Raw genomic sequence first — 54,858 nt, forward strand, 5'->3', positions numbered from 1 at the left:
GCCCGCCGGGCTGGCCGGGAGCCGGGACTGGTCAGCGGCCAGGATGACCGCTCGGGTGCCCTCGGTACCGCTGGAACTGTCGTTGATGATCAGGTCGCGGTCGAACGGCAGCCGGTAGGACGCGGTCAGGCCCACGCCCCCACCGGCGGTCTTCAGCGCGTTCGCGCGCCGGATGATGCCTTCGGTGACGCCGTCCATGTCGAGCGGCTGACCGGGCTGGTAGCCGGGCACATCGACGCTGGCCGTGATCTCCGGCCCGGGAGCGGGAGCCGGGGGCAGCACCGACGGCATACGGCGGCGCACCCCGGACAGGTCCAGAGCGGGACGCTGGCGCGGCACCACGGCCGAGGACGCGGTGACGGGCTCCTCCGGCGCGTCCGGCTCATCGGCTGCGACCGGCTCCCCGCCGACCGCGGCCTCGACGGGCTCTTCAACGGGTGTGCCTCGGACTTGGGCGGCGAGCTGGTCGATCTCGGCGGCAGCCGCCTCGGCCTCGGCGACGCGGGCCTGCATCTCGTTGCGGATGTCGGCGACGGCCGTGGACAGGCGGCGCAGCTCGGCCAGGTCGTCGGGGGCGACACGATCGCTGGTGGACAGGGCGTCGAAGGCGGCGACAGCACCCTCAAGGAGCGCCGACAGCTCGACGTCGTCCAGGGCGGTGATGTCGTCGGGAAGCTCGAAACGCTCCACGGGCCTCTCTCCTGTGTGAGAAGGAGAGCCCGGCCCTCGGCCAGCAGCTTTCTAGCCAGGTAGCCTATCCGGATGGTTGCCTCGCGAGGGGCTATGAGCTGTAGGCGCGTCTCAGGCGATCAGATCACGGCGTCGCTGCTCGGACGGGCGATCGACGCGCCTAGATGCCCCAGCCCTCAGCTTCCATCTGGGCGCGCTCCTCGTACGCCATCTGCTGGCTTTCCGCGTACTCCTCAAGCACCCCAGATACTCCGTAGAGCACCAGTCCGCCCGCCTCGTGCAGCGCAGCGCTCACAGCGAGGATGTCGACGTGCTTCTGGTCTGGCCGGGCCGGGACCAGCACGGCCGCCTTCCCCTTTCCGGACTTGACGGTCGCGTATCGGAAGGCTTGCCCGGTTTTGTCGAGCAGATGCAGGCTGTTGAGAACCTCCAAGGCATCGGCGGGCAGCTTCTTCACGCTGAAGAGCATCAGCCGATCCAGGTAGCCGGTGAGTTCGACGACGAGATCCCCGATGCAATGCGTGCCAGCCAGCCGCTTGTCGACAGCGCCAGGATCCAATGACGCATCGTCATGGCCATCGACTCGCAGGCGGCATGCTGCTTCGCGTATCCCGGCCTTCAGCGCCAGCTCGATGCCGTGGCGGTAGAGCGCCAAGATCGGGATGGCCAGCAGGTCATTATGATTGCCCGCCTTCCAGGCATCGACAATGATCTCGGCTGCGTCGAAGTATCCCTCGGCAAGGGCGGCGTCGTCCTCGGCGAACCCGAGCACCGCGATGGCTCGCCAGTCGCGCTCTTGTCCGCGAAGATCCAGAAGGCCCGGGACGTCCTCAGAATCCATGGTGGCCAGGATCCTCGCTTTCCGACCCATCGGCTACAGAATTCTCAGGCGTCTGAAGACCGGCTCGATTTCATCTGGTAGCGCTGGGCCACCCGCGGACGAGCGTGAAGGGCGTAGCGACAGCGGGTGCTCAACCGGACTCACCTCTGTGAAGACGTGGTGAGCTGTTCTGGAGAGCCAGTTCTAGGTCGGCGCTGAAGTCAGGGTAGGTGGGAACTCCTTCGACGATCCGTTGCCGGAGGGTCGGCACGTCCATCCAGCCGACCCAGGCCACCTCTGCCGGGTCAGGGCGAGGCTCGGTCTCCTCCGCGCGCCCGAGGTACAGCATGCGGTACTTGCCCCGCTCCGTCGGTCCTTCGGCCAGTGGGGTCACCTCGCCGAGATGAATGCCGACCTCTTCGAGCACCTCGCGTCGTACGGCGGCCTCTGGATGCTCGCCCGTGTGAACGGCGCCCGCCACGTGGTCCAGGATGTCGGGCCAGCGCGGCTTGGTGCCGGCCCGCTGGTGGACGAGTACGCGCCCGGTGCCGGTGGCGATGACGACGACCGAGACGACCGGCACGAACAGGTCTGGCCAGAGGCGGGCCGCGTCGTTCCTCGGCTGGCCGTACTGCCGAATCCGCCCGTGCTGATCTCGAAGGTCCACCAGTTCATCGGCCATGGCTTCGTTATATCCAGGTGCCGTCAACGTGTCGCGAAGATTCCGGAACTGCGTGCGGGCCTGCTCAGCCCAGGTCGGCTACTGAAAGAGGCGATGCGGGTTCACCTTCCGGAAAGTGGCCATGAACTCTGGCGACGCGCTGCCCGGGGTGCAGCGGCTGGTGTCCGGATCGAGATAGCCCCGGCCGCCTGGCACCCCTGGCTCGGTGGCCACCATCAGCGTCAGAGTCTGTCCGGGCTCATCGATGGCGACGACTTCGTGGTAGGGATCGCGCGGCCGCGTGTTCGCGGCCCCGGCGGTCAGCCCCGGCACGATTACCTTGTCGTCCATGCGACCACAGTGCGCCGGGGCCTGTCGGGGCGGAAGGTGCTTCCGCAGTTCCTCAAAGTTTCCGCCGGCAACCCGCTGACCTGCAGAGTTTCACGATTCTGTGCGAGGCGGCTGTGCGCTGCCCCAGGCAGTGCCGCTGCTGCTGGCCTCTCCGGAGACTGCCGTCGGGTCGCGCTGAACTGCGTTGCCGTCTGGGTATCGCTGAGCGAGGGCCTGCGCCGTCGTCTGCGAGGTGGTCTCGAAGACGACGCGGCCGCCCGCGATCACCTGCCAGATCGGGGCGCGGGCGGCGCGGGCGGCGCAGGGACGGCATGCCATCAGGCGTGGGCCTTGACGCTCGCGGCCAGGCCCTGGGCAAGCTCGGCGCGAATGTCGTCGAGCGCTGCCGAGAGTTCTTCGATCTCGGCGCGGGCGGCCTGGCGTCGTTCCATCTCGTCGACGACGGCGGGCGCGAGCGCTGCGGCGAGCCGGTCGTAGTCAAGGTCCGGCAGCGGCGCTTGAGGTGAGGAGGCGGGGACGGCGGCGGACGCGGTGAGGGCCAGGTTGGCGCGGCTGATGACGGCGCTCGCGGCCAGCCGCGACGGGTGGCCGGGTCTGGGGACGGACAGGACCGCGCGAAGCGCCCACTGGCCGTTCGGGTTCTGCCGCATGTGGTAGGACGGCTGGCAGGCGGCGAACACGAGCCGGTCCCAGTCGGACAGCCACGGGGCGGCAGCGCCGGAGAACCAGAGGCCGCCGTCGTTCATCCCCACGGTGACGACGCCCGCTACGGTGCGGGTGTCGTCGAACTGGCAGGCGGCTGTCTCGCATTCGGCGCCGTCGCGGTGGTGGCCGGCGTTCATCGTGAACGCGCCCGCGCGCACGGTGGTGCCGTCGTCGAGGTTGAACCGGGCGCGCAGGAAGGTGCTGTAGTCGATGTCGCCGAGCTTCTCGATGGTGAGCCTGCGGCCCGGGTATGCCTCGTGCGGGACGCCGCGCTGGGCGACCCATCCGAAGATGCGGCCGTCGCGGTAGTGGACGCCGCCGGAGTCCGGGGGCAGTTCCTCCGCGGTGGGCTCGGTGAACCAGGCGGCGGGCATCGCGGGCAGCGCCTGTAGTTCGTGCCATGCCGAGGCGGTCAGTACGTCCAACACGTCTCTCGGCTCCGCCGCCTGCGCCACTGTAACGGGCGTTTCTACATCGCAGTCGGGGCAGTCGGCCGCGGCCAGGCCGGGCACGTAGGTGTCGGCCGGGTCCAGGGTGATGCACGCCTTGTCGAAGGCGGGCATGGCCACGAGCGTGGCACCGCGCAGCCGCGCCCGGGTGATGCGCATGACGAAGTCGCCGGCCTGCTCCGAGAACAGCACCTCACCCGGCTTGTCGTCGCTGTCGCCGGCCGCCGCGGTGATGATCCCGGCCGCGGTGAGCGCCGCGCGCAGGCTCCCGGCATCCATGACGCCTTGGTCGCTGGCCGTCCAGTCGATCTCCTGCGTCGCGCGCACCGACCAGCCGCCGTCCGGCAACTGCATGATGGACGCCGCCTTGAGCGAGGCGAGCAGGATTACCCCGTCGTCGCCAGTGTCCGCTTCCCGCTCTGTGCGGGGGCGGCGGTCGACGAACTCCATGTCGACGTCGTCCAGGTCGACGCTGACGCCGAGCGGAGCCCCCTGCTCCAGCAGGGCGATCGCTTCCTGACCGGCTTCGCGGTTGCCATACAGGACGCCGGCGCCGGGGATGCGGCTTCCGACACGGTTGAGCTGCTGGATCTCGCCGGCGAGGACGGCGCCCTGGTGGCCGCCGCGCATCTCGTCGGCGAACTGCAGCGGCCACGATGTGCCGTCCCAGTAGAGGGCGCGCGGGGCGAAGATGCGGCCGTCGCCGGTCTCCTCTCCCTCGAACGCGAGCGCCGTATCGCCGGGCGTAGACCAACGGCGCGACTCGGACGCAGCAGCGGACAGAGCGGGTTCGGGCATGGCGGTCTCTCCTTCGGAGGTGAGCGGGATGTCGTGGATCTCGTCGCCGAAGGCGACGCGCAGCCGGTCGAAGGTGACCGGGCCGGTGCGGTCGGCCAGGTGGGCGATGAGGCCCAGGTCGTCGTCGTAGGTGAGGGTGACGTGCGCGACCCATGGCGAGTGCTGGGCGGGCGGCTCGAACACGTCGGTCACGGTGTAGGCGATCGCGCGCTGGATCCCGGCCAGGTGCTCGCCGCCGATGCCGAGCACGATCGCGGTGTCCCGCTCGTCGGTGTGTGGGTTGAACGCGCTGATGGCGAACGCCTCCCCGGCGACCGGCATCGGGACGCCGTGCTCGCCGCGCAGTTCGGCGACCTGCTCGATGAGACGGCCCACGAGTTTTGCGCGCGTGCTGGATCCGATGTCGGAGGCTGGGCCGAGGAACATCAGCGTCAGGTGCAGGTCGTCAGGGCGTTCGCCGCCGTCGACGGCCAGCCGCTCGATGTCGGCCTGGGTGGGCACGAGCGCGACCATGCCGCCGCTGTAGGGGCCGCCTGACGCCGCGGTGATGTGGTCTCTCACGATTCCTCGCTCCTCGAACGCGGTCACGATGTCGTTGATCTCCTCCCGAGACAGGCCCTGCCGCCCGTCCTCGTCGACGGGCGGTTCGGCGCTGTCGCCGAACGTCACCCCGCACCGGCAGTTGATGACGTTGCCGGGCGAGGCGACCGGATCGCCCGGGAAGTCGAGCAGCTCGCCTCCGACCTCGAAGGCGGCGTCCAGGGCCACGGTCTGGCCGTCGGCACGGAAGTGAGCGTCGCGGGTGCGTAGGTCGAGCGTGGCCAGCCACGATTTGTACAGCGGCCGTACCGGGTCAGGCTGGATTCGGGCGACGTACAGCTGCGCCCAGTTCCAGGCAGCGAGCGTTTCGGTGCGGGCGATCCGCTCGGCACGGTGCTCGCCGAGCTCGACGCCGCCCTCGGCGAACACGGCCCGAAGCCGGTCGCGCAGCTGCGGCATCGTGTCGCCGGCGGTGACGCCGTCGGCGAGCGCCTGCCGGGCGGCCTGCCACAGGCTGTCGCCGACGTCGCGGAGCCGATTCTCGGCCGCGGTCAGGTAGTCGCGGACGGCTGCGGGCAGCTCCTCCGGCCGGTGCAGGTAGATGTCGACCAGGTCGGGGACCTCGTCGACGTCGTCGATGTCATCCACGTCCGGGGGGCCAGGCTCCGGCTCGCCCGGTGGCGGTACTGGCCGGTCACGGGAAGCGAGCAGGCGGCGCGCGGCGACCATCCCGGCGGCGAACACCGTCAGCAGCGCCACCAACATCACCAGCAGTTGGGCCAGCCACAGCTCGGCGACCCGGCGGGCGTCGCTGTCATCGACCGGTTCGCCCTGCGCCACCAGGTCGCCGTGCGCGGCGGGCAGGCTGGCGGCGAACTGCGCGGCCACCCGGTCAAGCGCATCCTGGACGACCCGCTCCACCATCGGCTCCAGCCCGTCCAAGGCCTGCCCGTGCGCGTCCCGCTGCGCGGATCTGCGGTCGAGGTCAGTCACGGCCACTCCCGGAGCGCACTTCCATCAGCGCCATCAGCAGCGTCTTGAGCTGATCGTCGTCGAGCCCATGCCGGGCCTTCATCTGCTCGGCGATCAGGCGGCCCCGCTCGTCCATCCACGCCGCGAAGCTCTCGTCCGTCCTGAAGCCGGCGGCGTGGCTTGGCTCCAGGTCGACGGGACCGAGAGGTGCGGCGGAGGCTGGCAGCGTGTCCGGGATGGCGTGTGACTCGTCCACTGGCAGCGTCGTCTCCCCCCGCGGCTGCTCTTCCTCCATCGCCCCCTCGCGTGCCGTACGGGCGGCCAACTCCCCGACGGAGGGCGCGTCGTCCTCGTCGAAGCCCGTCTCGCGGCGCAGCGCCTGATCGGAGATGACGCCGCGGTCGTACACCTCCAACGCCGTCTGCGGCCGGTTGGCGCGGATCCGTAGCTGGGAAGTGTCCCACCACACCAGCGCCTCAGCGGCGTCCGCATGCGCCTCATCTTCGAGGGTGGGACGCAGCCATTGGCTGGTGAGCGCGTCGGCCACGGTGGACAGGCGTGGCTCGACGGCGAGCGTGATGGCCTCCTCCTTGATCTGCCATCCGCCCCAATGGTTCGCCTGGCCCGTTCCGAGGAGGATCTCAGCGGGGGTGTCGAGGCTTGTCGCGAAGCGCTTGATCGTCTCCTCGCGCAGCCGCATCGCCAGGTCATCGAAGTCGGACTCGAAGGTAATACGCTCGATCTTGCCAATCGCCTCCGCGGGCACCTCCAAGAGGATCGGCACTGCCGCGGCTGCCGACTCGGGGTCCTTGTAGGCCGTTTCGGCGACCGTCATGAACACCTCGAGGAGGTCGTCCTCCTCGCCAGAGACGGTGGCTCTGGACTTGGTCGGGAAGCGGGTGCCGTGTGGCACCAGCAGCACGCCCCGGCCGGTCAGCCGGGATCGGGCGATCGCAGCGACGGCGGCATTCAGGAGCCGCAGCTCTTCCAGCAGACCGAGGCTGGAGCGCACAGGGGCGTCGGCTTCGATGTGACGACGCGGGTGCGGGCTCCACACACGGATGGCGACGGGCGCCTCGTTGTCGGGGTTGGCCGGGTCGAATTGCGGGATCAAGACGGGTTCGCCGTCAATCTCGGCCTCAAGTTCCTGGCCGCGGCGTTTCATCTCCAGCACCGACAACACCCGCCAGTCGTCGGCCAGCGCGTCGCCAGTGAGCTGGTCGGTCTTGGGCCGGATCACCACCCAGCCTTCACCAGCGACAACAAGGTGCGGTCCAAAGGCGGCCAGGAGAGCGGCTTGCCCAGCGGGGCCACCGGCGATCCCCGCCACCAGCTCGGAGGCGCGGTGCGATTCGGGGTAGGGCTTGACGGTGCCGTCGTCGTCGCGGCGGCCAGCGATCAGCCGGCCCTTGCCCATCGCGTTGCCGATCCACTGAGCGGCGAACCTGACCTCGGGGGTGTTGTCGTAATACGACCAGGCGCGATGCTGCCAACTCTGATCCGGTTCGACGATCTGGCTGCGGAAGCGGCGCACCGCCCACCGCTGCGCGGCGGCGACAAGCTCACGCGCCGCCTTCATGGCAAGCCACCGGCTGGGAGGTGAATCACGGCATGGGCCCCCGAGCAAACGCAGGATGCCCGGCCCACAGCTCAGCGGCTCAGCAGCCAGCCTATCCGCCAGATCGGCACCCAGCAGGAAGGCGAGTTACCCCTCAGTGCAAGACGCTGCGGCAACCAAAAATCTCCGTCTATCGCTGAAGCAGCCACACGCCCGCCTCCCTCCAACTCGAGGACCTCGCTGACAGAGGGTGCGCCGCCACGCTGTGGTGCTAGGCGCCCCGTCCTCGCCGGGTGCGTATCGCCTCGGTCGGTGCCGCCAGGATCATCGGCATTGCTGAGGCTGCCGACTCGGAACCTTGGAGGCGGGCTTCGGCAATCTGAATACCTTGAGGAGTTCGTCTTCCTCACCGTGGGCAGTGGCGGTGGACTTCGTCGTACGGCACCCGCAGTACGCGCCAGCCAATCAGCCGGGATCGAGCGATCGCGGCGTCAGCGGCGTTCAGACCCAGTGGAGGGAAGATCGTGGAACGGCTGTTCGGTGTCAGCGGGCGAGGATGATCTCGATTGCTGCCATCGCCTTCCACGCCGTCTCCATCACGGGTCCCACGACCACAGGCGGCAGCACTTCCCCCAGTTCCGCTCGGCGAGCACGCTGTGTGAGTCTCGCGACCGTCTCGCCGGCCTCGGGCATGGTCCTGACGAGGGGCAAGATCTCGTGTGCGGCGAAAGCGTCCCGGGCGGCGAGGGCCTCGACACGCAGTTGTTCAGCGACGAGGGGAGCGTTTGCCGAGCCAGCGGCGAGGTTGTACACGGTAAGGCCCAGCCGAGTGTAGAAGAGTGGATGCTCACGCGGTGGCCGAAACTGCAGGAACGCGCTGGTCATCGTATCCGTGGCGTTCGAGGTTCTGCGACCGGCCCGGGCCAGGCTCAGGACGCGTAGGCACGCCGCAACTGGCGTCTCCCAATCGGCCTCCAGGCTGCTGTCGGCGATCATTCGCAGGCTGATTTCGGCGGAGGGCTGCGCCAGCACCGCGACCTGCCGGCACTCCAGCAGTCGCCTGCTCACTCTTTGGCGCTGGGTGATGCCCTTCAGCGCTTCGCTCCACTGGCCGCTCTGCGTAAGGGCACGGGTGTGTTCTTGGTAGAGCGTCTGCCACACCCAGCGCACGAGTTCGGCATGGTCGGCGCTGACGACAAGGCGCTGCAGGTGGCTCGATCGCCCGTCGATCTTCACCTCACCCAGCGTCCGCACGCCGTTCAACAGGCTCTCAAACGTCTGGTGGGCGGCGTACGCGTCACCTTGTTGCGCCTGCAGGCGGCCAAGGTTGATGAGGGGCTCCAGCGCCAGCTTGGCCGCATCCACCGTGAACGGCCGGCCCGCGCGGAAGAGATTGACGTGCTGCCAGAGGAGGTGGCGGGCGAGATGAGAATGGCCACCGTCGGCAAGGATCATCGCGGCACCGCCGAGTGCGTCGGCCCCTCTCTTCAAGGCCGTGCGGCCCATGCCATTCGCGATCCGCGCGAACTCCTTCACCCGCCGGACACGTTCGGCGAACGGCACGAGCCGCTGTCTTCCAGCCGGCACAAGCGGAAACCGGCGGGCGAGGTCCTCCACGTCAGTGAGTGCGCTGGGTGTGGTAGTCACTGCTTCCCCTTCTCTTTGCCCCGCCAGGTCGGATCCACATGCCGGCCACGGACCCGGCGGGACGCAGGCCGGGCGTGCGGGCGGCTGTCGTGCCCAGTCCCGGCCTGCGTCTCCTTCGACGGCCTTCCCCACAAGAGAGCCGCCGCCTGCCTCACCTGCCTGCGCGCTGCAGGCCGCGACGTCGCACAAGCGTGCGCGGCAGGTGCCGGTCCACCGGTTCTCGCCACCGAGCGCGGAGCGCCTGCTGGGCGGAACGGAGGAGGAACACGTCAACGCCGGTCTCGAGCGAGCTGGAGCTGAAAATCGGCCTCGCGTACCTGGCTGACGAGTCGGGGGCTGGTCGCAACGCCAACGACGAACCTCTGCTCGCACCCGCTTGGTAGGAGGCGGCGAACTGGCGCCTGTACGGCTCCCAGACGACCATCCTCTGAACGCTGGCCTCCCGGTGTACGCATGTAGCTTCGCGTCGAGCACCGTCATCGCGGAGGGTCACGAAGATCCCTACCCTGCAAGCACCCACCCCGGGGGGTTTGGTGGGCGGGCCGAGCGAGCGTGGGGGAAACACTCTCGGCCCGCCCGCGCGGCGCGCTGGTGAAGCGCAGCCGCGGTAAAGGAGGGGCGACATCGTTGACGTCCCTCCTGGTCTGAGGTCACGTGTGGTTGGCCACGGAGTGCCCGGGTGGTCCATCGCGCTTCTCCGTTGCGGGTGCCGGTTCGCAACTCGTGCACGTCGTTCCAGCCGAGAGGCCAAGCGAACTCTCCAGGGTGTCGGCGTCGCAACGATCGGTGCGACGTGCCAGAGGCCGCGGGTCACTCAGCGTGGAGGTCTGCTACCACCGATAGCAGGTGCGGACCATCGAGAAGCGGCATCGTCTCCTCGATCTCGGCCCGCCACGCGTAGGTGGGGGCGATGCCCGGCCCCCACATCGCGCACTCGCTCAGCAGGTCCGCCAGCTCGCGCCGCGTGCGTAGCCGGAGCCGCACGACGTTGCGCTCGTACACCTCTAGCGCCCGGGCCAGCTTGTCCTCTGGGATGTCGTCCGGGGTGGCGTGGGTGATGATGACGACGCTGCCTACGGCCAGCCGCTGGCGCAGCTTGGCGATGATGTCGGCCACCATCTGGTCGTCGAGTATGAAGTGCAAGATGGCGCCGAGCACGACGACGACGGGTTGGTTGGCCCGGAGAAAGCTCTTGAAGGGCGGACCGTTGAGGATGGTGTCGATGTCGCGCAGGTCGCCCTCCCACGCGCGCACCCTTGGACTGGCCAGGAAGACGCGTGCGTGCGCGACGACGACCTTTTCATGGTCGACGTAGCCGAAAAGCGCGTTGGGGCGGTGCCGGCAGACGATCTCGTGGAGAAAGGGCTCGGCCGGGTGAGCAGGCCCGATGTCGAGAAACTGATCGTGGCCTTCCCCCGCGAGGGTAGCCAAGGCCCGGCCCTGCATGGCCCGGTTCTGCTGCACGACGTCTCGCATCTCCGACTCGCCGAAGATCTCAGCCAGGGCGGCTGCCACGTGACGATCATGCCGGTTGGTATCTCTACTTCCCCAGACCGCGCCGTAGGCGCCTGCCGCGCTTGCGCGGTGCGGATCAAGGCGAGTCCCGGGAATCTCCTCGGGAGAGACGGGCTGGCCTCTGTCCTCATCGTCGAGTTCTTCGAAAGGCATGTGGTCCTCGGCAGAGCCGGACGCGAAAGCACCCAGCTGGTCGGGTTCCGGAAGATGCGGGAACGGGGGTCTGTTGATCAGCTGACTTCATGGGGGGCGCGCTGGCGCGGCAGGAACGGGCCAGCGAGCGTGCTGGGGGTGAGGCACCGCTGGCGGGCCCCTACGCGATGTGCGGAGGTCGAGTCCTATCGCCGTGAGGGGACGCCACCGTGACGGGCACTTTTGACGGTCGTGGTGCAGCCCCTCTCAGGAGGCCGGATTCAAGTTCCGCGAGGCGGCGGCGGGCACCAGTTGGTCCCATGGGTCGACGAGGCGATAGCAACGTCATCGTGTGCCAGGTTCGCCCGCTGCTCTCAGAGCCCTGAGGGCTCTCCTTGCGTGCGCATGCCGGCAGTCTGAAGGGGGTGCCGACACGTTGAGAGGCCAGCATCCAATAGCCGCAGAGGATGGGGCGGGGTTTCTCCGTAGGCGTGGCCGCCAGAGGTGAAGGGATCATGTTGCCATCCGTGCCGTCGCAGGGAAGGGCCCCCTTCGATCGCTGGACCGCCGGTGTACGCCAGCATCAGGCCGGCACCGGGGTCCGCGATGTGGACCATGGCATGACCGTAGATCGCTGAAGTTCTCTGCGTCACTGGTACTTCTGCGCGCTGCCATTCGAGAACTACCAGTGGCGGTTATCTTGGCTGGTCGAAGCGCTGATTGGTGAGCCGGGCGCTTCTGGCGGCCAGGTCGCAACGCACGTTTGTCCTCGCCTGAAAAGGCGGCTGCCGCGGGCGAAAATCTGAAGTCCCTCCACGCCAGGGGCGAGTGGCTAAGCTCGGCCGGCATGGCTGTAGACGACACCGACGCGCTCTATCTCTGGCACGAGGCCCCTGTGCCCGGTGAGCTTCCGGTCGCACGAGTACATGGCTACCTGATCTGCCCGGAGACAGGCCGCGTGCTCATACAGGACGTCGATGGGGTGATGGGACTGCCTGGAGGGCGACCCGAGCCCGGCGAGGCTGGCTTTGCCGAGACGTTCATACGCGAAGCAAGGGAGGAGAACCAGGTCCAGGTTGGGCAGGTGGCCTATCTCGGCTATCAAGAGGTCATCGTTCCCGGCCACCCGCCGTTCGCACAGGTGCGCATGGTCGGTGTCATCGAGGCGTTCGGGAAGCGCATGCCGGATCCGGACGGAGCAGGTCACACCTGCCGCAGGCTGATGGTGCCTCTGGCTGACGCGGCGGACGTCCTCGGGTGGGGCGAGCCAGCCGCCGCGCAGGCGAAAGCGGCGGCCAGGGTGGCGCAGGCGCAGTGGCGGCTGCCTGTCGGAAGTCCGGCAGCCGCCGGATACGTCGACTAGCTAGTCTACGCGTGAACCTCGCGGCCGCCGCGCCCGTTCGACAGGGGGCAGCGCCCACGGGGCCACCTTGAACATGAACATCCTCACGTTGATCTCGTAGTTGAAGGTGCTGGCCGCTAGTTCGCGGGCCTGCTGCCGGATCTGGCGGCGTTCCTCAACGCCAGCGGCCAGCGCCCGCCCGATCGCCTCGGCCAGAGAGCGGGCGTTGCCCGGACGGGCGCCGTAACCGGTACGGCCGTCGAAGACGAGCTCGGCCAGCCCTCCCGCCGTGGTGGCCACCACGGGCGCGCCCCCGGCGGCGAACGCCTCCAGGGGGACGCGGCCGAATGGCTCCTCGCGCGAGGGAACCACGGTTGCGACCAGCGCGGGATGAGCCAGCAGCCCTCGCAACCCGGGGTCGAAGCGCGGCAGCAGCGTCACCGGGAGCCGCTCTGCGGTGATGCGCTCGCGCAGGTGCAGCTGGTAGGGCGTGAGCTGGTCATTGTCGACCTCGGCGACGGCGGCCAGAACGGTGTGCCAGGGCGGCGGCTTGAGCGCGAGCGCGTCGAGCAGGTCGTCCCATCCCTTATACGCGGCGGCCCGGCCCAGGCCGAGCAAGAAGCCCCTGCGCGCCTCGCGGGGCAGGAACCGCGAGTCGGGCGGCGGAATGCGCCAGTCCTCGTCGATCAGGCCATTGCGCAGCGGCACCAGCGCGTGCCCCGGCAGACGGAGGTCCTCGACGAGATGCCGGTACATGTGCTGGGAGATCACCGCGACCCGGCCGCCGCCGCTGATCAGGTCGCGCAGTCCGTGCTCTTCCCACCAGGCGCGCTCGGCGTCGTCAGGATCGTGCAGGACAGCCGTGGAGCGGGCGACGGCGACCAGGTGCCCCCGAAGCTCGGCGGGAAGAAGCGGCCCCAGCCCGTAGAAGGGGGCATCGCAGGCCAATACCAGCAGCGGCTCGGAGCTGGGCTGAAGACGCATGATGGCTGTCGCCGCGGACTCGCACGCCTTCTGGAAGTTGGACAATCCGCCGAAGCGGCGCATCCCGCCGGTGCCGTTGTCGATCGGCTCCACCTGCCCGGCCACCCGGGCGACGGCGGCCTGGGCGGACTGGTGCCAGTCGGCCTGGTACTCGGGGCTGCCGGGCTGCAGGCGGATGGGCATGACGACCAGGCGGACGCCGGGAGCGAGGTTACGGGCGAGCACCTCGATCAGGCTGCGGTTGGAGCGTCCAGCGCCGGTGCCGTACCCGTACCAGCCGTCGTGGACGGCGACTACGACGGTTGGGCGGCTCATCCGGCCGCCTCGTGCACGTCGGCGAGCGACCGGCGGCAGGCGGCCACGGCGTCGAGGGCGCCGCGGACGGCGACCAGGTTGACGGCCAGCGAGTCGCTACCCGACAGCCGCATCCAGCGTGCGGCCTCCAGAGTCCGGGCCAGGGCGGGATGGTAGCGGGCCACCGCGGAGATCGGCGCGCTGTAGAAGGCGCGGGCCCGATCGAGGGCCTCCGCCTCGCGCCACGGATGTTCGGCCCGCACAGCCTGGCCCCGCCTGGCCTGGGACTGTGCGGCGTCCAGGTCGAACACGGCGTAGGTGTGGGCCAGCAGCAGCCGGCCGACAGCGAGTTGGTCCGCGACCCATTCGGCGCGGGCGGTCAGCAGCGGGTAGTCGGCCACCGAGTGGGCGTAGGCCAGCGCGGACAGCCAGTCCCGGTCGCAGGCCACTACCTGATGCCGGTCGAGCAGGGCGCATGCCTGCGCGGCCTTGAGCAGCCAGTTGGCGTCGTGGGCGTCGTCGTCGTGCACGGGAGGGTGGTCGGCATGCTCCAGGGTCTGCGCGGCCTGGCTGGTGTACTCGCCCAGCACCGGCACGTTCTCCTGGGCGAGCAACTCGACGATGGAGGTCTTGCCGGCTCCGGGCATACCCTCCAGGACGAGCATGCCCTGAGCGGGTGTGGCCGGGTCAGAAGAGCTGTGTCTGGTCATCGGATTCCCGTGGTTGATGTCGGGGAGTGAGGTGAAGGCCCGCCAGTGCTCCCGAGGGGTCACAGCGGGCGAGGGTGTGGCCGGCCACCCGTCGCATGTCGGCCAGCACCGGGCCGCACGGCGTGTCCAGCAGAAGCTGTCGGCCGACGACGGCGCGTACCTGGCCGGCGAGCACAGCCTGCTGCTCGTCCAGGCCGGTCATCTCCTGGTAGCGGGCCGGGATCGGGTGGTGCAGCCCGTACGCGGAGGCCAGGTCATGAACGGGCGTTTGCTGGAGGGTCAGGTCGTCGGGCCAGGCGGTGGCCGCGGCCAGTTCCTGGGCGGCGTTCTCGGTCTGGCTGGCGCGCTCGGCTTGGTCCGGCAGCCTCCACCAGGCGTCGGCCTTGGCGCGGGCGGGGATGCGCTCACGGGCCAGCCGCGTGGCCGAAGCGGCTTGCTCTGCGCGGCGGATGAGCGGATAACGGCCGCTGGCCAGCGTCGTGTAGGTGATCGCGCCCTGCTCCAGGAGCCGGTCAGCGCCGCGGTCGGCGGCGGTGAGCCCTACCTTGACCAGGCCAGGCCCGAACCACGCCAGATAAAGCGTCCAGTCCCGATGCTCTTCGCCGAGGACGGCGTCGCGGGCCAAGGCACGGCCCCGATCGGCGGACGCGCACGAAGGACACTGCGCATCCACACCCGGCGGCGTGACTGCTCTGGCCCTGCAAGCGACACGTCTACCTGAGATCCAGACGCCGACGCAGCCGCGCGGACCGCCCAGCTGCCAGCCGATATGCGTGCCGACCTCCGCGGGGCGGCTGCGTTCGCCGTCAGCAGGGGCGTCAGGCAGCGGCAGCACCGTCAGGGTTGGGGTTCCGGACTCCCAGTGCAGCCCGGTAGAAAGCCATGCGGGCGGCTGCTTCGTCATTGGTCTCGGCCCTCTCGTAGTGCTCCTGCAGGACCAACCAGCCGGCCAGGTGGGCGATGTCCGCGAGAGCCTCGCCGGGGTTGTCGGGCATATGCAGGTGATTTTGGGGCTTGGCGTCGCCGAACTCCTGGCGAATGCGGTCCTTGACCTCGGCGCCAGTCTGGGGGGTGTGCGAGCGCAGCAGCATCACCGTGACCGGGCCGCTGGTCAGGTAGGTGTCGACGGCGGCGATGAAATCCTCGCCGTAGGCGTCGGGGTACATGCGGCGCGTGTCGGCGGGCGTCAGGACCCGGGTGTGGACGTCGAGGACGTCGTGCTCGGCCTCCAGCCGGGCGCGGATCGGACCGGTCGGGGCGCCGGGCTTGACCAGCGCGATGGTGAGCGACCAGCCCGGCCAGCGGGTCCGCTCGCCTCCCTCGCGCATCCGGATGGCCCAGAGCCGCTGGCAGCGGCAGGGCCGGTCCCCGAGTTCATCGGGGTGGCGGGGCGGGTCGGCCGACGCACACGCGTGCGCGTCGGCGACGCAGGTCCTGCACGCCCCGTACGGCATGATCGGCTCGACGCCGAGCTGCGCGAACGGGATGCCCGCCCGGTAGGCGGCCCACCATAGGTCCCACGGGCTGGCCAGATGCACCGGGACCGGGGTGCCCACGTCGATCGTGCCGGACAGGTGGCTTTGGAGGATGAAGCCGAGCAGGACCTTGGGCACTTCCCGCGCTCGCATGGGCGGGGCCAGGCCGAGCGGACTGATCACGAGGCCGCCTCGGTGAGGACGGCGCTCGCTGTGGCGCGGGTGTCCGGCGCCTCGGCGAGCACGAGCTCCACGCGATGGAGTCCCGGTGCCCCGTCCACGTACGGCATGAGCTGGCCGAGCAGGTAGCCGGCCAGCTCTTCCGTGGTGGTGTTCGGCACCGGCAGCAGGGCGACCACCCGCTCCGGGAAGCCGTACCAGTCCTTGCCGCACTCGACGATCACCTGCCCGTCTTCGAGGTGGGAGGTGCCGGCGACCGGTGTCTCGGGCAGCAGGGTGCGCCTCTTCAGCGGCTCGATGACCTTCTTCAGGCCCCGCTTCACCTGGTGGAAGTCGAGCAGCATGCCGGCCGCGTCCGGGTCGCCCGTCAGCCGCACGGTGACGGTGAAGGTGTGGCCGTGAAGCGGCTCCATCTGCCCGTCATGGATGCCCGCGTGAGCTGCGGAGAACACGTAGTCGCCAGCCCCGCCGATCTCTATCTGGAAACTCATGGAACTGTCTGATCCTCTCGCTTGCGACGGTGGGAGCGGCTACTCGCCGACGCGGGCAAGCAGCAAGAACTCCTGGCGGGCGCGGGGGTCCTCACGCAGGACCCCGTGAACCGCGGACGTGACGGTCGCGGCCCCGCCCGCTCTGACGCCGCGCAGGGACATGCACAGGTGCTCGGCCTCCAGGACGACGCCGACGCCCTTCGGCTGCACGTTTTCCTGCAGCCAGTCGGCGATCTGCTGGGTGAGCCGTTCCTGAACCTGCGGGGCGCGAGCAAACCACTCGACGAGCCGCGCCAGTTTCGACAAGCCGAGAATCCGCTTGCCGGGCAGGTAGGCGACGTAGGCGTACCCGGTGAAGGCCATCAGGTGGTGCTCGCACACCGACGCGAACGGGATGCGCCGCTCGATGACGAGCTGTTCGTAGTCGCGGTCGTTCGGGAAGGTCGTCGCGTCGAAGGGGCGCGGAGTGAACATCTCCGCGAACGCCCTCACCATCCGGCCGGGCGACTCGGTCATGCCTTCCCGGTCAAGGTCAACGCCGAGAGCCGCCAGCAGCGATCGGGCAGCCTCCTCCGCGACTTCCAGATCCAAGCCCGGCAGGACCGGCTTGACCATCCGGACCGGGACATCGGTGATCGTCATGCGGCGGCGCTCCCCTCGGGGCCGGCAGCCGCCACGGCGTCCGGGTAGTCCGCGGGGGTACGGCAGATGGAGATGCCGACGCTGTCGGCGAACCGCAGCGCGCCCGGCTTGTGGACGCGCACCCGGACCCGCAACGCGTCGAAGCCGACGATGAGCGTGTGCGCGACGGCCTCGGTCAGCGCCTCGACCGTCCGGAACTCCGATCCCTCGACCAGGGCGATGACCGCCTTGGTCGCGCTCTTGTAGTCCCAGCCGTCGGCCAGGTCGTCGCTGAAGGCGACCTCCCGGCCGCCGATGCCGATCTTCATGTCGAGGATCACGTCGGACTTGGCGCGCCGTTCCGGGTCGGTGACGCCGATGATGCATCGCAGCCGCAGCTTCTCGATCTCGATCTCATCCACGCGTTGCCTCTCCTTTCTCCGGTGTGCGATTCAGCGGGAGGTAAGGGCCGCGAGCGTTCCCCGTGCATGATCTGACCTTCCGGTTTACGCTCCGATCAGCCGCCCGTACGGATCGTCGCCCGCGCAGACCGGGGCCGCCCAGAGGGCTGGTGTTGCCGCAACACCGCAGCAACAGAGGGAGCTGGTCGAGATGGGCGAGCACCACGACACCGCGGCGATGATGTTCGGGCTGGTCATGCGGCATCTGCGCGAGCAGGCCGGGCTGTCGCAGCGAGAGCTCGGCAAGCGCGCCATCTACGACCACACGCGGATCTCCCGCGCTGAGAGCGGGGAGATCCTCGCGCCGGAGCCCACCGTGGCCGCTCTCGACAACGCCCTGGGCGCCGACGGGCTGCTGCTCGGATTGCGGAAAATGGCCGAGTCCGCGAGTAGAGTCCCGGTTGTGGCGGGGGTGCCTGGCTTCCACGACGACGAGCAAGTCATCCTGGACATGACGACCGCGAACGGAAGGATGGTCAGGGTGAGGCTCTCTCGACGCCAGTTCGCCCAACTGCTCGCCTCTGGCGCCATGTCCGCTGCGTTCCCTGGTCTGGCAGACCCCGACCAGGCGCAGCGGCTCACCCGAGCGCTGGACCGGCCCGCCCGCGTTGACGGCGAAGTGATCGACTATTTCCGGCGCGTCCTGGCCGAGCACTACTCCGCCGACAAGATGCTCGGCCCGCGCTCGTTGCTGCGGCCAGTGCTCGCACAGATCGACGTCCTGGACGAACTGCGACGCGGCGCCGGAGCCAAGCACGCCGAGCCGCTGCTGCAGGTGCTGGCCCAGTACGCCGAGATGGCCGGATGGCTGCACCAGGACCTCGGCGAACTGAACGCCGCCATGGACTGGACCCGCCGCGCCGCTGAGTGGGCGCTGTGCGCCGGCGACAACCAGCTGTCGGCCTACATGCTGGTCCGCCAGTCCAATATCGCCTGCCTCACCGACGACTACGCCGCGGTGGTCCATCTCGCCGCCGCCGCCCGCCGCCGCCCGGCCGAGCTCGAACCGAAACTGGACGCCCTCGCCGCCCAGCAGCAGGCCCGCGGCCTGGTGATGCTCGGCGAGTCCGACGAGTGCTTCGCCCTGCTCGACCAGGCGGCCGGTACGCTCCGCGATCACCCGCAGGTCACCCGCCCCAACGTGCCGGTCTACCTGCACTACTACGACGTCGACGCGCTGCAGGAGCAGTCCGCGGTCTGCTATCGGGCGGCCGGCCGGGCTGACACGGCCGTCGCCATCCTGGAAGAGCAGATCGGGAAGCTGCCCGCCAACGTGGCCCGGGACCGTGGCCACCTGGTCGCCAAGCTCGCGGTCGCCGTCGTCCAGGCGCCGCATCCGGACGTGGCGCGCGCCGCGCACCTGGGTCTCGATGCGCTCGGTATGGCCCGGCAGACCGGATCCGCGCGCATCCAGCGTGAGCTGTCCACCCTCGACGGTGAGCTGCTGCGGCGGTGGCCTGATGATGGCGCGGCCCGTGACTTCCACGAGGCGCTTGTCGCCGTGTGACGTCCCGGCGCCGGGGGAGCGGCCTGCCCACAACGTCCGGAGGGGTCATACCTGGCTTTGGCCGGAGGCCCGGGGCCGCTCGACCACGTGGCTCGGCTGGCGCGCCTGCATGCGCGGACAGGGCTCCTCCGCGCGTCGGTGGCCCTATCAACGGACGTTCGGGTCCACGGTCGCCGGAGCTCACCGGGACGTGAGGTGCTGAACGATCAGGCGCGCCGCCGTCGCCGCGTTGACCGCGGGACAGCATGCGTAAACTCGCCGGCCGTCCCGGCGGGTCCGTCCCGACCACCACCACCAAAATTCCCCGTCGCTCCAGGCGGTCACGTTCTCGATGAGGACCACCGCGACGCCGTCTCCAGCGTGGGCGGTGGCGTTGACTCGATGGACGGTCGTCAGCTGCGTCCGCAGCTGCTCGGCGGCGGTCGAGGCGTCCAACAGCTCGTACGGCAGGGAGTAGCGGCTGGAGGCCGGGGCGAGCAGCGGCATCATCGCGTCTTCCCCGATGTGATCTTCTCCCAGAGGGCTGCGACCTCGTCGGCGCTGCTCGCGTCGGTCTCCGACACCTTCACGTCGTCTGGACCGGACCGCTCGATGCGACGGATCCAGTACAGGCCCGCGATCGCCACCTGCTCAAACCAGACATCCCCGCACGGGCACGTCATCGCCACGACGCGAGGCTCGCGGTCAAACCGGCCGGTGTCGTCGGCCGACCCCCACGTGATCGTCTCGGCGTTGGGGTCCGTCCGGCAGTTCGTCAAGCACTTCGGGTCGTAGCAGGCGAGCTTACGCGCCATGCTTCTACCTGCCCTCCCCATCGAGCCGGGCCACCGCGGCGAGGAATTGGGCATCCCCGACCTCTTCGGGGAGGTCGTCCGGCCGCCACTGCGACGCTTCGACGAGGCCGGGATCGAGCACGTCCATCCCGGCGAGCAGGCCCTTGATGGCTTCGGCGGAGCGAGGGTAGATCGGGCTCTGGGTGCGGGAGTAGGCCGCCACGGCGGCGGCCAGGTCGGCGGGACGAAGCTTGTCACCGCATGCGTGCGTGAGGACCAGGTAGCTGCCGGGCGCCAAGGCTCGGGCGTAGCGCTGCAGGACCTCACCTGGCTGAGCGTCGTCCTGCCAGAAGTGCAGCAACGCGGCAGCAATGAGCCCCACGGGCTTGCTCAGGTCGAGCAGCTGGGCGGCATGCCCGAGCACGACGTCCACCTCGCGGGCGTCGTCCTCCAGCATGAGCGATCGCCCGGGACTCCGCAGGAGCGCGCGGCAGTGCACCGCCACCTTGGGGTCGATGTCGACGTAGACGACCTTCGTGTCTTCGTGGTGACGGCTGACGACCTCCAGCACGGAGGCGGCATCCGGTGTGGGCAGGCCGCAGCCGAGGTCGATGAACTGAGCGACGCCGTGGCCCGCCACCACGTCGACCGCCCGGCGGATGAACCTCGCGTTGGCCAGGGCCGCCTTTCTCAACCGCGGCAGCAGCTTCAACAGCTGGTCGGCGAGATCGCGCTCGGCGGCTGTGTTGTCCCTGCCCTCCAAGAGGTCGTTGTAGACGCCAGGGATGGTCGGCGGCGGGCCGGACGCAGCCGTGGACATGATGCCTCCCGTGGCAGAAGCCGCAGAGCTGATCGGATAGCCCTTCTGAGCTGGGCGTGATCAGCATCGTGGCTGGTCACGCCGCCCATTGCCACGCCGTATCGGCGCCTCTCTCGCGACTTTTCCCTGCCCTTTCGCCGCCGTTTCGGCGCCTTCTTTCGTCGGCAGTGCCGTTCCGCTTCCCACGACCGTCCGGCGGATCTAGCGTGGTGCGAAAGCGCGTCGCGGCCGCACGGGAGGACCAGCGTGGAAGTGAGCGTGCTCCGCAGCCTCGCCGAGGACCGCGACCTGATCAACTACACCCGCTTCTCCCAAGTTTTCCGCGAGGTTGCGAACGAGCTGGGTCACCGCGACCTCACACTCAGCCCGCGGCAGTGGGATCGCTGGCTGTCCGGGTCCCTGAAGAAGGGGCCGCATCCGCGCTCCCGCGACGTCTTGGCCCACATCTTCGGCAGACCAGCCCGCGAGCTGTTCAGCCCAGCGCCTCCGCCCGGCCCAGCACGGCCAGCCGATGACGCTCCCACCGCCGACAACCACGGATACACCGCCCACCGCGCCGAAGGGCTGTACGAGCTGATGCGCGATGCCGCCGACCAGTCCAGGCAGGCCGCCGCCGACGTTGAGCTCGCGCTGGGCGAAGCCACGCTGGGGCAGCTCCACGACGATGTGTCCCGCCTGGCCCGCACGTTCCTGCTGCGCCCGCCCGCCGTCGTCTTCCCCGAGCTGGTCGCCATCCGCGGCCAGGTGAACGCGCGGATGAGCCAGACGCGGCGGCCCGACCAGCTGACCGAGCTGAACTTCCTGGCCGGGATCCTTAGCGCGCTGCTGGCCGAAGCGTGCATCGACCTCGGACAACACACGATGGCCCGCGAACACGCCCGCGCGGCCGGCGCCTACGCCGCGTCCATCGACCATGGGCCACTCGCCATCCACGCCAGAGGGCTCATCGCGTCCAGCTCCTACTGGGCCGGTCAGCCCCGCGACGCGGTCAAGGCCATCCAGCGCGCCGAAGAGCTGCGCCCTACCGGGCTGACCGCCGCCCGCGTCTACAGCGTCGCTGCCCGCGCCTGGTCGCACGTGGGCAACACCGACCTCACGATCCGCTCCATCCGTATCGCCGCCCAGGCTCGGGCGGCGGCGGAGGACGACGACCTCCGCTCGATCGGTGGCGTCTTCTGCTGGGACGAGGCCCGCCAGGCGCGTTCGGCCGCGACCGCGCTACTCCAGCTGATGCGCACGCTCGGCGCCGACGTTGACCCCGCCGAAGCGCGGAGCTTCACCGGCCAAGTCCTCCTCTACGCCCAGCAGGCCCTCACGCTGATCCGGGCCGAACCGGCCGACGAGCGCTCCCCGATAGTGGAAGCGCAGATCGGGATCGAGCTGGCCACGACGCACGTGCTGCTCGGTGACCTGGCCAGCGCTCGTGAGTACCTCGATCAGGCGATGAGCCTGTCGCCGAACATGCGGTCTTTTCCCGTGCTCCACCGGCTCGGCGGCCTCAAGGTTCTCCTGGTGGGCGTGTCCACCAGGACGGGGCGGCAGCTCAAGGACACCGTGAACGCGTTCGCCGAAGGAAGCACGATGCGGGCGCTCCCGGCGGTGGTGGTCAGCGAGGCTGCTCGTCCCATGCTGCCAGGAGCTCCGCCTCTCGCTCTGCCGTGATGCCAAGCTCAGCCGCCCGGCCATGGTCGACCGGCTGCCCGCCTGCTTGAAGCCACGCCCACGTGTCGGCCACCGACTCGGCCAGCGGCCGGCACCGCAGGCCCGCCGCGCGGGCGCGGGCGGCATCCACCCGCCAGGTTCCCGCGTACGGGCGCCACAGGGGCAGCTCGACCCATTCGCGTACCCCGCGCCTGATGAGGAACTCGTGGTCGACCCACGTGAGATCGGCACGGCTGCCCGTGACGTGCGTGCACGCCTGCAGCAGGTCACCGAAGGATGATCCGCCCACGGGGGCGGCAAGGTTGAATGCCCCCGTACGGCGGCGCTCGGCCACCTCGATCGCGAACTGGGCCACGTCCCGCACGTCGATTGGCTGGATCGGCCAGGTGGGCGTGCCCGGCGCCAAGACGCGGCCGCCCCGGGCCAGCCGGGCCAGCCACCAGGGGATGCGGCCGACGTACTCGCGCGGACCAATGATCACTCCCGGGCGCAGGAGCGCGGCCCGGTCCGCGAACGCTTCGGTGACTGCCAGCTCGCAGCCGACCTTCTGCCTGCCGTACGCGTCAGGGCCGCTCTCTCCCGGCGGGCCTTCCAGGCTGTAGGTCCGCAGCGGCGAGGCCTCGTTCAGGGGCTCTCGTGGCCAGCCGCGGTAGACGTTGACCGTCGAGATGTACACGTAGGTGTCGGTGGCCTTGGCCAGCGCGGACGCGGAGTGCTGCAGCATCTCGGGCGTCATGCCGCTGGTATCGATGACGGCATCCCATGGCCCGCCGCGAGCGAGTTCTTCCATGTCGTCTGCTCGGGTGCGGTCGCCGCGAAGGTGACGGACGCCAGGCACGTCCTGGCCGGACTGCCCCCGGCTGAAGGTGGTGACGTGATGGCCGTGATCGCGGGCGAGCTCGGACAGCGCGTATCCGAGGAACCATCCGCCGCCGAGGATCAGCAGTCGCATGCCCCGATCCTGGCGCATCCTGGCGGTGACCGCCAGGGCCGAAGATCACAGGTGGTGGGGTTCGGCGCGGATCTGGCCGGGCGCGCGCCTGCCGCCGCGGTGTAGGCCCGTCAGCTACCCGCCCTGGTGAGCGCCCGCCGGAGGTCGGTCACCGTCCATCTACCCGGTACCCCGGCCGGTGGCGATCAGGCGGGCTACTTGTCACCGCGGCGGGGAGGAGCGCTGCCAGGTGTCTCCGCCTCGCGGTCGCAGGTAGCGGCCTGGCTCGAAGCTGCCGGACTGGAGCACGATCTCCAACGCAAGGGGCAGTTCTCCGAGCAACTGCGTGTACCGCTCTTCCCGGTCCTCTTCATAGGCGCCGTCGGTGCGGCCGTCGAGGATCGCGGCCATGTCCACGTTCACGTCGCTGTACGGCTCACCACCACCGTGGTTTCCAAACGGGCGTTTGGAGTGCAGGGCGGGTCCGCCCACCCAACGGTGGCCTCCCCACTCGAAGTGAGCTCGGCGCAACAGCGTGACGTGCTCGGGCAGGAGATCGAACTCCTCGACGGACTCGATCTCCTTCCACCTCTCGTATGGACTTCCCTCAGCCATTCGCTCGCTCGCTATCCGTCGTCGTAACGGCCAGGTCAGGTGGTGCGCAGCAGCTCGACCAGCGTCTCGGCGAAGACGCGTTCGGCTCGCGCCGCGTTGATGCGCGCCTGGACCACGCCCGGCGCGACTCCGAAGCCGGGTGGGCTGTCGGCCATCGACTCGTCCAGCTCGAACTGCGCCTGCCTCATCAGTCCGCGGGCCGCGGAGAGCGTCCCGTCGTGGAACCACGCGGGAGACCGCTCGCCCAGCTCGTCTGGGCCGGCTCCGGCGAAAACGCCCTGGAGTTGCTCCTTCAGGTCGTCCGGGAGGTGGGTGCCGCTGGCCGCGAGGATCGCCTCCAGCGTGTGGATCTCCACGCCAGCGTCCTGGGCGACATTGAGCAGGGGCGAGCGCGAGCGGCCGAACCTCGCCTCTGCGTCGGTGAGCACGGCGTCGACGCCAGCGGCTCGTACCACGGCGGTGAGCGCGTCCAGGCCGCGGCCGGGCTGGCCTACGTCGTAGCACTCGGCGATCACAACGCCCTCTTCCTCGCCCTCGACGTGCGCACGTAGCTCCGCGAGTCGGGTTCGCACGGTGCCTTGGTCGGCCGCGCGGGCATACAGCGCCCAGCAGCGCACGGTGTGCGGGTGGTCCGCGGTCATGAGGCACTCCTACGGTCGGTCGGGCAGGTTGGCCCGCGGCCATGTTCGCATCCGAGCGCGGCGGGCCGCACCTTCTTGCTTGGTGCTCTACAGGCCGACATTGCGCATGGCGTTGTCGCGCCAGCGGTCGACGGCGCGGATGTAGCGCAGCAGGACCGGCGAGTTGATGGCCCAGCGGCCGTGCTTTGCGATGATCGAGATGGGCACGCCGGCCGCGTACGCGATGGTGGCGCCACCAGCGCGCAGGCTGTGCGCGGTGTACTCGTCGGCGCGCGGCACGTCAGCGCGGATGGCGGCGGCGCGGACGATTTCGTTGATGGAGTCGCCGCCGAGCTTGGTGCCGATGGTGTCGTGCACGTACAGGCGGCGCAGCAGCCGACCGTCGTGGTGACCGGCAGCGTCGATGGCGTCCGTCCAGGCGAGGAGTGCGCTGACCGGGTCGGTGAGCGGATGGCTTCCGCGCGGGATGGCGATGATGGTGCCGAGGCTGTCCTTGTCGGTCTTGCTGGTGCGGAGCGCCACCTCAAGGCCGTCGGGGACCACGGTGACGTCGGGCCGGTTGAGGGCGACCAGTTCGGAGCGGCGGCCCATGAGGGCCAGGCCGAGCACGAGGACGAGCCGGTCACGGATGCCGATCAGGGTGTCTTGGGGGCAGGAGTCGACCATCGCCTGAAGGATGGGGACGGTGACCGGCGGCGCTTCCTTCTGCTGGTTCTGCCCGTTCTCGGCGCGCTGGCGCTTGTACTGGCGCAGCACGAGCAGGGCGGCGCGGCTTTCAGGTCGGCCTTCGTATCCGGCCGCGGTGTGGCAGGAGCGGATGGCGCCCATTGCCTGTTCGATGGTCGAGGGGGCGTAGCCGGTGTCGGCGAGGTGGCTGACGTAGTCGGCATACGTCTGCGGGGTCGCAGGAAGCGGGATCCGGATCGCGCCGGGTTGCGCGCACCACTCGGTGAACTGCGTCCACTGCCGGGTGTAGGCGCGGCGGGTGTTGGCCGGGGAGCTGTCGGCAAGCCGCAACCGCGTACTGTCACTAATTGCGTAGTCCGCGTCGGTATAAACAGTTCCGGCTTGCACGAGCCCGTTAGTCGGTTCGTCGTATTTGACGAGTTCCACCCGGTTTCTCCGCCCCCGTCGAGTACCCGCGATAAGGCATCTTATCGCGGGTATAAAGGCAGAGTCAGGCGAACTCTCGCACTCCCAATCGGACGCCACAGGTTGTTAAAAGCACACCTATATATTGGGCGCTGCTACGGCTCTCCCTAAGGGCCCGAAGCGGTGGACCGAGCCGAGCCGAGCGGGGAATCTTGAGCCATGTTCGGCACCGAGCAGTTCTACTCGACCACTGCCCAGGTTCTCCCGACCCTTCTGGTCGCCATGGCAGTCGAGGGCGGCCTCCTTCTGCAGCGACGCCCCGAACGGCTCTACCGCGACGTCCAGCAGGCGGCGCACCTGGAAGTCCCCGGCCGCACGATGCTTCGCAAGCTGGCGAACATCCCCTACATGACGACCATCGCGACGCTCTGCGTCGCCTTCATCATCGGCGAGGTGACGGCGCTGACCATCCTGTTCTGGAAGGGGCCGGACTGGTTGTCCATCCCGGCGGCGTTCGTGGTCTGGATCAGCATGCTGACCATGCTCGTCGGAGTGGTCGCGATCCCCGTCGCACGCTTCGCAGACCTGGTGCTGCAGGAGGCGGCCGACCGTTTCCAGCGCGAGTACGAGCGCGAGCATGGGGACGACGACGAGGGCGCTGACGAGGACGACGACGACCGGACAGGGTTCGAGATCTGATCGGCCCGCGCGATGAGGAAAAGCCGGGGTTCGCGACGCTTCCCCACGCGCGAACCCCGGCATCGAACACATTACCGAATCGCCTAGGCGCTCGCCACGAGGTGGGGAGCCCCGCTCCGGCGCCAGGGAGCGTCCCGTGGAGTTCGATGACGGCCTGCCACCAGGAGCAGGCCCGATCCGGAGACGTTCTGGGCGGCGTGTTCTAGCCTGGTGGGCGCAAGCCCCCGATGTAAGGCAGGCGAGATGGCCGACCGTCACAACGACCGCCCCGACCGCCATGAGGAGCCGGGGCCCGAGCGGGCGCACTATGTGCGCCGACCGGAATCCGAGTTCCCCATCTCGCCCGAAGACCAGCAGGCCGCGATGGAGGCGCTGGCGCGCAAGCTGGGCGGGGACACCTTCTATGGCGCGCCGGTGACAGGCAACACCGACGGGCTGCTTCACCGGACACTCACCGACCAGGGGTCAGCCGACACCGAGGGTGAGGTCGGCGGGCACTTGCTCACAGGCCTGCTGACGTGCGGTGGATGCGGGACGACGCTGACGCTGGAGCCGCACTCGCAGATCCCCCGGTACGTATGCGCGGCAGATGGCTGCGGCGCGATCCGTGTGGCGGCCAGGCTCGTGGAGACGGAAGTGACGATTCGCCTGCTGGAGCTGCTCGACAGTCCTCAGCTGATGGGCGAGGTGCTGCTTGCGGCGCTGGAGCGGCAGGGCGCCATGGACTTCGTGGAGGCCGGGCCGGACAGCATGGAAATGTGGTGGGCGGAGGCCGAGCCGGGAATCCGGCGGGCGCTGGTGGAACTGCTGGCCGATCACGTGACGATCGTTCCCCTGACGGATGCGGACCGGGTTCTAGACGTGACCTCCCGCGTGTCGGTCGCCTGGCGATCATCCGTTGCCCCGAGAAGGTGATGCACTCAGGCGGTATGTCCGCTCACGACAGGCGAAGCGCCCGTGCTGCGCCATGGAAAAGCCCCGGGCCGGGGCTCGGGGCTGTCGTCAGCTCATGAAGCTGTTGGACCTCTCGTAGTCGACGCCGTTGCTCCAGCCGCCGTCCACGGCCTTCGTGATCAGCTCCTCGAAGACGTCGCTGTTGCCGCTCTCGACGATGACCTTCAGCAGGTTCTTCTCGGCGTCGCTGAAGCCGGCGAACTTCCCGTCGACCTCCATCGTGTAGGCGATGTCCTCGGCGAGCTTCTTGATGCGGCTGTCGACGCTGGCGCTCATGATGGCCTTCCTGATGATGTGATGGGCGCTTGATTTATATCATTATCATAGCATACCTTGCTTTTGTCTGTACAGCATTGGTGCTGGTAAACGGGCGTTCTACCAGTGATTTCGGGGGTGTGGAAGCGGCATCCGTGTCATCTCCAGCTCGGTCGCAGCCTCTCCTACCTGGTGATGCTGCGCATGTAGGACGACGCCGCCCCCTGACCGCCCGGGGCAGGGTTCGGCCGCTGAGCCAGCGGCGCGTGGACGATCGCCCCCTGGTTCGCCTCGGGCAGAAGGCCGTAGACGAGGATCACCGACGCGTCGATCCGGCCCGGCGACATCGGGTCGGTCGGCATCCACGTCGCCCACTCGCGTTCCATGTCCGTGAACGTGCCGCGCAACCGGACCCGGTCCTGGATCATCTGCTGGGCGACGGGCTCCGCCCGCAGGAGTTTGCCCTGCTTGGCCCGTACGGCGATCACCATCGGCGGCAGCTTCCCCTTCGGGATCTCGCCTTCGCGCTGCAACAGCTCCCAGGCGGTGCGAATCGCCAGCTCACACATGTCGCCGCCGTAGTTGACCTCCACGTAGATCACGGCGGCGTCGATCTCATGGGCCAGCCGGCATGCCGCGAGGGACCAGTCGGCCGACGACATGACGCCCGACCGGTCATGCGTGACCCACACCCGCTGGTCATCGCCGAGGAACCCGCCGACGACGCCGGCGGTGTCGCGACCACCGCCCGACGGGTCGATCGCGACCGCGATCTTCTGCGGCTCCACGTGCAGGCCCGGGTCGCGGATGAGCCGCAACAGCTCCTCCGACACCAGCGCGCCCTCGTACGGCTGCGGGTCACCCTGGCCCAGCGCGTGCCAGTCCCGCACGATCGACGTGCTCTTCATGTCCGCCCACCAGGCCAGCATCGCCGCTCGATCCCGCGTGGCGATCTTCGGGTGAGTGAGCGGGTCGCCGTCGCGCCGACCGAGCGGATCCGGCCCGAACTTGGTCGGGTTGCCGATCGCCGGCAGATGCACGACCTTCCACCGTCCGCCCTCCTCCACCCGGCCCTCCTCCTGCAGACGGCGGCCCGCCCAGTCGTCCACGTGCCAGCGGGTCTGGATTCCCACCACGGCGTTGCGATCCGGCTGCAGACGCTTCAACGCGGTCGAGGAGTACCAGTCGTGCACCGCCTTGCGTGCGCGGGGTGACTCCGCGTCCGCTCGGTCCTTGTGCGGGTCGTCGAAGACCAGAAGGTTGACCGAGAAGCCTGTCAGGCCAGCGCCAATGGCGACGGACCGGCATCCGCCTCCGGTGGTGAGATCCCAGTGCTGGGCCGCCGACGATCCCGACTTCAGCTGCAGCTCGTAGTCGCCGCCGTAGTCCGTCACGTACTCGCGGATCTTCTTACCGTGGGCGAGCGCCAGGTCGTCGCTGTAGGACGTGACCGCCACCCGGTCGCGCGGGTATCGGGCCAGCCACCAGAACGGGAACCACTCGGCGACCAGCGTGCTCTTGCCGCACTGCGGAGGCGTGATGATCAGCAGCCGGTCGTAGTCTCCCCGCTCAACCCCCGCCAGCGCCTGGCCGATAAGCCAGATGTGCGGGCGCATCACGAACAGCGGATCCAGGCCGCGGGCGAGCGTCACCGGGTCGACGAGCAGATCCTTGGTGGTGGCCCGCCGGGCGGCATCCAACTGCCGGTACAGCTCGACGTCGTCGAGATGGGCCAGCTCGTTGGACAGGTCGCGGCTGGTCAAGCCGGGCCGACGCCCTCACCTGCGGGCCGGGCCGGCTCCGCTCCCGTGTCTGGCGCGTCCGCGGCTGGGCTGTCGCCGGTCGTTGCCTCCTCCTTCTCCCACGCCGGGTAGACGGCTTCGTCATCGTCACCATCGGCCGCGCTCACCCGCCGGGCGACTGCGGCCGCCAGCTCCGACAGGCGTCGGCGTCGCTCCTGCGGCGCGAGTTCCTCGAAGTCGGCCAGCCGTACCGACAGGGGGTCGCCGCCGGGGCCGGTGACCGCGATCGTGGCCTGTGGATCGCCGAACAGCACCCGCCGGTGCCGCATCACCACGTCCATCAGCCGAATCGTGTCGCCTGGCGACAGTTGGTCGGCCCGCAGCGACGGCAGCCGCTGGGCCAGTTTCCCGACTGCCGCGCCGAGGATCTTCGCGTCCGCTTCGGCGGCCTTACGACGCTCTTCGACCCACGCCTGCTCGTACAGCTTGTCCAGATGCCGGTCGTACGCTTCGGCCCTATCGCGCCACCAGTTCGCCGCCGCCACCTGGCGGACCCAGGCGTCGGCCCGTGTAAGGGTCGTCGCAGCCTTTCGCAGGGTGCGGGTCCGGCCGAGGTCGCGGTAGGCGCAGAACTGGGCGTAGCGAGCGGAGGTCTCTCCGGGCTGGCGTTCCCAGGGGTCGATGGTGGGGTCCATCTGAAGGGTCTTGAGCGTGCTCATGACGCGTTATCCCAGCTCAGGGGTGAGGTAGTTGGCGCCGGAGAGGTATTCGCCTGCGAGCCGTTCGAGGAGTCTCCACCCTTCCCCGCGGGGGATCTCGCCGAGTCCTTGTGCTCGGGCGATGGCTTTGTTGATGGTGATGGCGGCCGGGGCGGGCAGGGTGCGGGCCCCGACGATCGTTTCGAGGCCGACGTTGCCGGTGTGGATGGGGTCGCCATCGGGGGTGGTGTAGCCGGCTTGGAGGTCGGTGAGGTGGCGCTCGGCGATGGCGAGGATGGCGTGCAGGGCGGTGGCCACGTTGGTGACCTTGTGGGCTGCGTGGGTGGAGGCGAGCGTGTCCAGGCTCTGCTCATAGTCGGCGCGGGCGGCGAGCCAGGTTTCGTCCTGGCCGAAGCGGGCTTCGTTGAACGCGGAGCGGGCGGCTTCGAGCTCGGCCGGGAGGAAGATGAGCTGGACGGTGGCGAAGTCGAGGTTCGCTTCGGACAAGCCCTCGGGCTGGACTTCGGCCAGCAGCTGGAGGTCGGCGTCGTCGAGGCCGGAGTAGGCGCGCCAGTCGACGTCGTCGAGCTGGTCGTACAGGTGCTTGAGGGTGGCGGGGTCGTCTTCTCCGGCGATGGCGTTGTGGGACAGCTGGAGGGCGACGAGTTGCTGGGGTGACAGCTGCTCCTCGATGACCATGCAGTCGATCTCGTCGAGGCCGGCTTCCACCGCGGCGTCGCAGCGGTGGTTGCCGGACAGGATGAGTTCGGCTCCCTCGTCGTACTCTCCGCCGGAGTAGATCAGTGGGACGCTGGTGAGGCAGCCGTCGCGGCGGATATTGGCGACGAGCCGGTCGTACTCCTCCTTCCTCATGAAACGGGCGTTCACCGGGAGCCGGGTGAGCTGGGCCGGGTTACGCGGTACGAGCCTGGGCTTGGTCAGGGTGGCGCTGACGGCGGCGACGGCCGTATCGGGCAGGGCGTCGGCGGCCGGGGCAGTCGCCGCGGTGGTGGTGGCGGTCGTGCTATCGGTCATCGCTGGTCCTTACCGTGCTTGCGCTTCCACAGGTCGAGAGCATCGGCGAGCGTGCACTCCCCGAGAGGGCCGCCGTACTGCAGCTGGTAGCGGTGGACGCCGTCTGCGGCCGGCTCGGTCCGTTTCTGCAGGACAACGCCGGGGATGCCGCGCCCGTACTTGGCGGAGTTGGGCCGGTCGGTGAACGCGGTGGTCGACCAGGCGACGATCCGGCGCGACAGCGAGCGCTGCAGGAGGAGCTGCGCTTCCCTGGTGGACGCGGCCATCACGATCAGTTTGGCCAGGCGGCGGTAGCGGGTCCAGGAGACCGGGAAGTCGGACATGAGGTAGGCGCAGTCAGGTGCGTACTTGGGCGGCAGGAACGCGAACGCGCCGATCACCTTGCCGTCGACGGAGACGGCGCACGCGAGCAGGGGCGTCCCGGGTTTGATCGTCTTGGACATGAACTGTGAGCGGATCGCAGCGAACTGGCCGCCCGTCAGGATGTGGAGCGCCATGCGGTCGCCGAGCTCGTCGTCGGGCCCGATCTTCGGCATGGGGATCGTCGCGACGGGCTGGCGGGGCCGGACGATCCGGCGTGGCCCGGAGGCGGCGTACACGTAGATGGGCAGGCCGCGGTTGGCGGTCTGGACGACGCCGGCGAGCTGGGAGCGCAGTTCGGGTCGTTCGATGTGGAGGCCGAGCATCCAGTTGGGCCGGTCGCGCACTTGGGCGATGATCTGCTCTTTGCCGTCTTCGTCGAGTTCGTCGAAGGAGGGGGCGGGCCAGTCGAACGCGGCGTCGATCGGTGCGAACTGGGCTTCGTAGTCCCCTCCGTAGAACGGGGGGAACATGACGACGGGCGCTTCGGCGGGTACGACGCGGGTGAGGTAGTCGCGGACGTCGCCGGCGAAGTAGGAGCCGAGCCGCACGGTGAGATTGCGCAGCTTGGTCGCGGTCTTGTCGTGCATGCGCGGCCACTGGTCCTGGGTGGCGGCGAGCATCCGCCGGTAGTACGGACCGGTCTTGCCGACCCACTGCAGGAACCTGGTGCCGAGCATGAGGGTGGCGAGCAGGTCTGTGGAGTCTTCCAGGAAGGGGCTGAGCCAGCCTAGGACGTCCTGGTGCTCTTCCCGGAGGGTGAAGGGTAGGGGCTGGCCGGACAGCCACCAGCCGAGCGCCGAGCTGTAGGCCTGGACGTCGTTGCCGTGGATTCGGCGGTCGGCGCCGAAGCGGGCGTGCAGGACGCGCTCGATCGTGAAGTTGCCGCTGCAGCCGACGTAGATGTCCTCGCCGGGCCAGGTGCCGGCGTGCTCGTAGATGATTGACCGGAGGGGTGACGGGATCGAACCATGGAACATGCATCACTCCGGGCGTAGTGGGCGGGCGGGTTACGCGCCGCTCTGGCCTGCGGGGACGGCGACGACTGCGTAGGTCGGGTGGCTGCAGCGGTGAACGCACTCGACGCGGTACGGCACCTCGCCGTCGAGCAGGCGCACCACGGTGACGTCCCATTCGTGGCCGAGGATCCGGCAGTCGTGTGGAGCATTGAGGACGCCGCTCGCGGCAGGGGGCGTCGTGCCTGCAGGGGGTTCGATCGGTGCTATGGCGTCGGCTTGGTCGGGCAGTTCGTGGCGGGTGAGGTTCACGCCCGTGGCGATCAGCGCGCGCCGGCAGGCCCGGCAGCGGCCGGGACCTTCGCAAGGGTCGATGCCGTTCGGGTCGCGGCGGGCCGCCGCTATGACGAGCCGCTGTTCGGAGCGGCAGGTAAGGCAGTGCCGGGGTCCGCCGCAGCGCGTGCGTCGACCGGAGGCGATCGGGATGACGTGACCATGGCCCCCGGCGATCCAGGCAGGCACGGCGTGTAGGGCGGCGGCTGCCTGGCGGGCGTCGGCGGCGTCAGCCGGGTGATCGGCCGGGCTGGTGGTGTCGGTCACCGTTGTCCCCTCCGCAGGTTGATCGAGCTTCGCGGAGCGGCTGCTGTGGAGCGCCGGCCAGGACTTGAACCTGGACCTCCCCTCCGGGAGAGGGGCAATGCGAGCTGACACCTCCGGCGCGGGTCGATCGGCCACGCCGCTGCACAGGCAGCCGATCGCCGCTGATGCTAGCCGATTGCTCACATGGGAACAGTAAATGAGTGTCCCCATGCAGTGAGTGTCGTCAAGGCCGACCTCCGTGGTCCGGAGGATGCGCCCTGGGCACCAGGCGACACGCCCTCACGAGTTCCGTCTTGGCAAGCTTTAGGGGTCCTTTCGGGCTGGCCATGACGACCGCTCGGGTATCCCCGAGGAGTGTCACGCCTACCCGCCTACCAACCTATGATCGCTCGGGCGGGCGTCCTGCCACCGCCGGGCGAGGCTGATGCGTTCGCGACCGAGATGAAGTGGGATGGCATGCGTGCCTTGACCTATGTCGAGGACGGCCGCGTAAGACTCCAATCGCGCAACGGCGCCGACGTCAGCATGTCCTTCCCCGAGATGCAGATGCTTGCCGGTGCGGTTGACGGCCACAACCTCGTTCTCGACGGGGAGCTTGTCGCCTTCGACGCGAATGGCCGCGTCTCGTTCGCCACCCTTCAGCAGCGCATGCATGTTCGGCGTTCCGCTCGCGTGGCCGAGCTGGTGCGATCGGTGCCGGTCACCCTCATGGTGTTCGACGTCGTTCACGTCAACGCCACTCCCGCGGTGCGCATGCCGTACGTCGAGCGCCGAGAGCTGCTGGAATCCATCCTCCGCCCGGGGCCGCGCTGGCAGGTGCCGGTCTGGTTTCCAGATCATGCCGAGCAAGCCCTGGCCACGAGCGCGGAGCTCGGTTTGGAGGGCATTGTCTGCAAGCGGCTCGCCTCCCCGTACCGGCCGGGCGTCCGGTCTGGCGACTGGGTGAAGGTCAAGCACGAACAGCACACGGAGGTCATCATCGGCGGCTGGCAGTCAGGCGGAGGCCGCCGTTCGAGCAAAGTCGGCTCGCTCCTGCTGGGCGTCTTGGATGGCGCTGGCGCGCTCACCTACGTCGGGCACGTGGGGACCGGGTTCACTGAGGCGATGCTCGTCGACCTCGTGGAACGGTTGTTGCCGCTTGCCCAGGGCCACAGCCCGTTCTCGGGTCCGGTGCCTGCCGTACGGGCGAAGGCCGCGCACTGGGTGCGGCCGGAACTTGTCGGCGAGGTGCGCTTCCATGAGTGGACTGCCGACGGTCACCTCCGCCATCCGTCATGGCGAGGGCTTCGGCCCGACCGAGATGCCGCAGACGTCGCGCCCAGGCGGTTCCGGGACGTGGGTTAACGAGGCGCAGCCAAGTCCCGCGACGCCCGCCGAACCCGGTCCAGCTGGCAGCCCACACCCTCTCTAGAGGTCGGTTCACCGTAACCAGATGGACAGCTGAACCTGACCGCTGGGAGACAGTTTTCGCGATCATCTAGGCCCTCCGGCGGGCTCTCGGAGGGAGGGCGAGAGAACAAGCGGAGCGTGCTGGAAGCGGCGATTCGCGGGCATGGGCCGACCGTCGCAGACGCACGAATGGGCGGGATCTTTGTGATTCAAAGGAACCACGTGAGAGGGAGCGCAGACGATGAAAGCGCAGCTCGAGACTCGTTCAACTATTCCGCAAACGTTCTTCGCGCTTTCTGCCGAGATCTATCAAATGGCGTTCGACACAGGCGCTAAATGGATGCACCTTTGACCTGCGGAAACGCTTAGTACATGCTAAGTCTCCAGCCCCATGCGGACCTTGTCCTAGGAGTCAGGGAAGGGGGTGTGCGCAGAAACTCATCCGCGTGAATCGTCCGCCTGTCATCGATACTGGAGGAAATGCCCGAGCCCCCAGGGAGAAGCCCCAGGGGCGGGCAGCGAAACCGGCCGGACATCAGGGCACGGCCTGCTCGGCGGACTAGTCACTCTCCATGCTAGGTCACGGCGCTGGTGTCCGGTCGGCTCGCCAACCGAGAGGTGGAAGTCCATGGAGATCGTTTTGCCCTCGACCTTCGACCTGACCGAGGCTCTCGCTCGCTGCATCACGATACCTGGGGAGAGGGTCCATCCGTGGACTGCGGCTGCTGGGGCCGCCCTGCTCGTGATCGTGTTGGTCATCCTGCGGCAACTGCCGCCGCTCTGCGCGATCGAGATCCACGTGTAGCTCGGACCGGCGGAGGTCTGCTCGCGGCGTGGTCAGCGCCAAGCCCCCTAACAGATTTTCAGGTCCACCGACGTACAAAGCCCCGCATCTCTGGGAGATGCGGGGCTCGTCCGATCGAGTGGGCCTACACGGGGGCGGTGAACAGGTTGGCGAACTGGGCATGCACCATCTGCAGGGACGACTTGGTGTCGTCAAGGCTGGCGGACAGCAGTTCCGAATGCTCGCTGGTGGACGCCTGCAGTGCCTGAAACCGGTTGTAGAGGCTCTGGAATCTGGCCTCTGTGGTGCCGTTCGCGCGGGCGTCGGCGATGTCGAGGGCCAGCTTGTCCAGGTCCTCCTTCGCCTTGGTGGTGAAGGCGGCGATCACCATTTCGCGCATCTCTTCCTGGTCTGGGAGCGGGACGCGTGCCAGGTGGCTGCCGGCGCCGAACTTGGCGGTGAGCGCGCGCAGGCCGGCGAGGGGTGCGGCGTGGGCGCGGTGGACGAAGTACACGCCGCCCGAGGCGCGGACGCGAACGGCGTTCAGCCCTTCGACGTAGGTGCGGATGACCGCGCGGAGCCGGTCGCTGGTGTAGAAGCGGCACTGCCGCCCGTAGGTTTCCTTGATCTCGTCGAGCGTGGCGGTGACCTTGGCCTGTTCGCTGACAGAGAGCTGGTTGATCGCGGTCAGGTGGGGTGTGATCTGCAGTCTCCCGCGGCCGGGCACGCCGGACTGCAACGGGTCGCGCCAGAACTTGAGCTCGGCCAGGCAGGTGTCGTAGGAAAGCTGGGCTCTGCCTTCGTCCCGAACCTCGCGAACTAGGTGCCGGGTGATCGACAGGTCGTCTCGGCTCACGTGTCGGACCATGAGGGTGACCGCGGTGACCTTCTCGGCCGGGTCGCGACGGCGGCGGCCACCGGTGGCCCCAGCGTGGGGCGCGGTGGAGTCGGCCAGTCGGTAGCTGGTGCGGACGCCGGCGGGGCCGGTGACGCGCTCGAACGCGTCGGACTCGCGGATGGGCGGCGGCAGGAAGGTGTCGTCGAGGCCGCATTCGAGGAACCATCGGTGCAGGTCGTCCCGGGTCACGCGGCCGTCGAAGATGGAGTAGAGGACGAGGTGGCCCAGGACGGGGGTGTCGCCGTTCTCCATGGCGGTGGCGTAGGCGGCAAAGTGGTCGAGGGTTTCGCTCGCGCTGACCTGCTCGGTGCCGGTCGCCGTGTTGGCGGGTGTCGCGCTGTGGGCGCTGGGGGTGCTCATGGCCCTGACCTTCCTGTCGTGAACGGACGTTTGTTCTGGAGCCGGGTAGGGCGCGCGTTTCCCTCTTCCGGTTTTACTGAGAGGGACTTATATGAAAAGCATAGCAAACTATCTACTTGCTAGCATGGTGTTGACCTGCAGAAACGCTCGGCTGGCTTCACGGAGGGTGGGCGGCGCCGGGCACCTTGGATCCGTAGGGTCCGCTGGCCGTGCCCGAGGAACTCCTGGAACTGGCCCTGTGACCTCCGTTGGGCGCTGAGTGGTGTTCTGGGTGGGGGGGGTTTCGGTGGTACCGGGCCGAGAGGCGTGTCCTCCGGGGCCGGTGATCAGCGCTTGGCTGACATCCAGGGAGCGCTCGGTGGCGGCGAGCAGCTCAGGGTCGGTTCGGGGAGAGCGGCGCGCATCTTGGCGAGGTGGCAGGAGCACACCTTCCACGTTTCGTGGAGTTCCCCCTGGTCGCCGGTCGTTTCGGAGATGGTCAGCATGCCTGCCTCGTGGCCCTCGTGGATGACGCGTTGCTCGGAGGGCTGGAAGGTTTCGAGGTCGGGGTACTCCACCTGGACGTTTACGAGGTCGACGCCGTAGGAGGTAGCGAGGCGTTCGCGCAGCATCGGCCAGGGGGCGGAGAAGGCGTTGCCTCCGATCGCGGCGGTCGTCTCGCCGGACGGGTCACGGAGCTCGATGTACCACTCGCCCGCGCCCCGGTAGGTGTAGAGGGCATACCCTGCCGGGGCGCCGTCGACGGTGAAGTTCCAGCGCTCGCTGTCGGTGCTGCGCGGGGTGTTCGCGGTGTCGTAGTCGACGCGGATCTTCTGGTCGCTCATGAGGGCTTTCTCCTGGGTTCAGATGAGACGGAACAGGTCGCGGCTGGAGTCGAGGTCGACCAGGTCGGTGACGGTGCGCAGGTTGTCGCACAGCTCGTGCAGAACTCCGGTGGGCTGGTGGGCAACAGATACACCAAAAACTCGGAAGCCGATCTTCTGCTTGCGCTGCCGCCAGGCGTCGAGCCACTCGTCGGAGACTCGGCAGGATCCGTCGGTGACGAGGACGATGTCTCCGTGCGCCAGGCGGTCGACGTTCCACGTCTCGGCGAGGATGTCCGCCGCTTGGTCGAGCGGCTCGGTGAAGCTGGTGCCGCCGCCGTAGAAGTGCTCGCCGAATTCCAGCACCTGGGCGATGTCGGCCTGTCCCTTCGGGAAGTCGAACAGTTTCTGCTGGTCTTCGTTGGAGAACAGGATGCCGACGAAGTCCCGGCGTGCTGCGCGCGCCTGGTCGAGTAGCGCGAGGGCGCACGCCTTCGCCCATGCCTCTCGGGTGATGCCGACGCCGGCATCGTCGCGGGTCATGGAGCCGGAGCAGTCGATGAGGGCGATGATGGCGCCCTTGCCTGCCGTGTCCTCGCCGCGCGAGTCGTAGATCATGAGGCGGCCTTCGACGAGTCGGGAGGCGAACTCGGCGCGCAGGCCCGGTACGGCGAGCGCCGCGAGTTCGGAGGGGACGAGGCGGGCCAGGTCGTCGCCGAGGGTAACGCCGACCAGCTCGCCGGCGGTGTGCTCGACCCTGCGGGCTCGCTCGCCGGTGGCCATGGCCCGGAAGCGGCCGATCAGGTCGGCGAACTTGCCGAGCCGGTTCCCGGCCAGCCGCTGGGCCAGGTCGGCCCGCTCTGCGAAGCTCATCCGTTCGAGCTGGCCAGGGCCGAACCCCCATGCGGCCATGCGTTCGGCCTCGGCTCGCGCGGCCTCGGCGGCTTGGGCGGCTGCGGCTCTCGCCTTGGTACGGAGGCCGGGCGCGGTCTGCGACAGCTGCTGGGATGCGGCGTCGGCTGCTGCCTGTGCGGTCTGGTCGGCGGCTTCCGCCGCAGCGATGGCGGCGGCCATCGCCTGGTCGACGTCCTCGGGGACGTTGCCGTCGGGGTCGGCGGCATCGCGGGCTGCTTCGAGGGCTGTCTGGACGTCGGCGGCGGCCTGCTCCGCCCGCTGGCGCGCTTCCGCGGCGGCCTGGGCCGCTTTTTGGGCTTCGCGGGAGTCTTCCAGCATGTCGCGCAGCGCGTCGCTCTGGGCGAGGACGGCCATGGCGGCGGCGTAGGGGTCGCCGACCGTGTCGCGGCGAAGGTCGGTGAAGGCGGGCGAGTCCATCAGGGCGGAGATGACCTGGTGGTTCGCAGTGCGCGACGGGTCCATGGCGGTGCGCGGGCGGACCGTCGGCGACGTTTTGTAGGCGCCGGTCCACGCGTCGCGCAGGAGATCCTCGGTGTGGGCGTGCTGGTCAGCGAGTTCGTCGGCGAGTTCGCGAAGGGCGTTCGCCTGGCTGTAGGTGTCCGCCCAGGACATGTCGTCGAACCGGTCGGACTCGATGACCTGGGTGTGGGGGGTGGCCGGGCTGGCTGCCAGTCCGAGCCATCGGCCCGCCTTGGCTGCCAGGTCGGCGAGCTTGGTCTTGATGCTCACGCGCTGCCCTCTCCTTGCGGGGGTGGGGTCAGATGCCGGATTTGATCATGGTCGGGTCGAGGCCGAGGGCTTCGACCATGACGCGGGCCTGCACGGCGCGGTGTCGCTCGATGACGCTGTCCAGAGTGGCGGTGGAGCGTCCGGCGGTCTGGGACTGCTGGAGCATCTCCTTGAGCTTCTTGCCCGCGCGGTCCAGCTTGTTGTTGGCTTCCTTGATCGCCCATTCGGCGAGTGCTTGGCGCGACTCGCCCTTCATGCTGTTCAGCTGGGCGTCGAGCTGGTCGAGTCCGTCCTGGATGTCGAGGGCTTCACGGGCATCGGGGTTGATCAGGTGCAGCACCTCCCGCTCGATCGCGGGGCGCTCCGCTGGCGAGTCCCACAGGACATGGGTGAGCAGTTCGAGGTCGGCGGGATCGACGTGGTCTCGGCCGGCCAGGTAGGCGGCGCCCTGCAGGAGGCGTACCGAGTGCTTCCAGCGGCGGTCGGAGGCGATGTGCCCGGCGTGGCGAAGGGTGGCGCGCAGGCTCACCAGCGCGCCGATGATCGGGTCGGGAACGATGATGCGCGGGACGTGAACGCGAACCGCGGTCTGCAGGTCGGCCAGCAGTAGCGTGGTCGGGGTGGCCTGTGGTGATGCGGGCACGCTGGCCGAGCGGATCAGAGCGGCGAAGTTCGAGGGGTCGGCCAGGTAGTCGACCTCGATGCGGACGAGCAGCCGGTCGTAGATGGCGGCGCTTTCCTCGCCCGTGGGCAGTTCGTTGGAGGCCGTGATGGCGGTGAGCAGCGGACAGGCGATCGGTGCCCCGCCGGACTCGGGGTGGTAGAGGCGTTCGTTGAGCAGGGCGAGCATCTCGTTCAACGCGGCCGGGCCGCACTTGAAGATCTCGTCGATGAAGGCGATGTCCGCCTGGGTGGCTCGGCCGTCCCATACCTGCTTGTAGGTGCCCTGCATGAGGGCCGAGACGTCGATCGGGCCGAACATGCGCTTGGGGTCGGTGTATTTCGACAGGAGGATCTCCCACAGCTGGGCGCCGTGGACGCGGCCGGTGAGGTCGCGGGCGAGCTCGCTCTTGGCGGTGCCGGGCGGGCCGAGGAGCAGGCTGTGCTGCCCGGCGAGCATGCAGGAGATGAGCGCCTTGACCACGCCGGTGCGCTCCAGGTAGCGGTCGGCCAGCTCGTTGGTGATCGCTCGCAGGCGGGCCGCGGTGGCGGTGCCGTCGCCAGGGTCGGCGGGCGGTGCCGTGGGGGTCTGCTGGGCGGTCGTCGTCATTTCCCCTCCGGTTCGGTCGAGGATCACAAGATCCTTCTTATATCTTCATCATAGTATGCGATTCATGTGATAGCAATCGATTTTCGCGGAAAGGGTTCGGTTCGTCACACAGGGCACGCGCACACGGGGCCCGTCGCCGATTTCCGGAGCGACACTCAGCCGCAGATCGCCAGCTGTGGCGAGCCACGCAATCCCTGCTCCCATGCCTCGTCGAAGCCCGGGCCGACCTTGTCGGCCGCCACCGCGGGCGCGATCGTCAGCAGCTCCTCCACGCACGGAAAGGCCGTCCCCCGACGTCTGATCCACGCCCTGTGGTGCTCGCCGTCAGCCGCCAACGTTGCTCCGGCCGACCGGGCGCGGGCGCGCAGCTCCTTGACCATGCCCGCTCTTTCGCCGATGTCGAGCCGGACCAGCGAGCGGACGGCGTTGGCCATCGCCATCGGGTTGCCCTTCCTCGCCCGGAACGCACGCCTCACCTCGTACAGGGCCCACTGCTGCTCGTCGAGGCTGCGGGAGAACTCCCGCAGCAGGCCACTCGCCGCGGGATCGGCGGTGAGCAGGTCCGCCAGGCGCTCGCCGCCGATCAGGCCTTGGCGTGGATTGAGGGCGACCGCGACATGCTCCATCATTAGCGGCAGCATCGCCTCGGCCGGGTTGGCGATGTAGCGCGCAACGGTCCGCCGCCTTCCGGCCGCACTCGTCATCGCAAACGGGCAAAACGTACATGCGGACTTGATCCAGGCAACGCCCAGGTGCTCGACGATGTACGCCTCTGCCTGCTCCCTGTGCCAGCCCCACTCGATCAAGGGATAGAACGGTCGGCGGCCAGCGAGGCGCAGCTGCTCGCGGTCCTCGGCCATCCGGCCGAGCTCGCCCAGCTCGAACCCCACCGCGTGGTCGTACGGCGCGCCGCCCGTGTACTCGCTCACCCACCTGTCCAGCACCCACCCCTTAAAGCGAATGCTGCACCGACGCGGGCCACCCACCTGGGGCACCGTGCCGGCGGCGAGCATGTGGGCGGACAAGGTGTAGGCGCCGCCCAGGTGGCAGACGTACGGCTGGCGCGTGTCATCGAGCACCACGTGCCCGGCCTTGTCGGAGGCGCCGGCGCGGGCGACCTGGACGACGCGCACGCCGTACCGGCGCAGCAGGGGGAAGACGTACTGCTCGACCAGTCGGCCGGTCTCGCGCTGCTCGTCACCGGTCTGCGCGACGATTACGACGAGGTCGTCGAGGTCGAAGTCTCGGCTGTCCGGTTCGAGCAGCCACCTCAGCAGAATGGCGGTGGAGTCGACTCCCAGACCGTAGGAGAGGATCACGCGTCGACGCGACGGGAGAAGGGCGAGCGTCATTCGGCCCGCCCAATGGTCGCGCCGTAGCAGGTCACGGTGTAGCTGGGGTCGCCAACGTGCGCCTCGGTGATCGATCCCGCCCATTCGCCACGGGAGACGGAGGTGATGAGGTGGCCGTACGGGCACAGGATGCTCACGCGCCCGTCCCGCCCGCGCCGCACCTGCGGGCGTCCTCGATGGCCGGAGGGCGGGTCCGCGCGCTCGGGGCCAACGCCGTCCGGGCCAGGCCGATCCATGGGCGCTGGATCGCCTGCTTCACCGCTGCCGGGGTCCGCCTTGCGCTCTCCCGCCTGGCCGTTCCTCTGGGGTGTGGTCCCCACGCCCGGCGCAGTCTGTTCCGCGCGGCCGCCGTCGACGAGCGGCGCCCTGACGGCCTGGCTCACGTCCACCCGGGCCGCACGCACCACGGCGCGCCTGCCCGCGTCAATGATCTCGGCGGTGCGGGCGGCGGCCCGGGCATCCAGCTGTTGGGGCGTCCATGGGCGGCGCTTCCTGCCCGAGGCCGTGAGTCCTTCTCCGCGCGCGGCCGGGGTGGTGGCGAGGTGCTCGCGCACCAGGGCGCACAAGGTGGTTCGCGCAGCAGCAGCGTGGGGAGCTCGGGCTTCCTCAAGCCGCGCGGCAGCGAGCCCGGAGAGAATCTCGCCCATGGATAGACGCTCGGTGAACCGCATACCGAGCTCGATCTCCGCCCACCGGTAGTCGGCGGCCAGCGCCGGGCGCAGGGCCGCGGCCAGCATCAGGTCCTCCAGGGAGGCGAGCACGCACAGGGCGCACGACAGGCGCGACAGCCCCCAGTCGTATCCAGCGTGCGGCCGCAGCCCCGCTTCCTTAATCTCGTTCCACACCTCCGCCACGGAGAAGTCGCGGATGGGCAGCCAGCGGGTGATGATCCGGCGGCCGGAGCTGCGGCGCTCGTTGATCTGGGCGATCGGCTGAGCCGCGCGGGAGGCGGATTCCTCGCCTCGCAGGCCCAGGCAGTACAGGACCTCCACCGGCCGATCAGCGGGCACGCCCAGCGTCGACCAGAACTCTCCGACCGCCCGGGTGATCCACGTCATCGACGGCCCCTCCTTCTGATCAGAGGTGCACCAGCGAGCGTGGTGGGACATCCACCGGCGGCGCTGGCCCAGCAGTTCGTCCCACAGCCCGCCGAGCGCGCGGCTGCGCACCACGAACTCGAACCCGTACGTGGCGGCGTGCTCCCGAGCCAGGGCCTGGACGCCAGGCCACTCGACCGGCTCGCCGGAGCGGGTGATCCCGAGGTCGTTGTGCAGCACGACCACCCGTCCCGCGAAGCCTTGCTGGCGGATGAGCCGGGCGACGTAGGCCAGGAGCGCCATCGAGTCCTTGCCGGCCGAGCTGCAGATGACGATCAGGTCGAAGCGGGCCAGGTCCAGCACGGGCCGCTCGCGGGCGATCTCCGGCAGGTTGAGCGTCAGCTGCATGAGCCAGCCGCCCTCTCGCCGTACACGCCGCCGGTGCGCACGGTGGCGTGCAGCCAGAATCCGGGACTGTGTTCGTCGGTGTGCTGGCGGCCGAGCCGCCAGCCTTCCAGGCGGGCCAGCTGCCACCACGTCCACCGCTGCGACGAGGACTCCCATCCGGACTCCGGCCGGTTCATGACGTGCGGCCTCCAGATGCCGTTCGCGGCGTCGAGGAGGCGGACCAGGACGTCGGGCTCGAAGGAGTGCAGCGTGCGCCGGGCCGGGGGCCTCAGGACGGGGCATGTGCCGCAGGCGCCGAGGGTCTCGCCAGTGCATGGGGCGAATCCGCCCCAGCGTGCGCGTCGGGTGTCCTGCGACTCCCAGAGGGTGGCGTAGGAGGTGGGCTTGAGGGCGCACTGTCCGTCGTAGACAGGGCCCGCGTTGAGGCTCAGCCGGTTCCAGCCTCGCCCATCGGGCCCTGCTGCGTCGCGAACGGGCGCGGGCAGATAAACAGGCATCGAATATCCTTTCCATCTTTCACTATTGCTTTGATAGCATTCTGGTTGTGGTTGGTCCGTCAGGGAGTTGAGGTGCCGTCCACGTCCCCGAGCCAGACGAACCGCCAGTCCTGCTCGGTGGCGGTGTGCCGGGCTGTCCAGCCAGGCATCTGCCCCGCCATGGTCCGTGCGTGCTCTGCCGCCCTCAGCCGGCGTCCGGCTGTGATGTGGCATAGCTCGCGCATCAGCACGTAGCTGATCCTGGTCGGGCACAGCTGGGTCACCGCCCAGTGGACGGTCAGGACCGGAGACCGGCCGAGCCGTAGCTTCGTCCGTTCTTCGCCCAATTCCTCGACCCGGTAGGTGGCGGGGGGCAGACCGAGCCTGCCGGTCCAGTTGGCGCCCTCGGCTTGTACGTAGTCGAGCGTCTGGGCCGTATACCAGGCGATCAGCGCGGCGGCATCGTGCGCCAGCTCACGGCGTAGCCTCAGCCATCCGGCCGGTCCGGGCTCCAGCCGGACCGGCGGTCCCTCGTCGACCAGCCGCAGGCGGTGACTTCTGGACAGCCAGCGGAAGCCCTCTCCGCCGACCAGCTGCTTCACCGGGTGGTCCGGGGCCATTTCGCGGGCGCGCCGTACACAGCGGGCGATCTGCAGAACTCTCAGCGCGGCTTGCCGGGCAACATGGCTCGCGCTGGCACCCAGCGGGATCGCCACGGTGACGCTCGCGTCGCGCTCGACGGTGAACCGGATGGTGGTGCGGCGCGGGTCGGCGACGACATTCCAGGTCCAGGACGAGCACACCCTGTCGAGGGCGGCCAGATGGCAGCAGCCGGAGTCTGCGAACGGTCGTATGGTCATCTTCGATCCCTTCAGGGAGGGGCGGCAGGGCGCGCGGCCGCCCCGGCGGAAACGGGCGTTTACATAGGTGAGGCTGGGTGGCTCGCGAGGGTCAGCGCGGCCCGCTCGCGCGTCGGCGGAGAGCCGCGTCGACCGCGCGGCCTTCGGGCGTGGGCTCTACGCGCACCGGGCCGATGGTCGGCTCTCGGTGGATGTGGATCAGGCCCAGGTCCTGCAAGGCCCACCACACGTTCTGCCGGGCGCCGACGCCCCTCAGGCCGCATCGATAGACGTTGACGGCGGGCCGGTAGATCGTGGCAGGTCCGGTCAGGGAGGCGATCGCGCGTAGCAGCCTCTTCTCGGGCTCGCTCAGGGCGCGAGGCAGGGACATGGATGGGCTCCTCATCAGCGGCTTCGTGGGATGGCGGGTGGGTGGGAAGCGCATCAGGAATGAGGGCTGGAGGAGGCCGAGAGGGGCGGGAGCGGCCCAGAGAGCTCTATGTCGGTGATGTCGTAGGACTCCTCTCCGCCGGCCGCGGTCCGGAAGGCGAAGTACACCTCGACCGCGTGCTCGTCGTCCGCGGGGGCCTCGGTGGGAGCGTCGCCGTTCGAGGTGATCCGGTGCCAGCTGGCGCGGATCCGGGCAGCGAGCTCGGCCAGGGCCTCGGCGTAGGAGCTGTGGACGGTGAATCGGCCTGGCGTCCTGGCGTCGTCGTCGTGCTGCAGGAGCCATACCGTGGTGACGGCCAGCGCTTCGGCCACGGTGGCGGGCACCATCACCTCCTGCAAGCAGTAGCTCTCCCGGCCGCCGACCGCCGCGAAGTAGGCGTCGATCGCCTGCTGGTTGTCCTGCGGCGGGGTGTCCGGCGCCTGCTGTCCGAGGATGTCGCCGACGACGTACCAGCGTTCACGCACCTCGGCTGCCAGAGCGGCTGTCGCTGCCGCTGGAGAGGCGAACAGCATGGTGACGGCGCTGCGGGGCCCGTCGCTCTCGTAGCGGAACACGGCGATCTTCACATCCTGCATGGCTGGAGTGAGCGGCAATTCGTCCGGGAGGTCGACCTCGCGCTGCCCATCGTCGCCGTCGACGGTGTCCCAGCCGAGGTCGGTGAGTTCCTGCTCGGTGAACGCGAAGCGGAGCGCGTCGGTCAGGATCGCCGCGACGTCGTTCAGGACGGGGTCAGGCAGAGCGGAGGTCGGCCTGTACCGGTGCCAGAGCGTCTCGTTGTCGCTATGGACGGCGTGCAGGTAGGCGCGGCATCCGTCTCCGTTGGCCGGGATGATGTCGCTGATGTCGACGGTGACGGCGGTCGCGTCTGGCAGGCGTCGCCGGATGAGGTGCGCGGCGTGGGCGAGGCTGCGGTGCAGCAGTTCGGCTCGAACGTCGCGTGCTCGGTCCATCGCGTCTTCGACGGAGGCGGCCAGATGGTCTTCCAGCTCGTGGTCCAGGTCGTCGTTCAGCTCGTGGGTCAGGGGGTCCTGGACGGGTGTGTGCGTCACTGTGATCCTTTCTTGTTGGCCAGGGTGGGTGGTCACAGGTCGTCGTTGATCAGGCCCGCGGCGAGGACGACCTTCTCGGCGAACGCGTTCTGCACATTGGGTTGGGTGTAGCCACAGACGTGCTCGTCGTAGGCGGCCAGTTCTCCGGCGAGGGCCGCCCATCCCTCCTCGGTGAGGTGGGCGCCGTGGAACTCCTTCAGGTAGCTGGCGAACCATTCGCGATCGAGGTAGTTGACGGCGACCGGGCCGATGTCAGCAAGGTCGAGGAGCGCCTTGGTGGCGTCGCCGCCGTACTGCTCGTCGACCAGCCGCTGCAGCATCTGGCGTGGCGTCGGCTGGGCGGCGCGGGCTCTGTCGCTGTCGTCGAAGACGGTGGTGTGGCCGACATCCACGCGGAGCGGGACGGTGGCGTCGGCGCGCAGGAGGCCAGGGCGCGGCTCGTCGACGTTGACCGACACCTGGACCACTCGCAGCTCGGCGTCGAGGTAGAGGTACACCTGGACGCCGGCGACCTCCAGGCACGGCAAGGTGTCTTCGGCCATCGGCAGGAATCGGGCGTCCCGGTTGGCCAGGTCGCAGGCGATGAGGTCGGGCCAGGCGGGCGGCTGGTTGATGCGCGCGAGCCGGACGACGGGCGTGTTTCTCGGGAGGGGGTTTGGGGTGAACCATCCGTGGGTCGCGGTGAGGACGAGGCCGTAGGTGAGGATGGGCCGCACATCGGACAGGGTGAAGGGGAAAGGGAACTGGCGGCCGTTGAGGCTGAGGATGACGTCGGCGGGCTCCAGGTCTCCGGCGGTGACCTGCTCGGTGTCGCTGGTGTCGAGTTCGAGCGCGGCGGCCTTGATGGCTTCGATCCGGCTCGTCAGCTCCGCGGCGCGGGACGGCCTGATGGGGGTGTTCATGTCGTTCTCCAGGTGGTTCGGGGTTTGCGTCTACGGGGCGAGGTCGAACAGGGTGGGCGGCGGGATGGTGGGCTGGGCGCCGAGTTCGGGGACGTCGTCGCCGACGTGTTGCTTCCACCAGTCGGCGAACAGGGTGCGGTGGCACCAGTCGTCGGGCGGGGTGAGCTTGTCGAAGCGGTCGAAGCACAGCAGCACGAGCGGGCGCCCGGGCTCGTGCGTCGCGGCGATGCCGGTCAGTTCGGCGTGGATGGCGCCGACGCCGATGGCGTCGAGGTGGCGGCGGTACAGGAGGGTGTAGGCGTCCCTGGGCCGGCCGAGGAATTCCCGGCGGGGGGTGATGAGCTTGGCGTGGCCGGCCAGTTGGTAGGCCAGGGCGAAGCGCGGCAGGCCGACGGTGGTGCGGACCGGGAGGCCCATGAGCGGCAGGAATTCCTGGTAGGTGCAGGTGGCCAGGGCGAGATGCTGTCCTGGGCTGGCGGGTGCGGACGGGTCTTGCTTGGGCACTGGGCGGTTCGCCTTTCTCGTGCGTCTGGGTTCGGGCGGTCCCGGCGCGCGTGCGCGCCGGGACGTGTGGGTTGGTCAGATGAGGTCGCCGCGGATCGCGTACCAGCGGCCGAGGACCTCGCCGTACTCGTCGTGCTGGCCGTTGTCGACGATGGTCACGTCGCGGGAGAAGCCGCCGTCGGTGCGGACGGCGATGGCGGTGACGCACATGATGTTGCCGCCGCGCAGCTCGGCCTTGGCTGGGGCCATGACGTAGCCGATGTAGTAGCCCTTGGCAGCGTCGTTGGCGCGGGCGTTTGCGGCCTTGCGCGCCTTGGACGGGCCGAACCAGCCGGCCCGGCGGCCGTTGGGGTCGTCGCTGGCCAGGAGGGTGAAGTACCAGCCCCACTCCCCGTCGGTGAGGAGGGCGGGCACGAGCGCGCCGCTGGTGTCGAACAGGGCGGGGAACAGGGCGCGGCCGCCGGCTTCGTTGATGTCGGCCTGCAGGCGCAGTTCCTGGGCCACCATGCTGGAGCCCCACTGGGACAGGCAGCCGTCGGTGTCGGACCGCTCGTAGGAGGTCTGGGCCTTCTTGTCGTGGTCGGCGGCCTGGGCGCGGAGTGCGGTGGCGGTGTCCATGGGGGCGCTCCTGGTGGTGGTACGAAGTGGTTGCAATTCATACACTACACTTCGGGGGCTACAGTTGCAATTGTTACCGCACAGGTTGAGGGCAGGAAGGTGGCCTTGACGAGGAGTTTTACCTGCCCCCAGCCCTCCTTACGCTTCGGCGGGTATGCCCCGGGCCTCACGCCTGCGAGCGGTGATCAGCTCTCGCGCCTGCCCGACGGTCAACCCTTCCAGCTCGGAGGCAAGGATCTTGCCCTGCACCTTGTCGTAGGGCAGCGTGTCGGTGTCCATGCGCTCATGGGAGATTCCCTTGCACATCTCGGCTGTGGCGACCGGACCTGCCGTGATCCACAGGTGGCTCCACGGGATCGTCAGCGACTTGGGGTTCACGCGCAGAACCTCCACGGCGACCCCGTGAAAGATCACGAAGTCGCCGCGAGAGAAGTCCTCGCGGCTCCACAGCTTCACGCCGCGCTCGGCGGCCTGGGCGAGAACCTCCTGCCAGTAGAGGATCTCGCCTCGCAGGTACTCGAGGTCGGCCTCCAGGACCGCCCGCCGCTCGGCGGAGGGGCGCAGCCGGGCCACGCGCGTGCCGTCCTCCTCCGTGGAGACGATCTCCGCACGGTCCGGCAGGTCCTGGCCTTCGTAGTACTCGCGGAGTGGGCCTTCGATCTCACCGATGAGCCTGCGCTCGCCGGCGGCGAGCTTGTCCAGCCGCCGGCGGGTGGTGCCGACGTCCTCGCGATGGTCGCGGTAACGGGCCGCTGCCTGCTCCCTACCCGCCCAGTAGCGGCCCTTGTCCCGCTCCTCGACGGCCTTTCCTTCCTGGGTGTGCGCCCAGTCCAGAAGGCGGCGGTGTCTCCGTTCGCTGTGGTGTCCGACGAGGATGGGCTGCCCGAGGGGCACGTGGCTCATCCGTTCCCGGACCGCTTCCCGGCGCGCGTCACCCGACGCGATGTTGCGCGCGGCCCGTTCCCCGTACCGTTCCGCGCGGTCCTCGGCTCGGTCGTTGCGCTTGGCCTCTGCCTCGGCGAACGTCTGCCCGGCAGTCACGTCGTCGATGTCGATCTCGACGACGAATCCGGCCGCGCGCAGCGCCTCGGCCGCACGGTTGATCGTCCACCGATCGGCCCGCTTGTTGCGGGAGTTCCGGATGTAGATGCCGACGTTGCGTGACGAGCGGAACCACGGGCGGACGACCTCCCACACACCGTCGCCCCGGCGGCTGCCCTCCAGCAGAGTGCCGTCAGCGCGGGTGTGCACGATGCGGATGACTCCGCGAGCGGGAGCCTCCTGCGTGCCGGAGCTCTGGGACTCGGTCATGATCACTCCTCGATGTCGAGCGTGACGGCGAAACCGGCCTCGCGCAGCGCGCGGGCGGCGTCGGTGATGAGCGGCTTGTTGGGGGCGCCGGCCGAGCGCGGGACGAAGATGCCGGAATGGCGCGAGGCGTAGAAGCCGTGGTCGCGGGCCACGTTCCACACGCCGTCGCCGGAGCTGGCGCCGAGCAGGTGGGTTCCTCGGGCGCGGGTGTGGACGATGCGTACGGGGTCGTCGGCGGAGATGTCGACGGTGACGGTGAAACCGGCTGCGCGCAGTGCCTCTACCGCTCCGTTGATCTTGGCGAGTTTCGCGGTACGGCCGGTGGATCGCCGGATCCCGATCCGGCTCTCGGAGCGAAAGAGCATGAACCCGTGGCGGCGGACGATGTCCAGGACGCCGTCGCCAGGCCTTGTGCCTTCGATGAGGGTGCCGGCCGCGCGGGTGTGCACGATGGTGAGGGGCGTCCGGTCTTCCGGGGACTGGTTCATCGCCCGCCTCCGGGCGAGGCTGCCAAGACGTCCTGGTCGAAGTGCTGGCGGGAGGCGGCGCGCGCGTCCTCCCAGAAGTGGGCTCGTGGCATGCCTTTCTCGCAGGCGACCACGAGGACGTCGGTCGCGTCCGCGGTGCGGGCATGCCAGGCGGCCGTCCAGGACTCGGCCTGCTCGCGGCTGGGGGCGTGGACCGCGTACACCTCGCAGGCTCCGCCCTCGAAGCGTGTGTGATCTTCAACAGTGACGGTCCAGACGTCGACGCAGCCGATGCCCATCAGTTCGGCCAGGTCGGCGGCGATGGCGACCGCGTCGGCGCGGGAGCGTCGCCACTGCCTGGGTCTGGCCGGATTACCGGCGGCCTCCTGCTTGTGCAGCCGCGCGCGCTCGGTCTTCCAGGTTTCGAGCCGCTCGCGGAACGCTTCCATCTCGAAGCGGGTCATGGCGTCGATGTCCTCTCGGTGGTCAGGCAGCGAACAGGTGGAGCTGGCGGGGTTGGGCGAGGTGCCAGGAGTGGTTGCGGAGCCGGGCGCCGCCGCCGGTCGGGATGACCGCGATGACGGTCTCCAGGCACGGCACGCCCGAGCTGCGGAACGCTTCGATGGGCAGACGGGTGAACTCGCCGCCGCTGGCGTGGACCAGGGCGCGCAGCTCGGTGTGGGCGCGGTCGTTGCGCCAGGTGATGCTGCCCGGCATCACGGACACGAGCAGTGCGTCGTCGGCGAGGAACCCGATCGCGTGGTTGACGTGCTGGACCGCGGAACTGAACGGCGGATTCATCACGACTCGCTTGAACCCTTCGCTGTAGTCCCGCGGGCTGATGTCGGCCAGGAAGTCGCCGCACGTGACGGCACGGGCGTAGCCGCCGGCCTCGACGGCTGCCGCCCGTCGAGGATCGAGCTCGACGCAGTCGACGACCGCTCCGCGCGCCGCGGCCGGGCCTGCGATGGCTCCGGTCCCGGCAGAGGGCTCCAGGACGGTCAGTCCGGCGTACTTCTCGCTGATGCCCGCCAGGGTGAGCAGGTCCTCCACGATGGTGGGCGGGGTGGGGAACCAGCCCTGGTCGCGGCCGGAGGTGAACTCACCGGCGAGCAGGGCGTGCCGCATCATCTCCTCGATGTCGTGCTTGAACACGTGGGCGCGCACGGCCTTACGGCCGTCCCAGCGTCCGCCTGCCTCCTTGAGCAGTTTGTTGACCTGCTCGTAGGTGGAGCGGTCGAGCTCGAAGGGGATGCTGATGCGGTCGCCTTCGATGCGGGTGCGGCCGTCGGTGAGGACGGCGAGCACGTCGTCGGGAATCTTCACGAGTCTCCTCTATTCATATCTGAACTCAATTTCGCTATGGCTTTGATAGCTCTTGCGTGAGGGGTCGGCGCACGCCCCAGCGGAGGCAGAGGCCCTAGTCGCAGGTCCTTGTGCGCGCCTCGTCGATGACCTGGGAGATCTCGGCCAGGGTGAGGTGCCGGGTGGGCCGATCATGGCCAGGCCAGAACAACCAGTAGACGGGGTGTGCGCCGGGTGCACGGTGGGCGGTGTAGCCGTCGCCGGTGGCGTACGTTGCTTCAGGGTGGAGCACGTCGCCGAAGGCGACCCGGATGGACACGGCGGCGGTGGCCAGCTTGGCCAGGTGGGTCATCGATGTCTCCTTTGTCAGCACACCGGGGTCAGTCGAACAGGGAGCCTTGGATGCGACGGGCAGACTCTTTCGACGGACGTTCTCTCACGACACCCATGGAGTAGCCGCCGCCGGGTGCGTAGCCGGGGACGTGACGGCCGCCCATCGGGCGCCGGGTAGCACGAACCGGGCCGCCGCGGTCGAACCAGCCAGCCGGGTAGACAGCCCGCGCCTCGGCCTCCCATCGCTCGAGGGCGGCTCCTGCGTAAGGGCGCTCCGCCATGACGGGCAGTTCCCGCCATCCGGGGAAGGCGTGGTCGCAGCCGTCTTCCACGGCCGCGTTCTCCTCGCTGCGGTCGGGGCCGGTGTGGCCGCAGCCGCCGCACAGGGACCGGTAGCGCAGGTGGTATTCGGGCTGCTTCACGGTGGGCGGGGCCGGGTCGCCGGGCTCGGCGGTCCAGGAGCAGACGGTGGTGCGGCAGTGGCCTCCCGGCTCGCCGGGCAGCGGGTGGGTGATGGCGATGCCGGGCGTGGGGCCGTTGGTCACCCGGGTGCTCATCTCGTGCGGCATCGATCCTCCTGTGGCGTTTGCGTGGCCGGTCATGCGCGGCGGGTGCGGCGGGCGCGGGTGCCGTGCGGGCGGCGGGGCCGGCGCTCGATCGCGGCGGCGAGCGCGTCGCGCTCGGCTCGCAGGGCGTCGAATGCGGCCCACTCCTCGGCGGCGACCGGCTTCGAGGTGTACATGGCGTCGTTGAAGCTCTCCGCCCAGCTGGCGAGGTTTTCCTGCCGCTCGGCGAGGTCGGCGCGCACCAGGCCGATCTCGTCGGCCCGCAGCGGCCGGGCGTGGGAGCGCCGGCGGCGGCGGTCGATCCGGGCGGCCAGGAGCAGGAGCTGGGCGGGGGCGCCCTCGTCGGCCACGTCGTAGGCCCGGTCGTCGGCGACATCGTCGGCCCGGTTGTCGGCTCGGTCGTGGGCGGTTTCGCGCAGCGCGTCGGTGATCAGCGCGCATTCGGCGGCCGACACGGCGAACGTCTGCCGGCCGCTGTCGCGGGTCAGCTCGCGGCCGATGTCCTCGGCGAGGGTGCGGTAGTCGTAGGCGCGTGCCTCTCTGCGGCCGCAGGCGTCGCAGATGTCGATCTCCGCGTCGGGGCAGAAGCACCAGCCCGGCCCGTCGTTGAGGTAGGAGGCGCCGAAGAGTCCGTCGACCACGAGCTTCCAGGCGTTGACGCGGAGGGTGATGCGGGTGCGGATCGCGGCGGGGTGTGCGGGCATGCTGACGCCTCCTGGTGGATTTCGGAGAAGATTTATATCATTATCATAGTCCACAGCGATCCTGATAGTCCACTGTTTGTGCTGGTGGAACGGGGTTTTCGCCGCCCCCCGGGGTCCGGTGGCGACGCTAACCCGGCCCCGGCTCGACGTCCGGGCCGTCGCCGGGTTCGGGCTCCCACCTCGGCGCGTGCACCAGGACGCGGCCGCAGCCGTCGCAGCGCAGGTCGTCGTCGCCGGCGTACAGGTCGACCGTCCACGGATGGACGTCACCGACGTGCCCTCCCGCGTCGGCGAGCGCTTGGGCCTCGGTGTCGGAGATGCAGCCGGGCAGGCACAGCACTCGCCCGTTGCCGAGCTGGTGGGCCAGCGGGCGCAGGCCGGGCCGCCGCAGCGCGGGGCCGGTCAGGTTGTCGTCAGCCATGGCTGGTGGCCCCCTTGGGGAAGTCGGTGAACGGACCGGTGATCGTCACCTGGGACCGGTGGCCTCGTGGCCCCACGGCCCAGGCGAACTTGTGCTTGCCGCCATGCGGCACCTGGCGAGCGCACACCTCGCGAAGGGCTTGGGCGATCCATTCGCGGCGGCACTGGCCGGGACGGCGCTCGCTGGCTCCTCTGGCGACCAGGAGCTGCTCGGTGGCGCGCGCGCCTCGCTCGCCCTTGCGAACTTTCTGCAGTCCCCGTTCCTGCACGACGGTCGCGTCCGGCAGCAGCCACTCCAGCCGCGGGCTGGTCCGGCCCAGGTAGGTGCCGTTGTGCGCCCGGTAGATCGTGCCCCTGTGGCCGGCGAACACCATCTGGCCGGCCGCGGTGAAGCGGGCCACCGGGTCGGCGTAGGCGAGCACGCCGCGCACGCCTTGCTCTCCGGCCAGCCGGAACACCTCGCGCAGCGTGGCCGTCTCCCCGCCGTGAGGAATCTCGTCGAGCAGAACGAACCGGCCCAGGACGACGCTCTGCACGCCGGGGTCCAGGCCGGGAAAGACGTTGGCGAGGCTGGCGTCGTTCGTGGGTCGGGCGAAGGCGGCCACCCCGACCAGCCGCTCCCGCGCCGGGTCCGACAGATCGAACAGCCCGAACTGGGCGTCGTCCAGACCCGGCAGGCGCGTCGACGGGTAGGAGCCGCTGTAGTGATGCTGCTTGACGAACGCCTTCCCGTCTCCCTCGCTGATCGCTTTCACGCCGTACAGCTCGGGCCGGAACGCGCCGTATCGCTCCGCCTGCCAGGTGAAGCTTCTGTCGCGCCAGCGCTGGCCGTGGTCGGAGACGGGGTCGAGTTCCAGCGCGGCCTGGGTCCAGCGGCGGCTCACGGGTGCAACCGCTCTGCCGTGCCGGCGAGGAGGCGGCGGACGGCCCTGAGTGCGCCTGTGGCGCGGGAGAGTCCCGCGGCGAGCGTACGGAGTAGCAGGGGTTGCCGAGGCGAGCTGTGGCGAGCATTGCGCCGCCTGGCTCGGGGCTGGGCCTCGGGAACGGACACCGGGGACAGCGCGGCGGGCAGCGGCTGGACGACGCGCAGCTGGCTGGGCTCGACCTGGAGGGCGTGGCCGTAGGTGCCCCAGACGAACGCCTGGCCGTCCAGGACGAGGACGTCGCCCCGGGCGAACGGCCGGTGGCCGCCGGCGGTGTAGGCGGCGTGGTGGGGCAGCGCGATCGCGCGCTCGGCGGGGGCGGGTCCCATGGCACTGAAGGCCCAGAACAGGTCGGCGGCGGTTGCCGCTGCGAGGTAGGGAGTGAGCCCGCCCGGCAGGGTGCAGGTGTAGACGGCGGCGAGCCGGTCGCCGGGGCGGTGCCGGCGCTCGGGGTGGCCGTCGAGGTTGAGCAGGACGGTGACGCGCATCTGGCTGCGCTCCGGAGGTGCGAGGGCGGTGCTGGTCAGGTACGACGGTCGCCGACCGTGGCCTTCTTCGGCTTCGCGCCGCGCGGCGAGGCACTGGGCGGCGTCGCACGTGTCGAGCTGCCGGCGCTCGCGGCCGGTCCACTCCCAGGCGCGCTGGCGGGCGCGGCACCAGGTACATATGGGCGCCGGGGCGAGCTCCACGAGGGTGGTGACGTGGATGGGCAGGCGCCAGGTCCGTGCGTTGCGCACGAGGCTGGCGACTCGGGCGTTGCCGAGCCGGTCGGCGAGGATGGTCCAGCGGGATCCGGCGTAGGTGACGCAGTAGAAGCGGCGCGCCTGGACGGTGGCGGGCATGGTGGCCTCCCGGGAAGGTGCCGTGCGAGCTATCACCCGCACGGCACACTATGGTTCGGATAGCATGTCAGGCAGCGGGGGACGCGACGACGTCCGGCGAGACCTGCAAGGCGCTGGCCCGGACGGACGCGGCGGCCTGGGCCTGGCGGAGGTTGGCGGCCGCCTTGCCCGCCACGTCCTTCAGGTGGTCGATCCGCAGCTTCTGACCGTTCACGCCGCCGGGAACACCCGAGAGGAGCAGGGCCAGCTCTGCGGCGTCGGCGGTGGCGAGCTCGGCGAGGATGGCGGTGGCCCCAGCCAGCTTGTCGATCTTCGTCACGATCAGCTTGCGCTCGTGGGCGATGCGCTCACGCTCCTCGGCCGGCACGTCCGCCTCGCCGAACAGGTTGGCCTGCTCGGCGGCGGCGACCTTGGAGTCGGTCGTGTCGGCCAGGACGAACATGCTGCCTTGGCTGGCTTGCCTGGTC

59 protein-coding genes and 1 tRNA gene (2 of these 60 only partly in view) are annotated in these 54,858 nt (G+C 69.5%); 7 read left to right on the forward strand and 53 right to left on the reverse strand.

Annotated elements, in window-relative coordinates; all coding sequences use genetic code 11:
• The 8 genes from ACIBEJ_RS00510 to ACIBEJ_RS00545 form a co-directional block, all read right to left on the reverse strand.
• Window positions 1-690 carry the 5' portion of a major capsid protein gene (locus ACIBEJ_RS00510; RefSeq protein WP_397180407.1) on the reverse strand. The gene continues 954 nt to the left of window position 1, outside the view, so the window shows 690 of its 1,644 coding nt (coding positions 1-690); the start codon lies at window positions 688-690; the stop codon falls past the left edge of the window.
• Window positions 691-850: 160 nt separating this feature from the next.
• Entirely contained in the window at window positions 851-1,531 is a 681-nt protein-coding gene (locus ACIBEJ_RS00515; RefSeq protein ID WP_397180408.1) for a hypothetical protein, read from the reverse strand.
• 130 nt (window positions 1,532-1,661) lie between these two features.
• Entirely contained in the window at window positions 1,662-2,192 is a 531-nt protein-coding gene (locus ACIBEJ_RS00520) for an NUDIX domain-containing protein (RefSeq protein WP_397180409.1), read from the reverse strand.
• 78 nt (window positions 2,193-2,270) lie between these two features.
• Window positions 2,271-2,522 (reverse strand): hypothetical protein, encoded by a 252-nt coding sequence (locus tag ACIBEJ_RS00525; protein ID WP_397180410.1) that lies wholly within the window; start codon window positions 2,520-2,522, stop codon window positions 2,271-2,273.
• A gap of 317 nt (window positions 2,523-2,839) precedes the next feature.
• Window positions 2,840-6,007 (reverse strand): phage minor head protein, encoded by a 3,168-nt coding sequence (locus tag ACIBEJ_RS00530; RefSeq protein ID WP_397180411.1) that lies wholly within the window; start codon window positions 6,005-6,007, stop codon window positions 2,840-2,842.
• A complete protein-coding gene (locus tag ACIBEJ_RS00535; protein WP_397180412.1) occupies window positions 6,000-7,565 on the reverse strand; it encodes a hypothetical protein in 1,566 nt (521 codons plus the stop codon). The genes ACIBEJ_RS00530 and ACIBEJ_RS00535 overlap by 8 nt, the downstream gene beginning before the upstream one ends.
• A gap of 522 nt (window positions 7,566-8,087) precedes the next feature.
• The gene (locus tag ACIBEJ_RS00540) at window positions 8,088-9,161 is read right to left on the reverse strand and encodes a hypothetical protein (RefSeq protein WP_397180413.1); all 1,074 of its coding nucleotides are present in this window, start codon (window positions 9,159-9,161) and stop codon (window positions 8,088-8,090) included.
• An 840-nt stretch (window positions 9,162-10,001) separates the two neighbouring features.
• The gene (locus ACIBEJ_RS00545; RefSeq protein WP_397180414.1) at window positions 10,002-10,859 is read right to left on the reverse strand and encodes an SAM-dependent methyltransferase; all 858 of its coding nucleotides are present in this window, start codon (window positions 10,857-10,859) and stop codon (window positions 10,002-10,004) included.
• 826 nt (window positions 10,860-11,685) lie between these two features.
• Here ACIBEJ_RS00545 and ACIBEJ_RS00550 point away from each other — a divergent pair.
• Window positions 11,686-12,201 carry an NUDIX hydrolase gene (locus ACIBEJ_RS00550; protein ID WP_397180415.1) on the forward strand — a complete coding sequence of 172 codons (516 nt, stop codon included), beginning with the start codon at window positions 11,686-11,688 and terminating at the stop codon, window positions 12,199-12,201.
• Here ACIBEJ_RS00550 and ACIBEJ_RS00555 read toward each other — a convergent pair whose 3' ends face one another.
• From ACIBEJ_RS00555 to ACIBEJ_RS00585, 7 genes are all read right to left on the reverse strand, one after another.
• Window positions 12,202-13,479: a glycosyltransferase family 4 protein gene (locus ACIBEJ_RS00555; protein ID WP_397180416.1), complete on the reverse strand. Its 1,278-nt coding sequence runs from the start codon at window positions 13,477-13,479 to the stop codon at window positions 12,202-12,204.
• Window positions 13,476-14,168 carry an AAA family ATPase gene (locus ACIBEJ_RS00560; RefSeq protein WP_397180417.1) on the reverse strand — a complete coding sequence of 231 codons (693 nt, stop codon included), beginning with the start codon at window positions 14,166-14,168 and terminating at the stop codon, window positions 13,476-13,478. The genes ACIBEJ_RS00555 and ACIBEJ_RS00560 overlap by 4 nt, the downstream gene beginning before the upstream one ends.
• A complete protein-coding gene (locus ACIBEJ_RS00565; protein ID WP_397180418.1) occupies window positions 14,146-14,793 on the reverse strand; it encodes a DUF2797 domain-containing protein in 648 nt (215 codons plus the stop codon). The genes ACIBEJ_RS00560 and ACIBEJ_RS00565 overlap by 23 nt, the downstream gene beginning before the upstream one ends.
• Window positions 14,794-14,986: 193 nt before the next feature.
• Window positions 14,987-15,826, reverse strand: a complete 840-nt coding sequence (locus ACIBEJ_RS00570) for a hypothetical protein (RefSeq protein WP_397180419.1) — start codon at window positions 15,824-15,826, stop codon at window positions 14,987-14,989.
• Entirely contained in the window at window positions 15,823-16,314 is a 492-nt protein-coding gene (locus tag ACIBEJ_RS00575) for a 6-pyruvoyl trahydropterin synthase family protein (RefSeq protein ID WP_397180420.1), read from the reverse strand. The genes ACIBEJ_RS00570 and ACIBEJ_RS00575 overlap by 4 nt, the downstream gene beginning before the upstream one ends.
• 39 nt (window positions 16,315-16,353) lie before the next feature.
• Complete coding sequence (folE, locus tag ACIBEJ_RS00580; RefSeq protein WP_397180421.1) at window positions 16,354-16,956, reverse strand: GTP cyclohydrolase I; 603 nt, start codon at window positions 16,954-16,956, stop codon at window positions 16,354-16,356.
• Window positions 16,953-17,357 (reverse strand): dihydroneopterin aldolase, encoded by a 405-nt coding sequence (locus ACIBEJ_RS00585; RefSeq protein WP_397180422.1) that lies wholly within the window; start codon window positions 17,355-17,357, stop codon window positions 16,953-16,955. Before ACIBEJ_RS00585 ends, folE begins: the two co-directional genes overlap by 4 nt.
• Before the next feature lie 190 nt (window positions 17,358-17,547).
• Between ACIBEJ_RS00585 and ACIBEJ_RS00590 the strand changes: the two genes are divergently transcribed.
• Window positions 17,548-18,903 carry a multiprotein-bridging factor 1 family protein gene (locus ACIBEJ_RS00590; protein WP_397180423.1) on the forward strand — a complete coding sequence of 452 codons (1,356 nt, stop codon included), beginning with the start codon at window positions 17,548-17,550 and terminating at the stop codon, window positions 18,901-18,903.
• 180 nt (window positions 18,904-19,083) lie between these two features.
• Here the strand turns inward: ACIBEJ_RS00590 and ACIBEJ_RS00595 are convergent, their stop codons facing one another.
• From ACIBEJ_RS00595 to ACIBEJ_RS00605, 3 genes are read right to left on the reverse strand one after another with little or no spacing between them, the layout of a single operon-like run.
• Window positions 19,084-19,392 carry a hypothetical protein gene (locus tag ACIBEJ_RS00595; protein WP_397180424.1) on the reverse strand — a complete coding sequence of 103 codons (309 nt, stop codon included), beginning with the start codon at window positions 19,390-19,392 and terminating at the stop codon, window positions 19,084-19,086.
• The gene (locus ACIBEJ_RS00600) at window positions 19,389-19,697 is read right to left on the reverse strand and encodes a hypothetical protein (RefSeq protein WP_397180425.1); all 309 of its coding nucleotides are present in this window, start codon (window positions 19,695-19,697) and stop codon (window positions 19,389-19,391) included. The genes ACIBEJ_RS00595 and ACIBEJ_RS00600 overlap by 4 nt, the downstream gene beginning before the upstream one ends.
• A 4-nt stretch (window positions 19,698-19,701) precedes the next feature.
• Window positions 19,702-20,496: an SAM-dependent methyltransferase gene (locus ACIBEJ_RS00605; RefSeq protein ID WP_397180426.1), complete on the reverse strand. Its 795-nt coding sequence runs from the start codon at window positions 20,494-20,496 to the stop codon at window positions 19,702-19,704.
• Between the two features lie 246 nt (window positions 20,497-20,742).
• Between ACIBEJ_RS00605 and ACIBEJ_RS00610 the strand changes: the two genes are divergently transcribed.
• Window positions 20,743-22,158 (forward strand): hypothetical protein, encoded by a 1,416-nt coding sequence (locus ACIBEJ_RS00610; protein ID WP_397180427.1) that lies wholly within the window; start codon window positions 20,743-20,745, stop codon window positions 22,156-22,158.
• On the opposite strand, the gene ACIBEJ_RS00615 is transcribed toward ACIBEJ_RS00610, so the two are convergent.
• The 4 genes from ACIBEJ_RS00615 to ACIBEJ_RS00630 all read right to left on the reverse strand — a co-directional run bounded on the left by ACIBEJ_RS00615 (window position 22,103) and on the right by ACIBEJ_RS00630 (window position 25,458).
• On the reverse strand, window positions 22,103-23,110 hold the full coding sequence (locus ACIBEJ_RS00615; RefSeq protein ID WP_397180428.1) for an NAD-dependent epimerase/dehydratase family protein: 1,008 nt from the start codon (window positions 23,108-23,110) through the stop codon (window positions 22,103-22,105). The genes ACIBEJ_RS00610 and ACIBEJ_RS00615 overlap by 56 nt on opposite strands.
• A gap of 201 nt (window positions 23,111-23,311) precedes the next feature.
• Window positions 23,312-23,704 carry a hypothetical protein gene (locus tag ACIBEJ_RS00620; protein ID WP_397180429.1) on the reverse strand — a complete coding sequence of 131 codons (393 nt, stop codon included), beginning with the start codon at window positions 23,702-23,704 and terminating at the stop codon, window positions 23,312-23,314.
• A 35-nt stretch (window positions 23,705-23,739) separates the two neighbouring features.
• Window positions 23,740-24,345, reverse strand: coding sequence for a hypothetical protein (locus tag ACIBEJ_RS00625; protein WP_397180430.1), 606 nt, complete (start codon window positions 24,343-24,345; stop codon window positions 23,740-23,742).
• Window positions 24,346-24,432: 87 nt separating this feature from the next.
• Window positions 24,433-25,458: an integrase gene (locus ACIBEJ_RS00630; RefSeq protein WP_397180431.1), complete on the reverse strand. Its 1,026-nt coding sequence runs from the start codon at window positions 25,456-25,458 to the stop codon at window positions 24,433-24,435.
• 198 nt (window positions 25,459-25,656) lie between these two features.
• On the opposite strand from ACIBEJ_RS00630, the gene ACIBEJ_RS00635 reads away from it, so the two are divergent.
• Complete coding sequence (locus tag ACIBEJ_RS00635) at window positions 25,657-26,136, forward strand: hypothetical protein (RefSeq protein WP_397180432.1); 480 nt, start codon at window positions 25,657-25,659, stop codon at window positions 26,134-26,136.
• Window positions 26,137-26,379: 243 nt separating this feature from the next.
• The gene (locus ACIBEJ_RS00640; protein ID WP_397180433.1) at window positions 26,380-27,051 is read left to right on the forward strand and encodes a zinc ribbon domain-containing protein; all 672 of its coding nucleotides are present in this window, start codon (window positions 26,380-26,382) and stop codon (window positions 27,049-27,051) included.
• Between the two features lie 87 nt (window positions 27,052-27,138).
• On the opposite strand, the gene ACIBEJ_RS00645 is transcribed toward ACIBEJ_RS00640, so the two are convergent.
• The 7 genes from ACIBEJ_RS00645 to ACIBEJ_RS00675 form a co-directional block, all read right to left on the reverse strand.
• Complete coding sequence (locus ACIBEJ_RS00645; RefSeq protein ID WP_397180434.1) at window positions 27,139-27,366, reverse strand: hypothetical protein; 228 nt, start codon at window positions 27,364-27,366, stop codon at window positions 27,139-27,141.
• Window positions 27,367-27,530: 164 nt separating this feature from the next.
• Window positions 27,531-29,108: a terminase large subunit domain-containing protein gene (locus ACIBEJ_RS00650; RefSeq protein WP_397180435.1), complete on the reverse strand. Its 1,578-nt coding sequence runs from the start codon at window positions 29,106-29,108 to the stop codon at window positions 27,531-27,533.
• The gene (locus ACIBEJ_RS00655; protein ID WP_397180436.1) at window positions 29,105-29,806 is read right to left on the reverse strand and encodes a hypothetical protein; all 702 of its coding nucleotides are present in this window, start codon (window positions 29,804-29,806) and stop codon (window positions 29,105-29,107) included. Before ACIBEJ_RS00655 ends, ACIBEJ_RS00650 begins: the two co-directional genes overlap by 4 nt.
• 6 nt (window positions 29,807-29,812) lie before the next feature.
• A complete protein-coding gene (locus ACIBEJ_RS00660) occupies window positions 29,813-30,820 on the reverse strand; it encodes a ParB N-terminal domain-containing protein (RefSeq protein WP_397180437.1) in 1,008 nt (335 codons plus the stop codon).
• Window positions 30,817-32,160 carry a hypothetical protein gene (locus ACIBEJ_RS00665; RefSeq protein WP_397180438.1) on the reverse strand — a complete coding sequence of 448 codons (1,344 nt, stop codon included), beginning with the start codon at window positions 32,158-32,160 and terminating at the stop codon, window positions 30,817-30,819. The genes ACIBEJ_RS00660 and ACIBEJ_RS00665 overlap by 4 nt, the downstream gene beginning before the upstream one ends.
• A gap of 30 nt (window positions 32,161-32,190) precedes the next feature.
• A complete protein-coding gene (locus ACIBEJ_RS00670; RefSeq protein WP_397180439.1) occupies window positions 32,191-32,736 on the reverse strand; it encodes a hypothetical protein in 546 nt (181 codons plus the stop codon).
• Between the two features lie 46 nt (window positions 32,737-32,782).
• Window positions 32,783-32,856 (reverse strand) — tRNA-OTHER (locus ACIBEJ_RS00675).
• A 261-nt stretch (window positions 32,857-33,117) separates the two neighbouring features.
• Between ACIBEJ_RS00675 and ligD the strand changes: the two genes are divergently transcribed.
• Window positions 33,118-34,080, forward strand: coding sequence for a non-homologous end-joining DNA ligase (gene ligD / locus ACIBEJ_RS00680; RefSeq protein ID WP_397180440.1), 963 nt, complete (start codon window positions 33,118-33,120; stop codon window positions 34,078-34,080).
• A 673-nt stretch (window positions 34,081-34,753) separates the two neighbouring features.
• The gene (locus ACIBEJ_RS00685) at window positions 34,754-34,930 is read left to right on the forward strand and encodes a hypothetical protein (RefSeq protein ID WP_397180441.1); all 177 of its coding nucleotides are present in this window, start codon (window positions 34,754-34,756) and stop codon (window positions 34,928-34,930) included.
• 124 nt (window positions 34,931-35,054) lie between these two features.
• On the opposite strand, the gene ACIBEJ_RS00690 is transcribed toward ACIBEJ_RS00685, so the two are convergent.
• From ACIBEJ_RS00690 to ACIBEJ_RS00805, 24 genes are all read right to left on the reverse strand, one after another.
• Window positions 35,055-36,167, reverse strand: coding sequence for a DUF6744 family protein (locus ACIBEJ_RS00690; protein WP_397180442.1), 1,113 nt, complete (start codon window positions 36,165-36,167; stop codon window positions 35,055-35,057).
• Between the two features lie 326 nt (window positions 36,168-36,493).
• Complete coding sequence (locus tag ACIBEJ_RS00695) at window positions 36,494-36,991, reverse strand: hypothetical protein (RefSeq protein ID WP_397180443.1); 498 nt, start codon at window positions 36,989-36,991, stop codon at window positions 36,494-36,496.
• An 18-nt stretch (window positions 36,992-37,009) separates the two neighbouring features.
• Entirely contained in the window at window positions 37,010-38,614 is a 1,605-nt protein-coding gene (locus ACIBEJ_RS00700) for a VWA domain-containing protein (RefSeq protein WP_397180444.1), read from the reverse strand.
• 28 nt (window positions 38,615-38,642) lie between these two features.
• The gene (locus ACIBEJ_RS00705; protein ID WP_397180445.1) at window positions 38,643-39,884 is read right to left on the reverse strand and encodes an AAA family ATPase; all 1,242 of its coding nucleotides are present in this window, start codon (window positions 39,882-39,884) and stop codon (window positions 38,643-38,645) included.
• 155 nt (window positions 39,885-40,039) lie between these two features.
• Window positions 40,040-41,203 carry a hypothetical protein gene (locus ACIBEJ_RS00710; RefSeq protein ID WP_397180446.1) on the reverse strand — a complete coding sequence of 388 codons (1,164 nt, stop codon included), beginning with the start codon at window positions 41,201-41,203 and terminating at the stop codon, window positions 40,040-40,042.
• Window positions 41,204-41,232: 29 nt separating this feature from the next.
• Window positions 41,233-42,681, reverse strand: coding sequence for a phosphoadenosine phosphosulfate reductase family protein (locus ACIBEJ_RS00715; RefSeq protein WP_397180447.1), 1,449 nt, complete (start codon window positions 42,679-42,681; stop codon window positions 41,233-41,235).
• Window positions 42,672-43,178: a hypothetical protein gene (locus ACIBEJ_RS00720; protein WP_397180448.1), complete on the reverse strand. Its 507-nt coding sequence runs from the start codon at window positions 43,176-43,178 to the stop codon at window positions 42,672-42,674. The genes ACIBEJ_RS00715 and ACIBEJ_RS00720 overlap by 10 nt, the downstream gene beginning before the upstream one ends.
• Before the next feature lie 59 nt (window positions 43,179-43,237).
• A complete protein-coding gene (locus ACIBEJ_RS00725; protein WP_397180449.1) occupies window positions 43,238-44,017 on the reverse strand; it encodes a YgjP-like metallopeptidase domain-containing protein in 780 nt (259 codons plus the stop codon).
• 91 nt (window positions 44,018-44,108) lie between these two features.
• Window positions 44,109-44,387: a hypothetical protein gene (locus tag ACIBEJ_RS00730; RefSeq protein WP_397180450.1), complete on the reverse strand. Its 279-nt coding sequence runs from the start codon at window positions 44,385-44,387 to the stop codon at window positions 44,109-44,111.
• A 53-nt stretch (window positions 44,388-44,440) separates the two neighbouring features.
• Window positions 44,441-45,496, reverse strand: coding sequence for a hypothetical protein (locus ACIBEJ_RS00735; protein ID WP_397180451.1), 1,056 nt, complete (start codon window positions 45,494-45,496; stop codon window positions 44,441-44,443).
• 32 nt (window positions 45,497-45,528) lie between these two features.
• Window positions 45,529-46,398 carry a hypothetical protein gene (locus tag ACIBEJ_RS00740; protein WP_397180452.1) on the reverse strand — a complete coding sequence of 290 codons (870 nt, stop codon included), beginning with the start codon at window positions 46,396-46,398 and terminating at the stop codon, window positions 45,529-45,531.
• Window positions 46,399-46,428: 30 nt separating this feature from the next.
• Window positions 46,429-46,902 (reverse strand): hypothetical protein, encoded by a 474-nt coding sequence (locus ACIBEJ_RS00745; protein WP_397180453.1) that lies wholly within the window; start codon window positions 46,900-46,902, stop codon window positions 46,429-46,431.
• 75 nt (window positions 46,903-46,977) lie between these two features.
• Window positions 46,978-47,520: a hypothetical protein gene (locus ACIBEJ_RS00750; protein ID WP_397180454.1), complete on the reverse strand. Its 543-nt coding sequence runs from the start codon at window positions 47,518-47,520 to the stop codon at window positions 46,978-46,980.
• A gap of 138 nt (window positions 47,521-47,658) precedes the next feature.
• Complete coding sequence (locus ACIBEJ_RS00755; RefSeq protein ID WP_397180455.1) at window positions 47,659-48,831, reverse strand: DUF3560 domain-containing protein; 1,173 nt, start codon at window positions 48,829-48,831, stop codon at window positions 47,659-47,661.
• Between the two features lie 2 nt (window positions 48,832-48,833).
• On the reverse strand, window positions 48,834-49,319 hold the full coding sequence (locus ACIBEJ_RS00760; RefSeq protein ID WP_397180456.1) for a hypothetical protein: 486 nt from the start codon (window positions 49,317-49,319) through the stop codon (window positions 48,834-48,836).
• The gene (locus ACIBEJ_RS00765; protein ID WP_397180457.1) at window positions 49,316-49,762 is read right to left on the reverse strand and encodes a hypothetical protein; all 447 of its coding nucleotides are present in this window, start codon (window positions 49,760-49,762) and stop codon (window positions 49,316-49,318) included. The genes ACIBEJ_RS00760 and ACIBEJ_RS00765 overlap by 4 nt, the downstream gene beginning before the upstream one ends.
• 22 nt (window positions 49,763-49,784) lie before the next feature.
• A complete protein-coding gene (locus tag ACIBEJ_RS00770; protein WP_397180458.1) occupies window positions 49,785-50,624 on the reverse strand; it encodes a hypothetical protein in 840 nt (279 codons plus the stop codon).
• A gap of 94 nt (window positions 50,625-50,718) precedes the next feature.
• Window positions 50,719-50,955, reverse strand: a complete 237-nt coding sequence (locus ACIBEJ_RS00775; RefSeq protein ID WP_397180459.1) for a hypothetical protein — start codon at window positions 50,953-50,955, stop codon at window positions 50,719-50,721.
• Between the two features lie 28 nt (window positions 50,956-50,983).
• Window positions 50,984-51,505: a DUF6349 family protein gene (locus ACIBEJ_RS00780; protein ID WP_397180460.1), complete on the reverse strand. Its 522-nt coding sequence runs from the start codon at window positions 51,503-51,505 to the stop codon at window positions 50,984-50,986.
• A 29-nt stretch (window positions 51,506-51,534) separates the two neighbouring features.
• A complete protein-coding gene (locus ACIBEJ_RS00785) occupies window positions 51,535-52,206 on the reverse strand; it encodes a hypothetical protein (RefSeq protein ID WP_397180461.1) in 672 nt (223 codons plus the stop codon).
• Between the two features lie 127 nt (window positions 52,207-52,333).
• A complete protein-coding gene (locus tag ACIBEJ_RS00790; RefSeq protein WP_397180462.1) occupies window positions 52,334-52,627 on the reverse strand; it encodes a hypothetical protein in 294 nt (97 codons plus the stop codon).
• Complete coding sequence (locus ACIBEJ_RS00795; protein WP_397180463.1) at window positions 52,620-53,510, reverse strand: hypothetical protein; 891 nt, start codon at window positions 53,508-53,510, stop codon at window positions 52,620-52,622. Before ACIBEJ_RS00795 ends, ACIBEJ_RS00790 begins: the two co-directional genes overlap by 8 nt.
• Window positions 53,507-54,391, reverse strand: coding sequence for a hypothetical protein (locus ACIBEJ_RS00800; protein WP_397180464.1), 885 nt, complete (start codon window positions 54,389-54,391; stop codon window positions 53,507-53,509). The genes ACIBEJ_RS00795 and ACIBEJ_RS00800 overlap by 4 nt, the downstream gene beginning before the upstream one ends.
• Window positions 54,392-54,458: 67 nt before the next feature.
• Window positions 54,459-54,858, reverse strand: partial view of a ParB/RepB/Spo0J family partition protein gene (locus ACIBEJ_RS00805; protein ID WP_397180465.1) — the 3' end only. Its footprint extends 794 nt past the window's final position; the window shows 400 of its 1,194 coding nt (coding positions 795-1,194); its start codon lies off the right edge, out of view — the gene reads right to left on this strand; it ends in the stop codon at window positions 54,459-54,461.

Origin of the sequence: Nonomuraea sp. NPDC050790, from assembly GCF_044456745.1 — a bacterium.
Lineage (GTDB): Bacteria > Actinomycetota > Actinomycetes > Streptosporangiales > Streptosporangiaceae > Nonomuraea.

Coding starts and splice junctions, on each gene's coding strand:
- ACIBEJ_RS00730 (WP_397180450.1), bottom strand. CDS start 44,387: ATGTCCCTGCCTCGCGCCCTGAGCGAGCCCGAGAAGAGGCTGCTACGC.
- ACIBEJ_RS00720 (WP_397180448.1), bottom strand. CDS start 43,178: ATGCCTGTTTATCTGCCCGCGCCCGTTCGCGACGCAGCAGGGCCCGAT.
- ACIBEJ_RS00590 (WP_397180423.1), top strand. CDS start 17,548: ATGGGCGAGCACCACGACACCGCGGCGATGATGTTCGGGCTGGTCATG.
- ACIBEJ_RS00660 (WP_397180437.1), bottom strand. CDS start 30,820: ATGACCGATAGCACGACCGCCACCACCACCGCGGCGACTGCCCCGGCC.
- ACIBEJ_RS00790 (WP_397180462.1), bottom strand. CDS start 52,627: ATGGCTGACGACAACCTGACCGGCCCCGCGCTGCGGCGGCCCGGCCTG.
- ACIBEJ_RS00705 (WP_397180445.1), bottom strand. CDS start 39,884: ATGACGACGACCGCCCAGCAGACCCCCACGGCACCGCCCGCCGACCCT.
- ACIBEJ_RS00715 (WP_397180447.1), bottom strand. CDS start 42,681: ATGCAGCTGACGCTCAACCTGCCGGAGATCGCCCGCGAGCGGCCCGTG.
- folE (WP_397180421.1), bottom strand. CDS start 16,956: ATGACGATCACCGATGTCCCGGTCCGGATGGTCAAGCCGGTCCTGCCG.
- ACIBEJ_RS00800 (WP_397180464.1), bottom strand. CDS start 54,391: ATGCCCGCCACCGTCCAGGCGCGCCGCTTCTACTGCGTCACCTACGCC.
- ACIBEJ_RS00760 (WP_397180456.1), bottom strand. CDS start 49,319: ATGAACCAGTCCCCGGAAGACCGGACGCCCCTCACCATCGTGCACACC.
- ACIBEJ_RS00755 (WP_397180455.1), bottom strand. CDS start 48,831: ATGACCGAGTCCCAGAGCTCCGGCACGCAGGAGGCTCCCGCTCGCGGA.
- ligD (WP_397180440.1), top strand. CDS start 33,118: ATGATCGCTCGGGCGGGCGTCCTGCCACCGCCGGGCGAGGCTGATGCG.
- ACIBEJ_RS00785 (WP_397180461.1), bottom strand. CDS start 52,206: ATGCCCGCACACCCCGCCGCGATCCGCACCCGCATCACCCTCCGCGTC.
- ACIBEJ_RS00615 (WP_397180428.1), bottom strand. CDS start 23,110: ATGCGACTGCTGATCCTCGGCGGCGGATGGTTCCTCGGATACGCGCTG.
- ACIBEJ_RS00545 (WP_397180414.1), bottom strand. CDS start 10,859: ATGCCTTTCGAAGAACTCGACGATGAGGACAGAGGCCAGCCCGTCTCT.
- ACIBEJ_RS00725 (WP_397180449.1), bottom strand. CDS start 44,017: ATGACCATACGACCGTTCGCAGACTCCGGCTGCTGCCATCTGGCCGCC.
- ACIBEJ_RS00665 (WP_397180438.1), bottom strand. CDS start 32,160: ATGTTCCATGGTTCGATCCCGTCACCCCTCCGGTCAATCATCTACGAG.
- ACIBEJ_RS00515 (WP_397180408.1), bottom strand. CDS start 1,531: ATGGATTCTGAGGACGTCCCGGGCCTTCTGGATCTTCGCGGACAAGAG.
- ACIBEJ_RS00600 (WP_397180425.1), bottom strand. CDS start 19,697: ATGGCGCGTAAGCTCGCCTGCTACGACCCGAAGTGCTTGACGAACTGC.
- ACIBEJ_RS00655 (WP_397180436.1), bottom strand. CDS start 29,806: ATGAGCACGCTCAAGACCCTTCAGATGGACCCCACCATCGACCCCTGG.
- ACIBEJ_RS00560 (WP_397180417.1), bottom strand. CDS start 14,168: ATGACCAGACACAGCTCTTCTGACCCGGCCACACCCGCTCAGGGCATG.
- ACIBEJ_RS00635 (WP_397180432.1), top strand. CDS start 25,657: ATGTTCGGCACCGAGCAGTTCTACTCGACCACTGCCCAGGTTCTCCCG.
- ACIBEJ_RS00685 (WP_397180441.1), top strand. CDS start 34,754: ATGGAGATCGTTTTGCCCTCGACCTTCGACCTGACCGAGGCTCTCGCT.
- ACIBEJ_RS00775 (WP_397180459.1), bottom strand. CDS start 50,955: ATGACCCACCTGGCCAAGCTGGCCACCGCCGCCGTGTCCATCCGGGTC.
- ACIBEJ_RS00625 (WP_397180430.1), bottom strand. CDS start 24,345: ATGACCGCGGACCACCCGCACACCGTGCGCTGCTGGGCGCTGTATGCC.
- ACIBEJ_RS00740 (WP_397180452.1), bottom strand. CDS start 46,398: ATGAACACCCCCATCAGGCCGTCCCGCGCCGCGGAGCTGACGAGCCGG.
- ACIBEJ_RS00620 (WP_397180429.1), bottom strand. CDS start 23,704: ATGGCTGAGGGAAGTCCATACGAGAGGTGGAAGGAGATCGAGTCCGTC.
- ACIBEJ_RS00575 (WP_397180420.1), bottom strand. CDS start 16,314: ATGAGTTTCCAGATAGAGATCGGCGGGGCTGGCGACTACGTGTTCTCC.
- ACIBEJ_RS00550 (WP_397180415.1), top strand. CDS start 11,686: ATGGCTGTAGACGACACCGACGCGCTCTATCTCTGGCACGAGGCCCCT.
- ACIBEJ_RS00750 (WP_397180454.1), bottom strand. CDS start 47,520: ATGGACACCGCCACCGCACTCCGCGCCCAGGCCGCCGACCACGACAAG.
- ACIBEJ_RS00555 (WP_397180416.1), bottom strand. CDS start 13,479: ATGAGCCGCCCAACCGTCGTAGTCGCCGTCCACGACGGCTGGTACGGG.
- ACIBEJ_RS00780 (WP_397180460.1), bottom strand. CDS start 51,505: ATGCCGCACGAGATGAGCACCCGGGTGACCAACGGCCCCACGCCCGGC.
- ACIBEJ_RS00535 (WP_397180412.1), bottom strand. CDS start 7,565: ATGAAGGCGGCGCGTGAGCTTGTCGCCGCCGCGCAGCGGTGGGCGGTG.
- ACIBEJ_RS00765 (WP_397180457.1), bottom strand. CDS start 49,762: ATGACCCGCTTCGAGATGGAAGCGTTCCGCGAGCGGCTCGAAACCTGG.
- ACIBEJ_RS00525 (WP_397180410.1), bottom strand. CDS start 2,522: ATGGACGACAAGGTAATCGTGCCGGGGCTGACCGCCGGGGCCGCGAAC.
- ACIBEJ_RS00695 (WP_397180443.1), bottom strand. CDS start 36,991: ATGAGCGACCAGAAGATCCGCGTCGACTACGACACCGCGAACACCCCG.
- ACIBEJ_RS00690 (WP_397180442.1), bottom strand. CDS start 36,167: ATGAGCACCCCCAGCGCCCACAGCGCGACACCCGCCAACACGGCGACC.
- ACIBEJ_RS00640 (WP_397180433.1), top strand. CDS start 26,380: ATGGCCGACCGTCACAACGACCGCCCCGACCGCCATGAGGAGCCGGGG.
- ACIBEJ_RS00520 (WP_397180409.1), bottom strand. CDS start 2,192: ATGGCCGATGAACTGGTGGACCTTCGAGATCAGCACGGGCGGATTCGG.
- ACIBEJ_RS00605 (WP_397180426.1), bottom strand. CDS start 20,496: ATGTCCACGGCTGCGTCCGGCCCGCCGCCGACCATCCCTGGCGTCTAC.
- ACIBEJ_RS00645 (WP_397180434.1), bottom strand. CDS start 27,366: ATGAGCGCCAGCGTCGACAGCCGCATCAAGAAGCTCGCCGAGGACATC.
- ACIBEJ_RS00595 (WP_397180424.1), bottom strand. CDS start 19,392: ATGATGCCGCTGCTCGCCCCGGCCTCCAGCCGCTACTCCCTGCCGTAC.